Here is a 50,520-nt window from a genome sequence, read left to right on the forward strand (position 1 = left end):
TTAATGAACTTTTACGAAAAATTAAATGAGCTATTAAGGGCTCACTTTTGGTGAGCTTTCACACTCCATATTTATTTTCTATTATCTAAAATTGACAAATTAGTTAAGACATGGTATGCTTTAATTGAATATGTTGACTGATTAGTCAATTAAGGGAGGGAGCTTAATGGTTACTAAAAATTTTGAAAAAATTTCAGATGATAAAAAAGGGCGAATAATAGCTAAAGGAATTGAAATTTTTTCTAAATTTTCATTTGTAGAAGCACGTACTGATTTGATTGTTAATGAAGCTGGCATTTCTAAAGGTTTGCTATTTTACTATTTTGGCAGTAAAAAGAATTTTTATTTGTATCTGCTTAATTATGCTGTTGATTTGTTGACACAAGATTTGAAATATGAAGAAATTTATGATAATTTTTATGACATAATTTTTCATATGATGGATATGAAATATAATTTAATCACAAAATATCCAAATGAAACAAAGTTTTTAAATATGGTTTCTAAAGAAACACACAAAGAAGTGAGTAAAGATGTTAGAAATATTTTTAACATATATCGTAAAAAATCAAGTGAAAAATCACGTGAAATTATTTTAAATGCTGTTAAAAAATTAAAACTAAGACAAGACATAGATATTCAAAAAATTGTTGAGAGTTTAAGCTTATATATTAATGCGATTGTAATGAAATATCTCCATTTGTATCAAGACAGTCCAATGGAGTTATTTGATAATTTTTATGAATTTAAAAAAGATGTGAAAGTATATCTTGATTTAATGATTTATGGAATTGTTATCAAATAAAGCTTTTAATATTATATTTAGGAGGAATATTGAATGAATTATAAAAATCCGTACGAACACTTGTCTGGAAAGTTGAATAATAAAAAGCTGGTTAATGCTGGTTTTTCGGAAAAATCTTATGATACAGGAGATGTTAAACTGAACTATGTAGTTGGTCCTAATAATGGACCGAGTTTATTGTTGATTCCTGCTCAAATAGGTATGTGGGAAAGTTATAAAAAAGTACTTTTAGCATTATCAAAAAATTTTCAAGTATATGCTATAGATATTAGAGGTCACGGAAAATCTTCTTGGACACCAGGATATTATTCATGGGAAATTATTGGTGAAGATATAAAAATGTTTATAGAAAATGTAATAAAACAGAAAGTGATTATTAGTGGAAACTCATCAGGAGGTATTATTGCTCTATGGTGTGCTGCTAATATTCCTGAATATGTTTCTGGAATTATTCTTGAGGATGCACCTATTTTTTCTGCTGAAATGCCACGATTTAAAGAAAAAGATAAATTTGTATATAATGGGCTAAAACACCTTGTTAATCAAATCGGAAACATAAAAGATAGAGATTTGGCAAATTATTTTAAAGATATGGAAATGCCTGTCTCTGATAAGAGAATAAAAAAAATTCCAAATTGGTTTGTTAATTGGTTATCACGAAAGATAAAGAAGTTCCAAAATAAATATCCTTATATCCCAGTTGAAGTTGGATTTCCAGATAGCTTGCGTTTATTAATTAAATCATTATCTATGTTTGACCCAGATTTTGCCAGAGCATTTGTAGATGGTAGATTTTATGACGGTATTATTCATGAAGAAGCTTTTAAGAAAACAAAATGTCCTATATTACTTATTCAAGCTGACTGGAAACGATATGAAAAATATGGACTTGTAGGAGCATTTGATGACGATGATGCTAAGCATGCTATTTCTTTAGCTCCACAAATAATATATAAAAAAGTTTCGGCTAATCATGTCATTCATGCTTTTAAACCTAAAAAGTATATTGAATTATTGTTAGAATTTGAGAAAATAGTATCTGATGGTTCTAACTATAATGGAAAATGATGAAGATGTTGCTAACAGAATGACAACTGTGGCATAAAAAATATAAAATAAAAAAATAGACTGCTATAATAAGTAAATTTACTTATATTTAAAACAGTCTATTTTTAATATATAAATTCTTCTTTTAAAATAGAATAATATGCATCATCACAAATCCCGCTATTATTTATACCATTTTGTCTTAAAGTTCCCTCATATTTTATTTTACATTTTTTCATAACTAATCCTGAATTAATATTTCTTGTATCATGTCTAGCACGAATTAAAGTACAATCAGTATTAGTAAACATATAATTTATAACAGCATTTAGTGCTTCGGACATTATACCTTTATTCCAATATTTTTTTGATAAACAATAACCTATTTCAGTAGATTTAAAAATGTCATTTAATTTTCCTGCTTGAATACTGCCTATAACCTTGTTATCTACTTTTAAACATATTGCCCAAAGAAAATAGTCTCCATTTTCATAGTTTTTTACCCAAGTTTCTAATAAGGTCTTTGTTTCATTAATATTATTATGCGGTTTCCATGTTATATATTTTGTAACTTCTTCATCATTTGCATAATTTTCAAACATATCTTTTGCATCACTAACTTTAAATTTTCTTAATATTAGTCTGTCTGTTTCAATTTTCATAGAGAACCTCCTTTACATATATATTATATATATTTTAAATAATAAAAACAATTTAATAATTTTATTGCATTTTTTTGTTTTCAAGGTAAAATATGGTATCGATTACAAAAGGAGAGGAGAAATGATGAAAAAAGCTTTAATAGTCGGGAGTCTCAATATGGATATGACATTTCGTGTAGAAGAATTTGCTAAAAAAGGAGAAACAATATTTGCTACTAGCTATTATGAAAGCTGTGGTGGTAAGGGTGCTAATCAGGCAGTTGCTATAGCGAAATTAGGGCTAGAAACAGAAATGTTAGGAATGGTTGGAAATGATTTAGAAGGGACTAAACTTATAAAAAATTTAGAAACTTTTAAAATTAAGTGTAGAATTTTAAAATCAGACTATCCTAGTGGTAGAGCAGTAATAACAGTAGATAAAAACGGAGACAATAATATAATTGTGTTATCTGGTAGTAACTATATGATAAGAAAAGAAGATATAGACAATAATATTGAATCAATAAAAAATAATGATATAGTAATACTTCAAAATGAAATACCAGAAGAAGTTATAGAATATACATTAGAAAGAGCAAAAGAATTTGAAAAGCTTACAATATTTAATCCTGCTCCTGCTAAAAAATTGACAGAAATTGAGTTGAAAAAAACTGATTATTTAATATTGAATGAAACTGAAATGGAAGAGATTTTTTCACAAAATGTTACCGATACCAATTTTAAAGAAAAAATATTAGTATTAAAAAAACAGAAAGAAATAAAAAATATATTATTAACATTAGGAGAAGACGGAGTAATATTATTTAATGAAAAAAATCAAATAAAAGAGTTTAATGCATATAAGGTTAATGCAATAGATACAACTGCTGCAGGAGATGCTTTTATAGGAGCATTTGCTTCTAAAGTCTTAAATGAAGGTGTGGATAAAGCTATAAAATATGCAACTGCAGTATCAGCAATAGTTGTAACAAGAAAAGGGGCTCAAGATTCTATACCTAATGTTGATGAAATAGGTAAGTTTATAAAGGAGAGATTATGATATCTAGTGGTGAATATGTTCTTGAAATGAGAGATATAGTTAAGGTATATAATAATGGTTTTGTTGCTAATAATAATGTTAATTTACTGATTAAAAAAGGTGAGATTCATGCGTTAGTAGGGGAAAATGGAGCAGGGAAAAGTACTCTTATGAAGATGCTATTTGGTGTTGAAAAACCTACTAAAGGGAAAATATTATTAAATGGAAAAGAGATAAAAATTGACAATCCTTTGAATGCAATTAATTATGGAATAGGTATGGTGCATCAACATTTTATGTTAGCCCCTTCATTAACTGTTATGGAAAATATGATAATGGGGATAGAACCTAAAAAAAATGGATTTATAGATTATCAAAAAGCAGAACAAATGGTTAAGCAAATATCTGAAAAATATAATTTGCCGATTAATCCATTAGATAAAGTTGAAGATTTACCAGTGGGAATAAAACAAAGAATTGAAATATTAAAAGCTCTATTAAGAGGTGCAGATATACTTATTTTAGATGAACCAACAGCTGTTTTAACACCACAAGAGACAGAAAAATTATTTGTGCAATTGAAAAAATTAAAAGAAAATGGGCATACTATAATATTTATATCTCATAAATTGAAGGAAATAAAACAAATATGTGATAGATTAACTATACTTAGACATGGAAAATCAGTAGGAGTTAAAATAGTAAAAGATGTTACAGAGCAAGAAATATCAAAATTAATGGTAGGAAGAGATGTAATATTAAAAGTTGAAAAAGAAGAAGCTTTTCCTACAAAAGTAGTAGCAAAAATAAGAAATTTAAAAATTAAAAATAAAATTGGAACAATTAAAGTTAAAGGAATAAATTTTGATGTTAGAAAAGGAGAAATATTAGGGATTGCAGGTATAGAAGGAAATGGACAAACTGAGTTAGCTGAAGCAATAACTGGAATTAGTAATAATTATGATGGGGAAATTAAAATAAAAGATTTAGATATAAAAAAATATTCTATTAGAAAGATAAGAGAATTAGGGACAGCGCATGTCCCAGAAGATAGAATGACATATGGTATTGTAGAAAATGGAAGTATCAAAGAAAATTTAATAGCATCTTCATATTATAAAAAAGATTATAATAAATTTTTCTTATTTAAAAAAGATAAAATAGAAAAAAAATCAGATCTATTAATAGAAAATTATAAAATAAAATGCGATGATAAGTTTCAACCAGTCAAAATGTTATCTGGTGGAAATATTCAAAAAGTTGTAGTTGCAAGAGAATTTTCTTCTAATCCAGAATTTATACTTATCAATCAACCTACAAGAGGAGTAGATGTTGGAGCAATAGAGTTTATTCATAAAAGAATAGTAGAATTAAGGGATAATGGGACAGCAGTATTATTGATTTCAGCAGATTTGAATGAGGTTTTAGAATTATCGGATAGTTTATTAGTTATGTGTGAAGGTAAGATAGTGGCCTATTTTAAAGATACTTCATCAGTAACAGAAAAAGAATTGGGAGAATATTTATTAGGTTTGAAAAAAATGAATGAAGTAGAGATAGGTGGTGTAGTATATGAAAAATAAAGTATCAAGTAGCAAATCTATAGAATTAAAATTTGATTTAATCAGAACATTACTGGCCATTTTTATATCTTTAATAATTGCATTTATTTTTATATTTATAGTAAGTGAAGAACCTTATGAAGCTATAAAACGATTTTTTATAGGTCCAATAATGAATAAAAGAAATTTTGGAAATGTAATAGAATTGACGATACCATTAATATTCGCAGGATTATCAATATCTGTAATGTTTCAAGCAAATCAATTTAATATGGCAGCAGAAGGAGCGTTTTTCTTAGGAGGTTTATCATCTTCGATAATTGCAGTAGGAATTCAATTGCCTTTTGGAATACATCCAATGATTGCGATACTTTTTGGAGGAATAGTTGGAACATTTGTATGTTTAATACCTGCGATTTTAAAGGTTGTTTGGAATGCTAATGAAATAGTTTCATCTTTAATGCTTAATTATATTATTTTATACTTAGGAACATATATATTACAGTATTATTTATTGGATACAACAGCAGGTTATAGTGCTACTCATAAATTTTTAAAAAGTGCAAAATTACCAATTTTATTAAGTAAAACAAGAATACATTTTGGAATAATAATAGCATTAATATTAGTTGTAGTAACTTATATATTTGTATATAAAAATAAGTATGGTTATGAAATTAGAATATTAGGGCAAAATATTAATTTTGCTAAATATACAGGAATTAGTGTTGGTGGAACTATAATATTATCTCAAATTATAGGTGGATTTATTGCAGGAATTGGAGGAGCCATAGAAGTTTTAGGAATGTACACAAGATTTTCTTGGGTAGCTTTACCTGGTTATGGATTCGATGGAATAATAATAGCAATACTTTCTAAAAATAATCCTTTATTTGTACCATTAGCAGCATTCTTTTTGGCATATTTGAGAATAGGTGCAGATATAATGTCTAGAAGAACAGATGTGGCTCCAGAAGTTGTATCAATAGTTCAGGCGATGATAATATTATTAATAGCAGCAAAAATGTTTTTATCTAAATATAAAAATAGGAAAATTATAGAAAATTCACAATTAAAATTAAAAGAAGGTGATAAATAATGAATAATTTAGTAAATGCAATTTTTTCTGCTGACTTTGTATATTCAATATTTAGGTTGACGACACCTATCTTATTAGCAGCACTAGCTGCATTAATAACTGATAGGGCAGGAGTTATGAATATAGGATTAGAAGGTATAATGTTATCATCTGCACTTATGGGAGTAATAGGAAGTGCATATTTAAAAAGTGCATTTTTAGGGTTATTATGTGCAATAATAACAGGTATTATAATAGCTGTAATAATGGCATATTTTGCATTAAATTTAGATACAAATATAATATTAACGGGTATTGCCATTAATCTATTAGCATCAGGTGGAACTGTGTTTTTGCTTTATTCTGTATCAGGAGATAAGGGAATATCAGCCTCATTAGCAAGTTTAACATTACCTACTGTTAGAATACCTATAATAGATAGCATTCCTGTATTAGGTAGGATGTTATCTAACCATAATGTATTAACATATGTTTCACTTATATTAGTTTTAGTTATATGGTTAGTCTTGTATAGAACTTCATTAGGATTAAGAATAAGAATAGTAGGTGAAAATCCTGATGCAGCTAAAAGTGTAGGAATAAATGTTATAAAAATAAAATATTATGCATTACTTATTAGTGGCTTTTTGGCATCATTAGGTGGAGCATATATGTCTATGGGGTATATTGATAAATTTGCAAGAGATATGACAGCAGGTCGTGGATTTATAGCATTGGCAGCAGAAGCATTAGGAAGAGGGACTCCTTTTGGTACTTTAATATCTTCTATAATATTTGGAACTGCAGATGCTCTTGCTAGTAATTTACAAATATTAAGTATACCAGCACAATTTATCCAGATGATACCATATATATTTACAATAGTAGGATTAATTGTTTATTCAATAAGTAAAAATAATAAAATAAAGTTATTAAAATTAGGAAATGATAAAAATGAGGAGGAAAAATGAAAGGGAAAATTATTAAAGTATTATCAACTATTATGTTTTTAGTTGTTTTTTTAGTTAGTTGTGGCGGTAGTGAGTCAACAAGTGAAGAGAAAAAAGATGGGAAATTAAATGTTGCAATATTATTAAATGGTACATTGGGAGATAAGGCATTTTTTGATTCAGCAGCAAATGGTGGTAAAATGATTGAAGAAAAATTAGGTGCAAATGTAAAAATTGTTGAAATGACCGAAGATGAAACAAAATGGCTTCCAACATTAACAGATTTTTCAGAAGATGAAGATACTGATATTATAATCGTTGGGACTTGGCAAATGAAAGAAAAATTAGAACAATTAGCACCAAATTATCCTGACAAGAAATATATAATTTTTGATACTTCAGTAAATTATAAAGAATTTGACTTGCCTAATGTGTATTCAATAGAATATAAACAAAATGAAGGATCTTTCTTAGCAGGAGCGGTAGCAGCATTAGAAACTAAAACAGGTTTAGTTGGTTTTGTTGGAGGAATGGAAATACAAGTAGTAAATGATTTTTTATTAGGATATATACAAGGTGTAAAATCAATAAATAAAGATATTAAAATGAATATATCATATATAGGAGATTTTAAAGATAGTGCGAAAGGAAAAGAATTAGCTTTAGCTCAAATAAATCAAGGTAGTGATATAATATTCCAAGTTGCAAGTACAGCAGGTTTAGGAGTTATAGATGCAGTAACTGAAAAAAATAAATTGTCTATTGGTGTAGATAGTGATCAAGCTGTAGCATTTTTAGATAAAGATTCAGAAAAAGCCAACCATATTTTAACTTCTGCACTAAAAAGAATAGATATATCTTTATTCCGTGCCATAAAATTAGCAAAAGAAGATAAATTACCATGGGGAGAAAGAGAAGTCTTAGGTATACAAGAAGAATGTATAGGAATAGCTAAAAATGATATATTTAATAATTTAGCATCTAAGGAAACTATAGAAAAGGTAAATAAACTAGAAAAAGAAATATTAGAAGGAAAAATTAAAGTAGATACAGCTTACGGAAAAACAACAGAACAAATTGCAGAAATAAAAAATACTGTAAAACCATAAAATAAATAGATGGAGGATTAGAAAGAAATGTCGAAAATACCCGTTATATTAGATTGTGATCCAGGTCATGATGATGCAATTGCAATTATATTAGCTTGTGCATCTGACAAATTAGATGTTAAAGCTATTACAACCGTAGGTGGAAATCAAACAATAAGTAAAACAACTAATAATGCATTAAGGATTTTAACTTTTATAAATAGAGATGATATACCAGTTGCCAAAGGAGCAGATAAACCTATGAGAAGAACCTTAGAAATTGCTCCAGAGGTTCATGGCGATTCAGGATTAGATGGACCAGAATTACCAGAACCTAATAAAATAGAACTAGATATAAATGCTTATGAATTGATGGCAAAAGTTATTGAAGAAAGTAAAGATAAGGTTACTTTGGTACCAACAGGACCTTTAACAAATATAGCTATATTTTTAATTTCATATCCTCATTTGCATAGTAAAATTGAAAAAATTAGTTTAATGGGAGGGTCTGCTATAGGGGGCAATTGGACGGCTTCTGCTGAATTTAATATTTTAGTGGATCCAGAAGCATCAGATATAGTATTTAAATCAGGTATTCCTATTGTAATGTCTGGTTTAGATGTTACTCACAAAGCACAAATAAGAGAAAAAGAAATAGCCAAAATAAAGGCACAAGGAGGTAAAGTAGCAATTTTGGTAGGAGAGTTGTTAGAATTTTTTATGAAATTTCATAAAGAAATTGTTGGATTTGATTTTGCACCACTGCATGATCCTTGTGCTGTAGCATATTTAATGAAACCTGAAATGTTTAAATCTAAAAAATTAAATGTTTGTATAGATATGGATGGTGAACATACTGTGGGTTGTACAGTTACAGACTTTAATGGTGTGACAGGAAAAAAACCTAATGTTGATGTTTTAGTAGATGTTGATATAAATAGTTATGTTGATTTGATTATAGATTCAGTAAATAAATATGAATAGAGCAGGGGGAAAATGTATTATGAAAAAAAAGCAAATAATTATAGATTGTGATCCGGGGATAGATGATTTTCTTGCTTTAATGTTAGCCAAAAGTTCAAAAAATTTGAATATAATAGGGATAACAACAGTTGCTGGGAATCAAACATTAGATATAACTTCAAAAAATGCTAAAAATATAGCAAAATATATTAATATTGATACTAAGATAGCTAAAGGAGCCAATAAACCTTTAATTGGAGAATTGAAAGTTGCAGATGAAGTTCATGGTGAAAATGGAATAGCAAATATAATTTTAGAAGAAAGTAATCAAGAATTTGAAAAAGATTATGCTTGGGATTTGATATATAAAGAAGCAAGAACTTTAGGGAAAGAATTAGAAATAGTTGCATTAGGACCATTAACTAATATAGCAATTGCAATATTAAAGTACCCTGATATAGTTAATTATATAAAAAAAATAGTAATTATGGGTGGTTCAACAACTGTTGGAAATGTAACTCCATATGCTGAATTTAATATATGGATAGATCCTGTAGCAGCAGATATAGTATTTAAATCTGGAATTCCTTTATTTATGGTTGGACTAAATGTTACTATGAAATCTAGATTAAATGAGTTTGAAATAAAAGAAATATCTAATTTATCTGGTAAATTTTCAGGGACTATAAGTACATTATTAAATAAAGTTTTAGATTTTTATAAATCTAGAGGATATGATAGTATTGCAGTACATGATGCATTAACTATTGCCTATTTAATAGATGAAACAATTTTAAAATTTAAAAAATATTATACTGCTATTGAAACTTTAGGAAGATTAAATTATGGAAGAACAGTAGTTGATTTAGATAATTCTCATAGAGATAAAGTTAAAAATGTAGATGTTGCAATAGAGGTAGATTTTGATAAATTTAAGGAAATGTTGAAAGACATGGCAAAATATTATGAATAACTACAAACAATTTTTAAGATATGTAAGATTATGTTTTTTACAACTTTATATTTTTAAGGTATAATATAAAGAATAATAGTTATGGGAAATAAAAAATTAAAAATTGAAGAAAGAATATTAACTCCTAGAGAATTTGTGAAAGCATATTTGAAAAGAACTTAATAATATAAAAGGTTAAAAAAATGAAAATTAAGGATATAGCAAAACTAGCTGGGGTTTCAACGACAACAGTATCGAGAGTTTTAAATGAAAGTAAAAATGTAAAAGAAAGTACTAGAATAAAGGTAAATAGTATCATAAAAGAACAAGGTTATTATCCTAATATGATAGCCAAAAATTTGTCTAGTAATAAAAATGACACAATAGGTTTAATTGTGCCAGATATTAAAAATATATATTTTGCTAGAATTGTAAATAATATGGTTGTTAATGCAGAAAAAAAAGGTCTAAATGTAGTTTTGGGTTGTAGTGATGAGAATTTTGAAATACAAAAAAAATATATAGAACTTTTCATAAAACAAAGAGTAAAAGGAATAATTATAGCGGTTACAAAAAATTCATATAATGAAAGTAAATTTTTTGAAGAAATAAGCAAAAAAATTCCAATAATTTTTATAGATAGAAAAATACATTCTAGTATGCCAACTATATGTTTCGAAAATACAAATACAACAATAAAAGCTATAGAAAATCTTATACAAAAAGGAAATAAAAAAATAGCATTTTTATCAGGAGATTTAAGTATAAGTACGGCAGAAGAAAGACTGCATGCATATAAGCAAGCGCTAAAAAATAATAATATACCTTATGATGAAAAATTAGTATTTTATGGAGATTTTTCTATGGATAGTGGTTATATATTGGCAAAGGAAATATTTAAAACAGATGCAACTGCGGTGTATATATCTAATAATTTGATGATATTAGGATTTTTAAAAGCATTAAAAGAATTTGGAAAAAATGAAAATGAGTATACTATTTCTACATTTGAGTATAATGATATTGTGAACTTTATAAATAAAGATATATATTCATTTAAAATACCATTTGGGGAATTAGCGAGAAAAAGTATAGGTTTGTTAGAAAAAATAGTTAATAAAGAAAAATATGATAAATTTTTGGAAATAAGACCTATGTAAAAAAAGAGTTAAGCGAAGAACAGTTTTTGTTCTGGCCTAACTCTTTTTATTTGTTAATAAGAAAAATGATTTTTTTAAGATTTCGTTATTATTTTTTAATTTAACTATTTCTTTTTTTAAATTTTTGATTAATTTATCATTATTTAAAACTTCTTCTGTAAAAACATTAGAATTTTTATTAAATGCCGTAATCCATTTTTCTACGGTTTTTAGGGGGATTTCAAATTGTTTTGCGGTTTGTGCTGTTGGTTTCTTTTCAACACAAATAAGTTGAGTTATCATATGTTTTAACTCTCTATCATATCTTTTTGTCATTAATTTCCTCCGTTACTATCTTTACTATGAAAAAGGTATTCTACACTAAAAATAGACACATGTAAAGCAATATTTTATAAAAACAAAATAAAAATAATTTTGTCTTGATTTATATGATGATTCTTTTTAAAGAATGTTAATTTATTTTAATCTATAAATTTGTTTTTTCATATAACGGAACTTAAAAACTTGTTTTGTGTTTTAAATTGGTGTGAAAAAAATATCTCCAAAATAAGCAAAAGTTAATTATGGAGGATATAAATTTTGGTTTTTAAAATAAATATTTTACGAGATTAACATTATTTTTTTATTTAATTGAAAACTTTATATTATTTTTTAAAGCAAAACACCCTTTGTTTACAGGGGGTATTTTATTTCTAAAAATTATTTATAAAAAAAGCGAAATAAAATGTTTGACAAAAACAATTCCCTGTGTTAGTATTAACGAATGTTAAAAAATAATTTTAAAATTATAGTTAAGAAATGACGGGTCAATCTATAACTATTTTTTGAAATGAGTTATAGAGGAGAAAAAAATATGAATGATGAAAAAAGGGTAAAAAGTTTTTTGAAAAATAAAGTAAGCATGAATAAGGCGACTTTAATAAAATTTTTAATGTTAGGGTTTTTAGGGTTGACTATATCAATGCCAATTTATGCACAAGATGGTGCACCGGCAGATTTGGATATGAAAACTAAAAAAATAGTTAACTTAGCAGAAGGTCAAGAAGGAACTGATGCAGTAACAGTAAAACAATTAGTGACGGTTCAAAAAACTTTAAAAAATATTATAGAAAGTTCTGTAGCTTTGTTTGGAGGGAATGCTGTAATTGGCAAAGATGATTCAACTCAAGGGAAAATAACTATGAGTAATATTGGTGGTACTGGGAAATCAAACTTTGAAGATGCAATTAAGGCATCACAAGAAGAAATTTACACATCAAAAGATTCTGGTGTATCTGTAACAATTGATAGAGAAAAGACGGGTGACGGAGCAAAAAAAATTAGAATTGAATTATCACAAAAAACAAAAGATAATTTAAATGCGTTAGAGACTAAAACAACAGCACTAGAAAAATCAGTGATTTTAGCAAAAGAAAGTGTTGTTGGAGGTGGAGGAGTTCAAGTTTTTGAAACACCAGCTACAAATGATAAAGGAGCGATTTATACTCTTTCTTTAAACGCGGCTAATACGGAAAAAATGGCAAAAATTGGAGCTGGGAAAATAGTCTCAGGAAATACTGGAACTATAACAGGTGGAGCGGTACATACAGCATTAGAAACAGCATTAGAAGAAGTAAAAACATCAATAGATGTAGCAAAAGCACTTATGATAAATCCAACAGTAATAGCGCTTAATAGTAACATAGAAGTTGTTAAAAGAACTAATGCATCAGGGGGTAATGAATTTGAATTAACAATTAATAAAGATTTAGTCAATATTGATAGTATAAGTGGGCAAGGTTCAAAACTTGAATTTGGTGCAAATAGTCTTACTTTATCAGATCTTAGTGGTGCTATTAAATTAACTGGAATAAAATCAGGAACAGGTGAATTTGATGCAATAAATAAAAAACAATTAGATAGCGCAATCGCAACAACAACAGAAAAATTAACAATGGGTACTGGAATTACAATATTAAAAACAGCAGCAACTGATGATAAAGGAGCCTCATTTAATATTTCTTTAAATCAAAGTACTCAAGAAAATTTGGGCAGAATTGGAACTGGTGAAGTAAAATCAGGAAATGAAAAAACTGTAACAGGAGATGCTGTATATAATGCATTAAAAGAATCAAGCGATAAAATAACAACAGAAATTGGAGTTATAAAAACAAAAGCATTAGCAATGGATAAATCTTTAAAAAAAGCAAATGAAAGCGTAGTTGCAGGTAATGGAATTGGAATAACTGAAACAGCATCAACAGATAATAAAGGAGTAGTTTATACAGTTGCTTTAAATCAAGCTAATATAGAAACAATGGCAAAAGTTGGAGCTGGTAAAATAGCGTCAGGTAATGCTAAAACTGTAACAGGTGGAGCTGTGTACGAGTCATTAGAAGAAATGAAAACTTCCATAGAAGCAGTAAAAGTAGCATCAGAAAAAGGTCTAGAGAAGTCAAAAGAAACAGTAACTGTGGGAACAGGAATGAGTTTAAAAACAACATCAGCAACAGATAGTAATGGTGCTTCATTTGAAATTTCTTTTGATCAAGGTATCCAAGAAAAATTGGGCGGAATTGGAACTGGTGAAGTAAAATCAGGAAATACTAAAACTGTAACAGGAGAAACTGTATATAACGCATTAAAAGAATCAAGCGATAAAATAACAACAGAAATTGTAGACATAAAAGCAAAAGCATTAGTAATGGATAAATCTTTAAAAGAAACAACTAAAAATATGTATGCTCATATTAGCGATAATGCAGCAAATTTAAGTAAAGGAGTTGCATATAATTCAGAGCAAATAACTGAAATTATAAAAGAAATAGACCTTCAAACTACACAATTAGATGATGTAGATGAGTATTTAGATGGGAGAATTACTTCTTTAAATGATGTTACAGAACTTTTAATAGAGACTGTTAAACAAAATGAAGATATGACTAGAGATATACATAATAATGTTTTAGATAATACATTAGAAATAAGAAAAGTATCTAAAAAATCTTCTAAAGATGTAAAAAAATTAGAAGAAGGATCTGAAAAAATTGGTAAAGATATAGAAAAATTAGAAAAAGTATCTAGAAAATTATATGATTATATTACTGATAATACAATAAGTATAAATAAAGGTTCTATAGAAACTAAAGAATCAACTAGAAATATATATACCCATATCAGTGATAATGCAGCAAACTTAAGTAAAGGGGTTGCATATAATGTATCGGAAATAAATAAAAATGCTGACAAATTAAAAGAAGTAGCTAAAAATTTATATAGTCATATTGATAATGGTAAAGCAAACCTAAGTAAAGGAATTGCATATAATACATCAGAAATAAGTAAAATATCTGATAAGGTTGATAAAAATAAGGTTGAATTAACGGAAACTTCTGAAAATTTATATATTTATATTGATGAAAAAGCATTAGATATGAATAAAGAAATTGCGTCTAATGCATTAAAAATAGATAAAGTTGAAGAAAAAGTTGATAAAAATCATGGAAAATTAAAAGAAGTAGCTAGAAATTTATATAGTTATATTAGTAATGGGTTATCAAATCTAAGTAAAGGAGTTGCATATAATGCATCAAAAATTATGGAAATTGACCAAACAACTAAAAATCTTGAAAATAGCATTGAATCAAATACGAATGCAATAGAAAATTTATCTAAATTCACTGAAAATGGTATTTCTAATGCAACTTCAGGAGTAGCTTCTGCTATGGCTTCGGCTAATATACCACAAGTATCAGCAGATAAGTTATTTGGAATAGGATTAGGAGTTGCTTATTATGATAAACAAGGTGCTTTTGCATTAGGTATTTCGGGTCAAGATAAAGATAAAACTGTAATATATAAGCTAAGTGCTGGAATAAATACTAAAAAACAATTTTCTATAGGAGCAGGATTAAACTATAATTTAGGTAATACTAGAATGAGTAAAAATATTGTAGATAATTTAAAACAAGAATTTGCTATGTTGAAAAAAGCAATAGAGCCTAAAAAATATGTGGTTTCAGAATATAAATCAAATATGTTTGAATTATCAGGAGAGCAATTAATTCAAATAGAAGATATAGTTAATGAATTAAATTTAAACTATAAAGATAGAGTAATAGATGTAACTGGTTATTCTGATACTAGTTTAGATGATAGTCATAACTTAGAATTAGGATTAAAAAGAGCTAATGTTATTGCGAAAGCATTAATAGATGCAGGATTAAATGAAAGTTTTGTTATTAGAAAAGTAAGTTCTAATGGTTATAATAATATCGTTTCGACAAATAAAGCAAGAAAAGGTAAAGCATTAAATAGACGTGTTGAAATAGATTTAAGATAATAAATAAAAAAGATATTAGCTAATTAAAAAATGCTAATATTTTTTTGTTATTAAATTATAAAATGAAAAAACTAAAAGTTTATATATTTTTATTGACCTAAGCTATATTTTATCGGCTTTTACTTTTTTTTTGCATTATGGTATAATAAAGATAAAAAAGTTAAGTATAAAAAGGGGGATTATGGATAAGAATATATCCTATGTATCAAAAGAGTTAGGCATAGATTACAAAAATGTAGAAAATACATACAAATTATATTTAGAAGGAGCTACTATAGCTTTTATTTCTCGTTATAGAAAAGAAGTTACAGGTGGACTTGATGAAGAACAAATTAGAAATATAGTTGATAAAATGACTTATATGGAAAATTTAGAAAAAAGAAAAGAAGAAGTTTTACGTATTATTGAAGAGCAAGGTAAATTAACGGATGAACTTAAAAAAAGTATAGAAGAAGCAACTGTATTGCAAAAAGTAGAAGATTTATATTTACCATATAAGAAAAAGAAAAAAACTAAGGCTGATATAGCAGTAGAAAAAGGATTAGAGCCATTATCTAAAAAAGTCTTATTAGGTATCACAAAAGATGAATTACTTACTTTTGCAAAAGAGTATATAACAGAAGAAGTAACAACTATTGAAGAAGCTATAGAAGGAGCATATTTAATAATTGCCCAAAAAATATCAGAAGATATTAAAATTAGAGAATATCTAAGAGAAAGTCTTATGAAAAATGGAATACTTACTTCAACTCTTATAGAAAAAAATAAGAATTTAGATGAAAGATTTGTTTATCAGGATTACTATAATTTTACATCTAATGTAAATAAATTGTCTTCTTATAGAATATTGGCAGTTAATAGGGGAGAAAAAGAAAAAATACTTAAAGTAAGTATTAATTTTGAAGATACAGATAAAGAAAAAGTATATAGATATATTTTAAACCATAGTTTCAAAAAAATATTAGATGATATGAAAGATGAGTTAATGACTATTGTAGATGATAGTTACAATAGATTATTATTCCCCTCAATAGAAAATGAAGTTAGAAATATTTTAACTGAAATTTCTGATAAAGATGCAATAAATGTATTTTCTAATAATTTAGAAAATCTTTTATTACAAGCACCACTTAATAAAAAGACTATACTAGGTTTAGATCCAGGTATTAGAACTGGTTGTAAATTAGCAGTAATATCAAAAGAAGGTTTTTATGTAACTTCTGATGTAATATATCCTGTAAAAGGAGCACATGGTGCTAGACAATTAGAAGAGTCTCGTAAAAAACTAATAGACTATATTACAAAATATGATATAGATATTATAGCAATAGGTAATGGAACTGCCTCTCGTGAAACTGAAAGTTTTGTAGCTGAGAGTATTAAAGGACAAAAATGTAAATATGTAATAGTAAATGAAGCAGGAGCTTCTGTATATTCAGCATCTAAATTAGCAGCGGAAGAATTTCCGAAATTAGATGTAACTGTAAGAGGAACTATTTCAATTGCTAGAAGAATACAAGATCCTTTATCTGAGTTAGTTAAGATAGATCCTAAATCTATTGGTGTAGGAATGTACCAACATGATGTAAATCAAAAATTATTAAATCAAGAATTAGATGAAACAATAATAAAAATAGTTAATAGAGTTGGTGTTAATGCCAATACTGCATCTTATGCATTACTTAGTTTCGTATCAGGAGTTAAGAAAAATATTGCTAAAAATATAGTAGATTACAGAAAAGAACATGGAGATTTTAAAGATAGAAAAGAATTGTTAAAAGTAAAAGGAGTAGGAGCAAAAGCATTTGAACAAATGGCAGGATTTATAGTTGTTCCTGATTCAAAAAATCCTTTTGATAATACTATAATTCACCCTGAGTCATATAAAATAGCAGAAGAAATACTTACAATAGTAAACTCTAATAGTAAAGAATTTAGAGAAAAATATGTTGAAATTAGAAAAAGATTAAATGAAATTGGAGAAAAGAAAATAGTTTCTGCGATGAAAGAAAAATCATATGGAGTAGAAACTGTTAAAGATATATATCAGGCGCTTATAAAAGATAGAAGAGATCCAAGAGAAGATTATTCTACACCAATATTAAAATCAGACATATTAACTATGGAAGATTTAGTTGATGGTATGGAATTAGAAGGTGTTGTTAGAAATGTTGCTAAATTTGGAGTATTCGTAGATATAGGGCTTAAAAATGATGCCATGATACATATTTCTGAATTATCAGATAAATTTGTAAAAGATCCAGCAGACTTATTAAAAGTTGGAGACATTATTAAAGTTAAAATATTTAATGTAGACAAAAATAGAAAAAGAGTAACACTTACAAGAAAGGGAGTAAATTAATATAATGAAAATAGATTATGCAAAAACGCTAAATTTACCTAAAACAAGTTTTAAAATGAAAGCCAATCTTCCACAAAAAGAAGGTCTTATGATAAGAGATTGGCAAAAATCAAAGTTATATGAAAAATCAATAAGCGATAAGACAAAACCAGTATATTTTTTACATGATGGACCACCTTATGCTAATGGAGATATACATATAGGACATGCATTAAATAAAGTATTAAAGGATATAATATTAAAGTATAAGAGAATGCAAGGATTTCATGCACCATTTATACCAGGTTGGGACACACATGGATTACCTATTGAATGGAAAATAATTCAAGAAAAAGGCGAAAAAATAGCTAATATGACAGCCTTAGAATTAAGACAAGAATGTAAAAAATATGCATTAAAAGAAGTAGAAAAACAAAAAAAGGATTTTATAAAATTAGGAATATTGGCTGATTGGGACAATCCATATATAACTTTAAATTCTGATTTTGAAGCAGAAGAGTTAAGAGTATTTAAGCAAATTTATGAAAATGGTTATGTATTTAAAGGATTAAAACCGGTTTATTGGTCTCCAACTACTGAAACAGCCTTAGCAGAAGCAGAAATAGAGTATAAAGATGTAACATCTTATGCTATTTATGTAAAAATGCAACTAGATAAAGATGCCTTAGAAAAATTAAATATAGATGAAGCAAGTATAATAATATGGACAACAACTCCATGGACTATACCTGCTAATTTAGGTATAGCATTAAATGCTGAATTTGAATATGGAGTATATAAAACAAATAAAGGAAATGTTATAGTTGCAAAAGAATTAGCAAAAACAGCTTTTTCTAAAATGAATTTAGAATATGAACTAATAAAAGAATTTAAAGGAGATTTATTAGAAAAGACTCACTATTATCACCCTATATTTGATAGAAAAGGTTTAGTAATCTTAGGAGAGCATGTAACCTTAGAAGCAGGTACAGGTTGTGTTCATACAGCACCTGGGCATGGAGCAGATGACTTTATAGTTGGTAATAAATATGAATTAGGTGTATTATCGCCTGTTGATAATAAAGGGCACATGACTTTTGAAGCAGGTAAATATGAAGGAATGTTTTATGCTAAGGCAAATAAAGAAATAATAAAAGATATGGAAGAAAGTGGACATATATTATTTACTGAACAAATTACTCACTCATACCCACATGATTGGAGAAGTAAAAAGCCTGTAATTTTTAGAGCAACTGAACAATGGTTTATAAACATAACTGAAAGTGATATAAGACAAAATGCATTAAATGCACTTAAAGAAGTTAAATTTTACCCAGATTGGGGAAGAAATAGAATAAATGCAATGTTAGAAGGTAGACCTGATTGGACTATTTCTAGACAAAGAGTTTGGGGAGTACCTATACCTATATTTTATAATAAGAAAAACGAAGTAATATATGAACCAGAAATTATGGATAAAGTAATAGAATTAGTTAAAAAAGAAGGAACTGATATTTGGTGGAAATATTCTGCTTCTGAAATAATAGGAGAAAAATTATTAGCTAAGTATAATCTTAAAGGAGAAGAACTAAGAAAAGAAAAAAGTATATTAGATGTTTGGTTTGATTCAGGTGTTACACATAGATCGGTAATAATACCTCGTGAATATAATAGACCAGTAGATTTATACTTAGAAGGTTCAGATCAACATAGAGGTTGGTTCCAATCTTCATTATTAACTTCTATAAGTAGTACAAAAGATGCACCATACAAAAAAATATTAACACATGGATTTGTAAATGATGCACAAGGTAGAAAAATGAGTAAATCAATTGGAAATACTATAGCACCAAAAGAAGTTATAGAAAAGTATGGAGCAGATATACTAAGATTATGGGCATCATCAGTAGATTATCGTGAAGATGTTAGATTATCTACTAATATTTTAGATAGAATGTCTGACTCATATAGAAAGATAAGAAATACTTCAAGATATTTATTAGGAAATATTTCAGACTTTAATTATGCTGATGATAAAGTGGCATATGAAGATATGTTAGAAATAGATAAATGGGCTATGAATAAATTAGAAAGATTAAAAGAAAAAGTTGAAAAACTTTATGATAACTTTGAATTTTATAGTTTATTCCAAGAAATAGTGTATTTTTGTATAGTAGATATGTCATCATTCTATTTAGATATAATAAAAGATAGACTATACTGTGAACATAAGACTTCATTAAAAAGAAGATCTGCTCAAACTGTATTAGTGGAAGTATTACAAGTATTAGTTAGGGTAACAGCACCAGTATTATCATTTACAGCAGAAGAAATATGGTCTAAATTACCTGAAGAGTTAAGAGAAACTGAGAGTGTGCATTTAGCTTCTTGGTTAGAAAAAAATCCAGAATATAAAGATGATAAATTAGAAGCAAAATGGGCTAAACTACATAATTTGAGAAAAGAAGTAAACAAAAAAATAGAAGAAAAAAGACAAAACGGTGAAATTGGATTATCACTAGATGCTTTGGTTATATTAAATATAAAAAATAAAGATTATGAATTTGTTAAAGAGTATTCTGAGTGGGATATATCTGATATATTCTTAGTATCACAAGTAGAATATAGCGATGAACAATTAATTGAAACTGAAATATCTGATATAAGTGTAAGAATTGAAAAAGCCAAAGGAGAAAAATGTGAGAGATGCTGGAAATATAGTGTTGATACGGGAAATTCTGAATTTGGAATGGTTACACCAAGAGACGCAGCAGTTTTAAAACTTATGAAAGAAAATGGAGAATTAGATGGAATCATTGAAGAATAAGAGTTTAATTTATATAGTATTAATATTTTTGTTAGTATCCATGGATCAATTATCTAAACAAGCAATGCTTTTATTATCTAATGGAGTTATAGGTTATTCTATGAAAATATTAGGAAACTTTTTTAGAATAACTTATGTAGAAAATCATGGTGGAGTATTTGGAGTATTTCAAGGACATATAAAAACTTTTACATTAATTAGTACAATTTTAATAATTTATATATATTTTTCTGAACTTAAAAACTTCTCTAAATATGCACCTATAACTAAATTAGGAACAAGTTTCATAATAGCAGGAGCTGCTGGTAATATGATTGATAGATTTTTTAGGGGCTATGTAATAGATATGCTTGATTTTAGAGCAATATGGCATTATGTATTCAATGTGGCAGATGTATACATACATATAGGTATATATATATTAGTGATTTCTTATGTTATTAATTCATATATTAAAAAGGAGAAATAATAATGAATTTTCAAAGTATAATATTAACATTACAAGAATACTGGGGGAAACAAGGATGTATAGTTTCTAACCCATATGATGTTGAAACAGGAGCAGGGACATTTAATCCTGATACATTTTTAATGTCATTAGGTCCAGAACCTTGGAAGGTTTGTTATGTAGAACCTTCAAGAAGACCAAAAGATGGTAGATATGGAGAAAACCCTAATAGAGTTTATCAACACCATCAATTTCAAGTTATAATGAAACCTTCACCTGATAATATACAAGAACTATATATCAAAAGTTTAGAAGCATTAGGTATAGATATTAAAAATCATGATATAAGATTTGTAGAAGATAACTGGGAATCTCCAACACTAGGTGCTTGGGGATTAGGTTGGGAAGTTTGGTTAGATGGTATGGAAGTTACTCAATTTACATATTTCCAACAAGTAGGCGGTCTTGAAGTAGATATTACACCTGTTGAAATAACTTATGGACTTGAAAGAATAGCTCTATATCTACAAAATAAAGACAATATATATGATTTAGAGTGGGCAGATGGTGTTAAGTATGGTGAAAGAAGAAAACAATATGAATATGAAATGACTAAATATAGTTTTGAAGTAAGTGATAGTAAGATGCATTTTACTTTATTTGATATGTATGAAAAAGAAGCAAATAATTGTATAGAGCATAAATTAGTTTTACCTGCTTATGATTATGTTTTAAAATGTTCACATGTATTTAATAATTTAGATGCAAGAGGGAGTATAAGTACAACTGAAAGAATGTCATATATTTTAAGAGTAAGAGATTTAGCTAAAAAATGTGCTGAAGTTTTTGTTGAAAATAGAAAAGCATTGGGCTACCCATTACTTAAAAAGGAGGAAAAATAATGAGACTTTTATTTGAATTAGGAGTTGAAGAATTACCTTCAAGATATGTAGTAAAATCAGAAAAAGCACTACTTGAAAATACTAAAAAACTGTTATTAAATAATAGAATAGAAGTGTTTGGAACTAAAAGTTATAGTTCTCCTAGAAGATTAGCCATTGAAATTGAAATGAGTGATACTCAAAAAGATTTAGATGAAACTAAATTAGGACCAGCAATTAACATAGCATTAAAAGATGGGAAGCCAACTAAGGCATTACTAGGTTTTTTAGCATCTAATGGTTTAAAAGAAAATGAATATAGCATTATTAAAACTCCTAAGGGAGAATATGTACAAATATCTAAGTTTGAAAAAGGAAAAGATACTAAGGAAATATTAGCCCAAATTTTAAAAACTGCTATTAACTCATTAGAATTTGAAAAAAGTATGAAATGGGGAAGTAGTCAATTTAGATTTATAAGACCTATAAAATGGATTTTAGCATTAGTAGATAATGAAGTTCTAGATTTTAGTATTGAAGGTATCAAGGCTAGTAATATAACTCGTGGTATGAGAGAGTTTGGAAGTCAAGAAATATTAGTAAAAGATATGTCTAAATATAAAGAACTTTTATTAGAAAATTATGTTATAGCAGATAGAGAAAATAGAAAAGCCAAAATATTAGAAAATTTACCTAAAAATACTGAAGTAGATAACTCTTTATTAGAAGAAGTTACAGATTTAGTAGAATATCCATGTATAATAGTTGGAGAATTCAATAAAAATTATTTAAATTTACCAGAGGAATTAATAACTATAACTATGAAAACTCATCAAAGATATTTCCCAGTAAGAAAAGAAGATGGTAAGTTATCTAACCAATTTGTAGTTGTTAGAAATGCACCAGTTTATTCTGAATTGGTTAAATTAGGTAATGAAAAAGTAATAGAACCAAGATTAGCGGATTCTAAATTTTTCTTTGATGAAGATTTAAAAATTAATTTATTTGATAATGTAGAAAAATTAAAAAATATTATGTTCCAAAAAGATATGGGAACTATATATGAAAAAATGTTAAGAGCAAAAGAAATAGCAAAATATTTAGGAGCAGATGAAAATACTTTAAGAGCCATAGAATTATCTAAGGCTGATTTGGTTTCTAATGTAATAAATGAAAAAGAATTTACAAGTTTACAAGGTATGATGGGATCTATTTACGCTAAGAATAGCAAAGAAAATGATATAGTTTCTAATGCAATAGAAGAACATTATAGACCAAGATTTCAAGGAGATGATTTACCTAAATCAATGGAAGGTGCAATAGCAGCAATATCAGATAAAGTTGATACTGGTATGGGAGCATTTTGTGTAGGACTAAAACCTACTAGTTCAAAAGACCCTTATGCTATAAGACGGGCTATACAAGGTGTAACTTATATTGCACTAGATAAAAAATTAGATATATCTTATGTGGACTTATCTAAAAAAGCATATGAAATATTTAGTAATGATAAAAAAGTAATATATTCTAATGCTTTGGGAGATTTTATACAATTTTTCAAACAAAGATTAGAAACAGTATTGTCTGAAACATATAGCAAAGACCTTATTTCTTATGTGATAAATATAGAAACTAACTTTAAAAATATTTTGGTAAAATTAAATAAATTAAATGAACTATCTAAAACAAGTGATTTTGCTAATTTAATAAATTTACTAAAAAGAATGAAAAATATGGTAAAAGATAATAGTAATAAAGGTATAGATTTAAGTTTAATTAAAGATGAAAATGAAAAAAATATGATAAATTTAATAGAAAAATTAAATAATAATAAGAATAATTTTTCTGCTTCAATAGATACATTATTAGAAAATGCCAAAGTTATAAATTCATATTTTGATAATGTAAAAATTAATACAGATGATGAAAAAATAACTAATAATAGATATGCATTATTAAATAATGTTTTATTCGTGGTTGGAGATATTATAGAAATATAAGAAAAATTAAAAAGTGAGGGATTATGGAAACTTTAAAATATATAAAAGAATATACTTTAAAAAGTAAAGATATTCCTTTGCTTGATTTTAGATTTTCTAGTTTTAAAAATGAAAATTTTAAAAATATAGAAAAACTAGAAATTTTAAAAATTTATAAAGATTTTTCTAAATTAAGACCATTAGATTTAGAAAATGATATAGATTCATTAGAAAAATTTATAAAAAATAGGAGAATACCTAATAATAGAGAAAATTTTGATAAGATTATAAACACTCTACCTTATGAAAATAGAAACTTATTAACAAGTTACATTGATATATCATTAGCATTATCATTAAATGATTCTTATTGGCTAGTGCCTAAAAATAGTAAGTTTTTATGGAAAGACTATAACTTATATAACAATAACTTTTCAAAACTTATATCTGAAACTGCTTTTTTTGGAATAGAGCATAGCATTAAAATGCTTACAACTTCCCCTGAATATACAACAAATGGAGCAATAAAAAAATGTTGGTATAGATATGACAATGGGAAAACTGTATTATTTAAGTCAAATAGTGTAGAATATGCTAATAGGGGTAAAGAAGCCTATACCGAATTTTATACAGGTCAAGTTGCTAAATATTTTGATTTTGATTATGTGAAATATGATTTAGTTAATTATAAAGGAAATATAGTATCTGCTTGCGATATTTTCACAAGTGAGAAAATTTCATATGTACCAATATTTAAGGTTTTAGATAAGAAAGATAATAATAATTTAGAAAAAATTAATGAAATTATGGGTTATGATTTTATGGCAGACATGTTAGTATTTGATTCATTAATAGGTAATATAGATAGACATTTAGGAAATTTTGGGTTATTAAGAAATAATGACACAGGAGAAATTTTAAGACCAGCACCAATATTTGATAATGGTTTATCGTTTATAAATTTAATATCTAGTTTTGAATTAGACAGAAAGGATTTAAGCAAATACTATTTTTCTAATTATAAGGATTCATTTTTAGAGGGCTTTGAGAGTATAGTATATAAATATGTAAATGAAAAGCACTTAAAAATATTTGAAAAATTAAAAGATTTTAAAATAGAAAAACATTCAAAGTATAATTTAGATGATAAATGGTTAAAAGCATTTGAAAATTTTGTTAGAGAAAATGCTAAAATGTTTATAAATATATATATGATAAAAAAGGAAAAATATGTTAAATAATATATTGCAAGAATTTTTACAAGAAAAGAAAATGAAATTAAAAGGTAGAATTTACCATTATACACAAATAAATTTTGCATATAATTCTAATCATATTGAGGGAAGTTCTTTAACAGAAGAAGAAACTAAATACATATATGAAACTAATTCTTTTATATCTGATAAAGAAAAAATTACCAAAATTGATGATATAATAGAAGCCAAAAATCATTTTAAATGTTTTGACTATATCTTAGATACCATTAATGAGCCTTTAAGTGAAAAATTAATAAAAGATTTACACAAAATTTTAAAAACTAACACTAATGATAGTGAAATAGACTGGTTTGCAGTTGGAGAATACAAGAAAAAACCTAATTTTATTAGTAATTTAAAAACAACTAGTCCCAAACAAGTAAGATTTGAAATGAAAGCATTATTAGATAAATATAATGAGATACCAATTAAAAAAATAGAAAATATAATTGATTTTCATTATAATTTTGAAACTATACACCCTTTTCAAGATGGAAATGGTAGAGTTGGTAGACTTATAATGTTTAGGCAGTGTTTGAAAAATAATATAGTACCATTTATTATAAGTGAAGAATATAAGTTATTTTATTATAGGGGTTTGAAAAAATATAATGAAGATAAAGCATTTTTAATAGATACTTGTTTATCTTGCCAAGATAAATATAAAGAAATATTAAAAAAATTAAAAGTAGGAGACCAACTATAATGACATTAAAAGATATTGAAAAATTCTATAATTCTATTGATAAAGATGAAGAAGAAAAATACAGTAAACTTAAATGTTATGATATTTATTCTAAAAAAATTAAATTTAAAAATAAAATTGGAACTATTGAAAACCTAATAGAAATACATAAATATATTTTTGATAAAGTTTATGGGAATTTTGCTGGATTGGTAAGAGATAAACCTTTATACAAAGGCAATTTCATATTTTGTATGCCAATATACATTAATAGCAATATAGAGCAAATAAATAATAATTTTGCCAAAACAATAGATGATATTATAGAAAAATATTGTGATGTAAATGTGTTACACCCTTTTTATGAAGGAAATGGTAGAAGTACAAGAATTTGGCTAGACTTGATATTAATTAAGAAATTTAAAGCAGCAATAGATTGGAATAAGGTAAATAAAAAAGATTATTTAGATGCTATGAAAAAAAGTATTGTTAATACTGATGATATAAAAGAGATTTTAAAAAATGCTATTACAACTAATATAGATGATAGAGAATTATTTATGAAAGGAATAGATGCATCTTATGAAATTGAAAATATTAATAATTACAATACAAAAGATTTAGTAAAAGGAGAATAATGAAACCTAAAATAACGATTTTAAAAAATAGTACTGATTTATTTAATGTAGATATATTGAAAAATATACAAAAAAAATTACAAGATGATGATTTGGTATCTTTTAGAAAAAAAAATATAATTGATGATGATTATATTTTTGATAGAACTTCTTTTATAGAATCAAACTTAAAAGCATTAGGAGAATATAAAGAAAATTCAATTGATGATTTAATATTAAAAATTTCATACATGTATAGAATAAGACCATTTGAGAAAAAAAACAAAGAATTTTTTAAAACTTGGTTAGACCTATATTTAGATAGAAAAATAAAAAAAAGAATAAATTGGAATAATATAGACTATGAAATTTTTGAATTTATTTTAAAAAAAGATACAAATATGAATATTTTGAAAAAACTAATTGTTAATAATTTAATTTGAAAAATTAAAAGTAGGAGAAAATATAATGAGCGATAGATTTACTGACTTATCAGAACATATAGCAGAAGATAGTATAGGGAATAATTTAAGACCTAGAACTTTTGATGACTATATAGGTCAGGCTAAATTAAAGGAAGCAATGCAACTTTATATAAATGCAGCCAAAATGAGAAATGAAAATGTAGACCACATACTTTTATATGGTCCACCTGGTCTTGGTAAGACCTCATTAGCATATGTTGTTGCTAATGAAATGGGTAGAAGTATAAAAATAACTTCAGGGCCTGTTTTAGATAAGTCAGGAGATTTAGCTTCTATATTATCTTCATTAGAAGATGGAGATGTATTATTTATTGATGAAATACATAGATTAAATACTAATGTTGAAGAAATACTTTACCCTGCTATGGAAGACGGGGAAATAGATATATTAATTGGTAAAGGACATGCTGCAAAAAGCATAAGAATAGAATTGCCTAGATTTACTTTAATAGGGGCAACAACTAATGCAGGAAATTTATCAAGACCTTTAAGAGATAGATTTGGTGTTTCACATAGAATGGAATATTATACTGATGATGAATTAGGTTTAATAATTAAAAGAGGAGCTAGTATTTTAAATATTGCATATGAAGAAGATGCAATAGATATTATGGCTAAAAGAAGTAGGGGAACACCAAGACTTGCCAATAGACTATTAAAAAGAGCAAGAGATTATGCAATGATCAAAGGAAATGGTATAATAGATGCAAAGTCGGTTTTAGGAATACTTGAAATGTTAGAAATAGATGAATATGGTTTAGATGCCATGGACAGAAGTATAATATATAAAATAATAGAAAACTATAATGGTGGACCTGTTGGACTTGAAACCTTATCTTTATTGTTAGGAGAAGATAAAAGAACGGTTGAAGAAGTTTATGAACCTTATTTAATTAAACAAGGTCTACTTAAAAGAACAAGTAGGGGTCGTGTAGTAACTGATAAAGCATATAGACACTTAGGTTTGGTGGCAGACTAATGCTTAGTATAGTAATTGAAAAAGAAAATAAAATAGATGATAATATAATAATAAATAATGTAAGCGATATTAAACATATAGTTAATGTTTATAGACTAAATGTAGGCGATGAAATAAGAGTTGTAGACAATGAATTTGAGTATTTAACTAATATAGTAAAAATTTCTAAAAAAGAAGTTTTACTTAAAGTTAAATCAAAAGATATTGATAAATATAGCCTAAATATAGATATAGATATTGCTATAGGAATAATAAAAAATGATAAAATGAAACTTCTTATAAAAAAATTAACTGAAATAGGAGTTAATAATATAATACCACTTAAAACGGAAAGAGTAATTGTTAAAATCAATGAAAAAAAAGAAAAATGGGAAGAAGTAGTTAAAGAAGCCATGAAACAATGTAGAGCGGTTAAAAAAACTAATTTAACTGAGATACAAAGTTTAAGAGATTTAGACATAGATAAATATGATAAAATAGTGTTTATGTATGAGAACTCTAATGAAAGTCTTAAATTACATGAAGCAGTAAGTTCAAAAGATAAAAAAGTTTTATGTATTATAGGACCAGAAGGTGGCTTTAGTCAAAAAGAAGTAGAATTTATGAAAAATAAAGGATTTTTAGAAATAAATTTAGGTAACAGAATATTAAGAGTAGAAACTGCTGCTATATTAGTAGCATCAGTACTAGCACATAATTACGGTTATTAGGAGTAAAAAAGGGGAAAAAGAGTGAAAAATTTAATGATACTTTTAATTATATTATTGCCATTATCTTTTATTCTCAAAGCCAAAAAAAATAACGATAATAAAAGTAATAATAACTTAAAAATTAAAGTAATTTCAACTAAAAAAGATGAGCCTGTTGATTTTGCATTTAAAATCTGGTGGATAGCAGTAAAGACAAATGATAAAAATGAAATAGCCAAAATATTAGAATTAAAAGATATACAAGCTTGTAATTGGGAAAGCGGAATAGAAAATGCATACGATGATATGGTGTTTATAACACCGCAAATTGGAGAATGGACTATTGCCGTAGGAAGAGGTTTACTTCCTGGAGATAGTAAAGAAAGTATTGAAAAATTAGAAATTATATTAAATAAACTAAGTAGTAAATTTGGAGAAGCCCAATTTTTTGGCTCTCACAGAATTGTAGATTTTTATAATTGGATGAAGTCTACTAATGGTAAAATAGATAGAATTTATTCATATTCTGGGTATTATGGAGAAAATATAAAAATTTATGGAGAACCCACAGAAGTAGAAAAAAATTTAAAATTATATAATTCATTTTTAGAAGAAGCAAATACAGATGAGTATTTAGAACAAGAAGATTTGGTATATCCAGGTGAAGATCTTTTTTTAGAAATAGCTGAAAGTTGGAGTATAAATCCAAGTAAATTATCTGAAAGAGATGACATTAAAGATGAATTAGGAATAATAGGTAAATAATTGAAAGTAAAAAAAGGAGAAAAAAATGAGAAAAATTATTGGAATATTAATGTTAATGGGATTATTATCATGTGGAACTAATGATAAAATTCATGCAGATAGATTATCATTTTCTAATGATAAATATTATGTTTATTATAACGAAGAAGTTATTGAAATACCAAAAGGTACATATATTACAAAGGATAATAAAATAGATGACTATTTCTTTAGTTTCTTTGGAAAACATGTTAAAGATGAAAAAAAATTATTATCAGATTTATCAAAATATTTTCCACATGGGATAAAAGCAATAGATACTTCTAATGAAGTACCTAGTACATCAGTTGAAATTCCTACTATGAAATTAGAAGATAGAAATGTAATTGATAGTATAAGATTAGCAAATATATTGTCAGGTGGAGACGGTAAAGCCTTGATAGTAGTAGATCAAACTTCTGATATAGTTGACGTTAAAGAAACTGTAGCATTAGATCCTACTACATCATTAAAAGGAAAAAGTGTAACAATATTAAATGCTAATGGTTTAAATGGTTCTGCTAGTAAATTAGGAGAAAAATTAAAAACTGAATTAGAGATAATGTATAATGCTGAAAACTATAAAGAAAGAAGAAAAGCAACATACATACTTAATAATAAATTAACAGATGAAGAATTAGTTAAACTTATAAGTATATTAGGTATAAAATATGTAAGATTAGAAACAAAAGAAACTAATTTATACCCTGAATCTGACGCAGTTGTTATTTTAGGTGATGATAGAAAAGCTAATTTACCTATTAAAATATACTCAACTACTGGTGTTTCAGAATTAAAAGAAGCATTAAAGGCATATAATCCAACAGTTTATAAAGCAAAATCAGGACAAGGAATAGTGGGGATAACTATAAAATATAGTCCAGAAGATATATTTATAGCTAATAAATTATCATCATTAATACCTGGTTCTAAACTAGAAAAAGATGAAAATTTAAAAAATAAAATAGAAATAACAACAAACAGATAGGAGAAAAATGTTAGATATAAAATTAAGAGTAGATAAAATAGTAGAAGTTATAGAAGGCAAAAAAGCACAAGATATAAAAGTATACAACATGATTAATAAAACGCCATATTATGACTATTCTATAATATGTACAGGATCATCAAGTAGAAATGTTTTAGCAATATTAGATGCAGTAAAATCAGAAATAGATATTATAAAAAGTATAGAAGGACATAACGAAGGAGAATGGGTACTAGTAGATGGTGGAGATATAATAATTAATATTTTTACAAAAGATGCTAGGGAGTACTATCAATTAGATGAACTTTATGGAGAAATATAAATAAATGGAATTTAAAAGAGAAATTGATAAAGAGGATTATGGGAAAAGAAATGGCATCTTTTTAATAATAGTAGCGACTATCTTCTCTCTTTTGACTATTAGATTATATTATTTACAAATAATAAAAGGTGATTACTATAAAGAAAAGGCTATAAGAAATAGTTTTAGAGAAAATATAGTAAAAGCTGCTAGGGGTAAAATATATGATATTAATGGAGAACTTTTAGCTGAAAATTCTACTGGATATAAACTAATTCATAGATATACTAAACCTATAAGTTCTAGCGACAAAGAAATATTAATAAAACTACACGAAAAATCAGAAGAAGTATTAAGTAATATAAGTGAAACAAGAAGAAAGAAACTTTTAGATTTATATTTTGATATAAGTTATATGGCAAAAATTATGGAAATAGATTATTTAGATCTTCTAGATACGTTTTATACAACTGTTCCATTAGGATTTGATCATGAAATCGTTGTAGATGAAGACATAGATATAGAAAAGGCATTGGTAGAAGTAGAAAAGTTACCTAATAATAGAATAGATATAGTAGAATATAACAAAAGAAAATATGTAGAAAAAGAATTAGCTTCGCATGTTATAGGTTATGTTAAACAAATAAATGGTAAAGAATATTCTGAGTTAAAAGATAAAGGATATAATATAGATGATTTAATAGGTAAAAAAGGTATAGAAAAACAATATGACTATGAAATGAAAGGCATAGATGGTCGTGAATATGTAGAAGTTGATGTTAGAGGAAATGTTATAAAAAAATTAGATGAAGTTAAAGCAACAGCAGGAAATAATGTATATCTTAGTATAAACGCAAGACTACAAAGATATATGACGCAATATATGAAAGATATTGTAGGAACTTTTATTGCAATAGATGTTAAAACGGGAAAAATTTTAACTTTTGTAAGTTCACCCGAATTAGACTCTAACCTATTAAGTTCTAAAATTAATCAAAAAGAATGGAATGAAATAGTTAATTCTAAAAAAACACCTTTATTAAATAAAGGAATAGCAGGTCTTTATCCACCAGGTTCTACTTTTAAATCTGTAATGGGACTAGCAATATTAGAATCTGGAATAAGTCCTAGTTATAAAATACATTCAACAGGTAAATTTGAGTATGGTAGAGCAGTTTTTAGAGATTCTCATTTGCATGGACATGGTTATGTAGATTTTTATAAATCAATAGAAGAATCAGTAAATACATATTACTATGCACTGGGACTTAAAATACCGAGAGAAAATATATATAAAGTTGCAACAAGTTTTGGTATAGGTCAAAAAACAGGCATAGATATACCAGGAGAATTAGAAGGACTACTACCAACTCCTGAATGGAAAAAGAAAAAATATAAAAAATCTAGTAGAAAAAGATGGTTACCAGGAGATACTATTAATTTATCAATAGGTCAGGGTTATTTATTAACTACACCTATTCAAATATTAATGGTTTATCAAGCAATAGCAAATAATGGAGTAAAATTAGAACCTACATTAGTTGATAGATTTGTAAGTCAAACTGGAATGGTAACTATCAATGAAGCAAAAATAAAAAATAAAATAGATGTCAGTGATGAAAATCTTAAAATACTACAAAAAGCACTAGAAATGGTGGTAAAAAACGATGGTGGAACAGCCAATATTTTAAGATTACCCTATGTGAATGTTTCTGCTAAAACAGGTACAGCACAAAATAGTGGTGGAGAAAATCATTCATGGATAGCGGGATATTTCCCGTCAGAAAATCCTAAAATAGCTTTTGTTTCATTTGTAGAAAATGGAGGTTATGGAGGAGTAGCAGCAGGAAGACAAGCAAGAGAATTTATAACACAATATTATAATAAAGGAGAAAAGAATATTGGAAAAGAAAATAAAAACTAAAATTTCTAGTAAATTAGAAGAATTAACCAAAATGCCTAGTTTAGATACAAATAAGAAAAAAATAGTTAAAAATATGAATACAAATAATAAAAATAATAATAATAATAATAATAATAATAGAAATAGTAACAACAACAATAGCAATACTAACAACAATAATAGTAGTAGCAATAGTAACAAAAATAATAATAAAAACAGTAATAACAATAATAATGGTAATGAATTGGAAAAAACATATATAATACCATTAGGTGGTCTTGAAGAAGTTGGAAAGAACATGAATGTTATACAATATAAAGATGAAATGATAATGGTTGATGCAGGATTAGCATTTCCATCAGATGAACATTTAGGTATAGATATAATAATACCTAATTTATCATTTTTAGAAAATAATGCAAATAAATTAAAGGCATTACTTTTAACACATGGACATGAAGATCATATAGGAGCAGTTCCATATGTATATCAAAAATTGGGAAATAAAATGGATTTATATGGAACTAAATTAACAGTTGCATTTGCAAAAGCAAAATTTGAAAGAAAAGACATAAAAAAACCTAAATTTAAAGAAGTAAAAACAAGGCAAGTTATAAAACTTTCTAAATATTTTACTGCTGAATTTATAAGTGTAACACACAGTATAGCAGATTCTTGTGCCATATGTATAAAAACACCTAGTGCAACAATACTTCATACAGGAGATTATAAAATAGATTTAACACCAGTAAAAGGTGATGGATTTGACTTTTTAAGAATGGCACAATTAGGTGAAGAAGGTGTAGATTTATTAATGGCTGACAGTACAAATTCATTAGTAAGTGGTTATACTCCATCTGAAAAAACTGTTGGTAAAAATATAGATGAAGAAGTTTCAAAAGCACAAGGGCGTGTAATAATTGCTGCATTTGCATCACATGTTCACAGAATACAACAAATAGTGGACGTAGCAGTAAAATATAATAGAAAAATAGCAGTTGATGGTAGAAGTATGTTGAAAAATTTTGATATATGTAAAAGATTAGGGTATTTAGATATTCCTAAAAACTTAATTATAAATATTGAAAAAAGTGAAAAAATGCAACCAAATAAAGTTATGATATTATGTACTGGAACACAAGGAGAGCCTTTAGCAGCATTATCAAAAATAGCAAATGGGACACATAAGTTTATAAATCTTAGAGAAAATGATACAGTAATAATTTCATCAACACCTATACCAGGGAATGAAAAAGCAACTACGAAAAATGTAAATCAATTATTAAAAAGACAAGCAGATGTTGTATTTGAAAGATCTGTTGGAGTACACGTTTCAGGGCATGCAAGTCAAGATGAACAAAAACTTTTATTTAATTTAATTAAACCTAAATACTTTATGCCAGTACATGGTGAATATGCAATGTTAAAGAAATATAAAGAAACTGCTATAATGACAGGAGTATTAGAAAAAAATGTAATATTAGCAGAAAACGGATTTAAAATAGGTATAGATAAAAATGGATGGAATTTAGCAGAAAAAGTTCCTTCTGGATTAACATTAATAGATGGTTCAAGAATGGGCGATGTAGGAAATTCAGTATTAAAAGATAGACAAAGTTTAGCAGATGATGGAATATTTGTTATGAATATACCTTTATATAAAAATGGTAAATATGGAGAACAAATAGAAATTGCAACTAGGGGATTTGTGTACATAAAAAATGCTGATGAATTATTAATAGAAGCAAAAGAAATAATTAAATTAGAATTAAAAAATTTAGAAAGCCAAAAAGTGTATGAAATTTCTAAAATAAAACAAGTACTAAGAAGAAAAATATCTGATTATCTATACAAAAAAACAGGAAGGTCTCCTATGATTCTTCCGATAGTTATTGAAGTATAAAAATTAGGAGGATAAAAAAGAGCAATGGGTATAAAATATATAGATGCAAAAAGGTTGCGTAGAGTTTTAATGGGTGGTGCTAAATGGGTGCAACAATACGAAGAATATTTAAATGAGTTAAATGTTTACCCAGTACCAGATGGAGATACAGGAACTAACATGTGTATGACTCTACAATCTATGCTTAAAGAAATAGAAGAAAATAGTGATGATAAAACTAGCATGGAAGATTTGACTGAACTTATAGAAGACGCAGTTTTAATAGGTGCAAGAGGAAATTCTGGAACTATATTATCACAAATTATAAATGGTTTTTTAAAGGGTATGGAAAATAAGAAAAAGTTATTACCTAGTGATATTGCTTTGGCACTTAAATCTGCCAAAGAATTAGCATATAATGTAGTAACTGATCCTGTTGAAGGTACTATTCTTACTGTTATAAGAAAAGTTTCTGAAAAAGCGGAAGAAATAAAAGATTATGAATATTTTAATGAATTTATAAATGAATTGGTAAAAGCGGCAGATGAAGCAGTAGAATCAACTCCTGATTTATTACCAAAATTAAAGGAAGCAGGAGTAGTAGATTCTGGTGGTAAAGGTTTATTTTATTTCTTAGAAGGTATAGGAAAAGTATTAACTGAAATAGAATTATTTGCTAATGCATCAGTTGTTGAAAGTGAATTTGATAGAACTATATTAGACATAGACCATAATTTAGGAGAAATTAAACATAAATATTGTACAGAATTTATAATTACTAATATGAATTTTGATGTTGAAGAATTGAAAAAAGAGTTATTAGAAATGGGAGATTCAGCAGTATTTGCTAAATCAACTAAGAAATTTAAAACTCATATACACACTAATAATCCTGGGCTTGTAATAGAAATAGCAGCTAAAAGGGGAGACCTTAAAAATATTAAGATTGAAAATATGAAACTTCAAAATGAAGGTGTTCTTGAAAATGAAAAAGATTTAGCAAAAGTTTTTATAAACAAAAAAATAGATCCTATAAAAAAAGAAGCATATATAGTGTTATCTGATACTATAAGTCTTAAAGATGAATTTTTAGATATGGGAGCAGATGTTGTTATATTAGGTGGACAAAGTCAAAATCCTAGTGTTAGTGATATATTAAATGCTATAAATAAAGTGTTAGATACTAATAAACATATATATATATTAGCAAATAATAAAAATGTAATAAGTACTGCTAATTTAGCAGTCGAAAAAGTAGATAGAACAGTAATTGTAGTTCCTACTAAAACTATGTTAGAAGGATTATTCTATATGAAATATCCTTATACTTCTCATAAAGAAAAAAATATAATGAATAAATATAATTATTCTATTGAAATAACGAAAGCAGTTAGAGATACTAATGTTGACGGTATATCTATAAGTTCAGGAGATTATTTATTATTGGTTAATTCAAAAATTGTTTATTCTGCCAAGATTATAGATGATTTATTGGTATATATTGAAAAAAACTATATTAATGACAATACCTTAGCATTAACAGTAGTTGAGGGTCTAAATAGACATGAAAATATAATTAAAAAAATAAAAAGTTTAAAATATAATTTTACGCAAGAAACAAAATATATAAGTACAAATAATGAAAATTATGATTTCTATATTTTAATAGAAAATAAGAAACCTAATTTACCTAAGATTGCTATAATTACTGATTCTGCGTCAGATTTAACTAATAATATAGCTGAGAATTTAAATATATCAGTAATACCAATTAGATTAACTTGTGAAAATAAAGAGTATAAAGATGGAATTAATATACGAAAAGAAGAATTTTGGAATATGCTTATAAATGAAGGTAAAAAATTCAAAACAGCACAACCATCTCCTAAGGAAATGGTTAACCTGTATTTAGAACTATTTAAAAAAGGTTATGAAAAAATATTAGCCATACCTATATCTAGTAAGTTATCTGGTTCTTATCAAGTATTAAAATTGGCAAGAGAAATATCAAAAAGGGAAAGCGATATAACTATATTTGATTCTAAGGCAGTATCTATGTTACAGGCTTATTTAACAACAGAAGCAGCCAAAAAAGCAATTAAAGGCGAAAGTATAGAAAGAATAGTAAATCACTTAATTAAACTTAGAGAAAAATCTACTATGTATATATCAATAGATAATCTAAAATATTTACAAGAAGGTGGAAGAATTTCTAAAACAGCCCAAACAGTAGGAGATTTTTTAAATTTAAAACCTATAATAACTATGGTTGATGGAACTTTAAGTGTGGAGAAAAAAGTTTTAGGTGGAGATAATTCAGTAATTAAATATATAGATAAAGCTATATATAACAAGTACCCAAATCAAAGTATGTATGTAGTTTCTGCTTATGGTGGTACTGAAAAACAATTAGAATTTACTAATAGACTTTTAAAAACTATATCTAGTAATAATAGAAAGGCAACAATAATAAGACCTTCAATAGAAATAGGAGCAACAGTTGGAACACATGCTGGGCCTGTTTCAGCAATATTATTTGTTCCTAAGTTATTGTAATGAGAGTATATAGATTAGATTCAAGTACACAAAGAATGAAAATATCTTTGTATTTAAGACAAGTGCAAGGGTATTCAGGTAGAAGTTTAAGAAGTATTAAAGTATTTTTAGATGGTAAACAAGTAAAAACTACTAAAAAATTGCCTTCTAGGGGAATATTAAAAGTATTGGAAAAGGAAAAAGGAACTAATATAGAGCCAATAAAAATGGATTTAGATATAGCTTTTGAAGATGATGATATATTAGTTGTTAATAAACCTTACGGAATAATAACGCATCCTACTTTAAAAAAGGTAGATATGACTTTGGCAAATGGGATAGTATATCATATAAATACAGTTCCAAGATTTTACAATAGATTAGACATGGATACAACAGGCCTTATAGTAGTCGCTAAAAATGCTTATACACAATCTTTTCTTCAAAACTTTGGAGATGTTAATAAAAAATACTTGGCAGTAGTAGAGGGTAAACTAGAAAAAGAAGAAATAGTTGTTGAAGAAAAAATATTTAGGGTTGAAAATGAATTGGCTCGTGTAATTGATGAAAAAGGACAAGAAGCTAAAACTAAAATAAAGGCTATAAAATATTTTGAAAAAAGTAATGTTAGTCTTATAGAATGTGAACTATATACAGGGAGAACACATCAAATAAGGGTACATACTAAACATATAGGGCACCCTATAATAGGAGATAAACTATATAATCCTAATTCTGAGTTTAAATGTAGGCAAATGCTACATGCATATAAATTGTCTTTTATTCACCCTAGAACTAAAAAAAGAATAGATATAGAAATTAAACCATATAAAGATATGATAGAATGGAGTTGATAATATGGGAATGTTAGGAAATATTACAGTTTCGCCTACTGTGATAAAACAAATAATTTTAGAAACTATAAAAGAAATACCAAATGTTATTGGTATAGCTAAGGAATCTAAAAATCAAATTAGTGGATTTTTTAAATCTGATGGACAAAAACACAAAGAATTGGAAGTAGAAATGAGTGATACTGAGTGTGTTATAGATTTAAGTATTACTGTAGAATATGGTGCTAAACTTATGGAAGTTGCTGAAAATCTACAAGAAGTTATTGCTAAAAAAGTAGAAGAATTAAGTGGCTTAAGTGTAAAAGAAATTAATGTAGTAATTTCAAAAGTTGAAAAGAGAACTACAGAAAATGTACCGAAAGAGAGAGTGGAAAATGTTTAAAATATTAAGATTTATTATTCATACTGCTTTATTAGTAGTAGCAGGAGCATTATTAGTTTATTTAATAATCTCACCAGAAACAGTTAAAGAAATATTAGGGTATATAGCATCTAAATTTGATGAAAAAGTATATCAATTAATAGCTATTATTGTATTAATATTATACTTTGTAATATTTGTATTTTCATATATGGAAACCCTATTTAGTAAGAAAAACTCAGTAACGGTAAAAACAACATCAGGTAAAATAGAAGTAAACTTTACAACTTTGGAATCTATAACTAAAACATTTTTAGGAACAAAAGATATAGTTAAAAATGTTAAGGTCGCAATAGTACCTACATACAATACTCCTAAAATAGATGCAGATATAGAATGTTATAAAACTGAAAATTTAAATGAAAAATTAGAAATTGTTAAAAACGAATTAAAAGAACATATTACATCTATGGTAGGTTTAAAACCTAATAGTATAAACCTAAAAGTTGTTAAGATAGATACAGAAGTAGCAGTTGAAACTATTAAGGCGGAAGAATTTATAGGAGAAGAAGTAAAACAAGAACAAGAATAAAATATAAAAATAGTAATTACTAAATGTGGTTGCTATTTTTTTATTTATATTTTTTGCAATAAAGAGAAGTAATAATAAAATTAAATATTTTAAGATTTAGAAAATCTATTTGACAAATTTTTTTAAAGGTGTATAATATTAATAGGATGAAGATCACATCACACTTAGTTTATAGTGGAAAAGGGTGTGGTCGCTTTTTTATAATCATTAAAGGAGAAACATTATGGAAGTAAGTGATATTGAAAATATAAGCAAAATGTTAAAACCCCCTTTAACGTTTGAGAAACAGCTTGAAAAATTGATTAATGAAAAGAACATTATAATAAAAAATAAAAAACTTGTATTAGATTTTTTAAAACATAATAATTATTATCAAATATCAGGTTATATACATTTATTTAGAAATGAAAAAATAGAATTTGAGTATATAAAAAATATAATGATATTTGATAGTAAGTTTAGTGAATTAATGATGTATATAATATCAATAATTGAAAAAAGTATAAAAACAAATTTAGCATATTATTTTGCTCATAATTATGAATATAGGAATATTTCATATTTAGATAAAGAAACATTTATGCCACAAAAAAATATTAAAGAAACTAATGAAGAATATAAAAATAAAAGAATTTTAATAGAAGAAAAACACAGTAAATTCATAAAAGAATTTGAAATAAGTAAAAAAAAGAAATGAAAAATTGCCATATATAAAACATCATAAATATAAATATAATGGTTATTTGCCTATTTGGGTGGGTGTAGAATTATTTACATTTGGCAATATAAAATATTTTTATTCAATGCTAAATACGAATGTAAAAAAAATGATTTCTAAAGAATATGATTTAAATGATTATATTTTTTATGATTGGTTAGAAAAACTAAGGCGTTTTAGAAATATGGTAGCACATAATCAAAGATTATATGGAGTGAGTATTTCAATACCTAAAAGTTCTAAAAAAATTAAATTGAGAAGTGGTAAAATTTTTGATTATATACTTATTTCTAAAAATTTTTTTAAAGATAATGAAAATTGGAATGGATATGTATTAAATGAAATGGAAAAAATAATAAAAGAACATAATATAGAAATAGATAAATTAGGTTTTACATATGATTGGAAAATGTTATTGAAAAAATAAAAATAATTTAGAACTATTATAGTTCTTTTTTTTTATAAAAAATAGGATTAGTCGTATAATAAAATAGTAGTAAAAAAAATTTAAAAATGCTAAAATAAAAGAGTAAAAAACAATAAAAACAAAGGTAAACAAGAAATAGAATGGGAGAACAATGGAACAGAGAGCGTTAAGAATAGAGATTTTTAAAATACTATTTGAATATGAAGTTATGAAAAACGATGTATATAACAAAAGAATAGAGAATTTTTTAAAAGAAAACAAACTAAATAAATCAAAGACAGATTTTTTTATTTCATACATTAAAGATTGTATTGAAAAAGAAAATGACTTAATAGATTTAATTAAAATTAAGTTAAGTGGTTGGACTTATGAAAGGTTAGGAGTAGTTGAAAGAACTCTTTTAAAAATGTCGTTTTATGAAATTGAAATTAAGGATATAGGTTACGAGATAGTAATAAATGAAACATTAGAAATAGCAAAAATATACGGAGATACAAAAACTAATAAATTTTTAAATGGAATATTAGCCGAATTAGTAAAAGGTAAATAAAAATGGAAAAGATAATAAAATTTGTGGATGAAAAAAAAACATACAAACAAATATTATTAACTCTTAGAGATAATGATACAATAATACTAGACCTTGGAGATACAAAATTACCTGTAATATTTTTAAATTATCTTTTAAAAATATATAGACTTTGTAAATCTAAAAATAAAGATATAGTTTTTTTATCTAAGAATGAAATAAATGGAGATTTAAAAAAATACTTTAGATTTTTTAAAGATTATGAAGAGTATAAAAATACTAGTATATATTTTAATTTTCAAGTAAAATTATATATTAATAATGACTCTACTAGAAATTTACTTAAAAATATATTTTCGGAAAATGGTTTTTTGACAAAAGAAAGAAAAGAATCTAATTTTTTAAATAAAAATCATGATTGTAGAATGAAAGATATTTATATAATTGATTATGATACATATAAAAAAGAAAAACTTATAGAAATAGAAAAAATAAAAAAACAAAATCCTGATACTGTGGTAATACTTTTAATAAGTTCTGAATCAAGAGAATCAGCACTTAAAATGGTTAATTTAGGTATTGATAGTATAATTGAAAAGCCTATAAATCAAGAGGAACTTTTGGCAATAGTAAAAAAATTAGCCAACGCCTCTAACTTAAAATTTGAAAATATTGAGTTAAATGCTAAAATTAGAAAACTATATGAAAATATTGAAAATGAAATAAGTTTAGCTAAAGATATACAACAAAGTTTTTTGCCTGAAAATAATATAAAGTTTAATGGTTATAATATTTCATATATATTTGAACCATCACAAGGTATAGGTGGAGATTTTTGTGATGTGGTAGAATTAAATGAAAATGAAATAGCAGTAGTGTTTGCAGATATATCAGGTCATGGTATACCATCATCATTATTATCATCTATGTTAAAAGTATTCATTAGAAATGAGATAAAACAATATGCTAATACAAGTAAATTTTTAGAAAATCTTAATGAAAAAGTCATTAATATATTTCCAAAAGGAAAGTTTGTTAGTATGTTTTATATGATTATTGATACAAAAAATAATGTAATGAAATATTCTAAGGCAGCCCAAGAACCAGCATTGTATTTATCTAAAAATAAAGTTAAAGAATTAGAAACAGATGGTCAAGTATTAGGGTTATTTTCTAAAAAAATGTTTCCTGATATGGTAGTTTTTGAGCAAAAAGAAATAGAATTTGAAAAAGATGCTGTCCTTTTATTATATACTGATGGTATAACAGAAGCAGAAAAAGATAATGAAATGTATGGTATAGATAAATTGAAAGAAGAATTTTTAAAAAATGGTAGAAATATAGAAAATATAAAAGAAAGTTTATCAACTTACCTATTAGAAGATGATTTGACTTTACTAATTATATATAGAGATGAGTGATAAGACTGTAATTTTATTATGGTCTTTATTATTTTCTATTTTATGTTGCTTTTACACGTATTTAGAGTTATAATATAAGTGTGAAAAGAACTAAGAAAGGAAAGTTTTTATGAAATATAAAGAAAAAATAATAAATTATCTTGAAAAATCTGGGGGAATAATAACTAGCAAATATTGTGTATTAAATGAAATTCCTAGTGTATATTTAACAAGATTAGTTAGAGATAATATATTAAAAAAAATATCGCAAGGAATATATGTTACTGAAAATGCGGATTTTGATGAGTTATATTTTTTTCAATTAAGATATAAAAAAACTATATTTTCATATTATACAGCACTTTATCTTTTAGGTTTGTCTGATAAAATTATACAAAACATAGATGTTACAGTAGAAAGTGGTTATAAATTTAATGAAATAATGCCTAATGTGAATATAAAATATGTTAAAAAAAGTTTATTTAAATTAGGAGTAATAGAAGTTGAAACAATGTTTGGGAACAAAGTAAGAACATATTGCTTTGAAAGAATAATATGTGATTTTATAAAAAATAAAAATAATATTGATATAGAAATTTATGCTAAAATTATAAGAAAATATATAAATTATAAAAATAAAAATTTAGAGTTATTATATGAAATTGCAAGTAAAATGGGAATTTTAAAAGAAGTTATGGAGATATATTATGAATAAGGTGAAATTGATAAATACTTGTCATAAAATAAAAGAAAAAACAAATTTATCTTTTAATTCAATAATAGCACATTATTTTTTGGAAAAAATTTTAGAGAAAATATCAAAAAGTATTTATGGTATGAATTTTATATTTAAGGGTGGTTTTGTTTTATCTAATTTTGTTGGAATAACTTCAAGAACAACATCTGATATAGATTTTCTTTTATATGGAATAGAATTTACAAGAGAAAATGTACTAGGAATTCTTGAAACAGTTTTATATAAAAATAATGATGAAATAACATATAAAATTATAAGTATTGAAGAAATAAAAGAACTAGATAGATATAGTGGGTATAGAGTAAAAATTTTATGTAAGCTTGAAAATATTAGACAAGTTATACCTTTGGATATAGCAATAGGGGATGTAGTTACACCTAATCCTATAAGTTATAATTATAAAACTATTTTTTTGGATAAAGAAATAAATATCAAAGCATATACAATTGAAACTATGATTGCAGAAAAAATAGAAACAATTTATAAAAAAAATATTTTTAATACAAGAAGTAAAGATTTTTATGATATATATATATATTATATAAAACTAGGAAAAAAGATATTGATATGAAAATATTAAGAAAGGCGTGTGAAAATACTTTTAAATTTAGAGAAAGTGAATATGATATATTTAAGATAAAAAAATTAATTATAGAAATTTCGAAAAATCAATTATTTATTGATAGGTGGAATTTATATTTGAAAAATAATAGTTATGCAGAAGGAATAAGTTTTGAAAATGTTATTAATGTTATAATAGATGTAATAAATGAAATTGATAAATAAAATTAAACAGGAGAAAGAAAATGAATAAAAAAGTATACAAAGTAAGCAATATGACTTGTAGTTCTTGTGTAAATAAAATAGAAAAAACTTTAGAAGAAAAAGGCTATAATTCTAAGGTTAATTTACTTTCTGAAAAATTAGTTATTTATACGGATAATGAAGATAAAATTAAAGAAATTATGAATAGTATAGGTTACCCTATAAGTGAATTTAAAGATAATAAAGAAATAGAAAAAGAACAAGGATTTCTAAAAATTATTGTACTTTTGTTAATTGCAATATTTAGTATGAGTCCTATACCTGTTTATGCAAAGTGGGTTTTAGCAAGTATTTCAATGATACTTTGTTACCAACTTTTATTAGATGGATTTAGAAATACAATAAATTTATCATTTAATATGAATTCTTTAATATTTATAGGTTCAATATCAGGTTATATATATAGTATATTTAATTTAGATAAGGTATATTTTTCTGGGATAACTGTAATATTATTTACCATAAGTTTAGGTAAATTAATAGAACATAAATTAAAAATTAAAAGTAGGGGCTTAGTTGAAAAAATTAGTAACTTATTACCCAAAACTTGTAATATATTAGAAGATAGTAATTTAAAATCAATAAATATAGAAAATCTTAAAGTAGGGGATATATTAGTAGTTAAAGAAGGAGAAATTATAGCTTCTGATGGTGAAGTTATAAAAGGTTATGCTAGTGTAGATGAAAATAGTATAACAGGAGAAAGTGCATATATATCTAAAAATGTAACAAACAAAGTAATAGGTTCAAGTATAGTAGTTGAAGGGCAAATAAATGTAAAAGTTACAGAAATAGGAGACGATACTGTAATTTCTAAAATAGCCAATATAATGGAAATGACACAAGAAATAAAGCCTAATATTTCAAGAATAGCAGATAAAATAGCAAGTTATGTTATACCCGTTGTAATAGTAATAGCAATATTTACCGGTATAATTTGGTATATAGTAACCAAAGATATGGCAAGGGCATTAAATAATTTTATGTCAGTTTTATTAATATCTTGCCCTTGTTCAATAGGACTTGCGACTCCTGCTTCAATTAGTATAGGAGTATCTTTATTAGCAAAACAAAATATATTAATAAAAGATGGTAAGGCTTTGGAAAAAGCATATAAAATAAGTGATATAGTAATGGATAAAACAGGGACTTTAACTAAGGGTAAACCCAAAGTAGTAGATATAAATCTTAGTGAAGAAGATATAGAATATGTATACAATATAGAAAAATATGTTCATCATCCATTATCTAATGCAATAGTAAAATACTTAGAAAAAGAATATAAGCCTAAAAATATTGAATTAAGTGTTAGAAATTTTCAAGGTTTAGGTGTGTTTTCTAAACCATATAATATTGGGAACAAAGCATTGATGCTTAGAAAAAGAATAGATATATCTAATTACGAAAAAGATTATGAACATTTTACTTCTCAAGGTAAAACATACATATATGTAGCAAAAGAAGATAAAGTTGTAGGTTATATTTGCTTAATAGATGATGTTAGAAAAAGTAGTATTGAATTTATAAGTTCTTTAAAAGAAAAAAATATTAAACCTTATATGTTAACAGGTGATAATGTAAGAACAGCAAACTATATTGCTAATAAATTAGGTATAGAAAATGTTAAAGCAGAAGTGTTACCTTATGAGAAAAGTCAGGAAATTGAAAAAATAAGTACTAAGGACAACTATGTAGCCATGGTAGGAGACGGTATAAATGATGCTGTGGCTCTGAAATCCGCTAATATAGGTATTGCTGTGGGTAAAGGTTCTGATATCGCTCTATCAGCCTCTGATGTGATATTACTTAAAAATGATCTGAATGATATACATAAACTTATAAAAATAAGTAAATATACTATGAAAAATATAAAAGAAAATTTATTCTTTGGATTTATTTATAATATGGTAGGTATAGTAATAGCAACAGGTATATTAGGAATAGAATTAAGTCCTATGTTAGCTTCACTATTTATGGTAATGAGTTCAATATCGGTATTACTTAATGCACTAAGACTTACGAGATTAAAGGTGGAATAATGAAAAAATAAATCTAGAATGTGTGAGAAATTTTATAGAAAAATATAAAGATAAAATGTCTAAACTTAGTATAAGAGAAGGTAGTAAATATATTTAATGTAATCTTGAAATTTGCAAATTTCTAAAATAAATGGTATAATTAGTTCTGAAAAGTAGAACTAATAGAGAGGTAGTGGTATTATGATAATCATGAATATTGAATTAGATAATATATATTCATTTAATGATTTTAAATTAAATTTTTCATACCCTAAAAAAATAGTAAATAATACAATTAGAAATGAATTTTTGGTTGATAAACCTAATTTTAGATATAAAAAGGTAAATATATTAATGGGGTCTAATGCTACTGGAAAATCAACATTAGGAAAGTCTATAATGAAAATTTTTAATTTTATTAATAAAAAAGAATTGTCTTTTTTAGAGGAATTTCATAATAATAAACAAAAAAAATTAAAATTTTCACTAGATTATATAAATAATTTTGATATAAATTATTTGTATAGAATTAATTGTGAATATATAGATAAAGAAAATGTTAAATTAGAAATTTATAAGTCTAAAATAAATAAAACAGATTCTTATGAAAAATGTATAAAAAAATTTGAAAAGATTTCAGATGATAATTTTGATTATTTAAATAATATAGAAAAAATAAAAATAGAAGGATGGAATTTTAGTTTTCCAGATTTTGATTTTATTGATACAGTTAATTTAAATATATTTAATAAAATTTTAAAAACTTTAGATAATACTGTTAAAGAAGTAATTAAAAGCAAAGAAGTTAAAGATACATATATTATAAGTTTTAAAAATAGAAATGATAATGTTATCGTACAAAATGGCAAGGTTATTGATAGTTCTATTTTATCGACTGGAACTAAAAGTGGTATGGATATTGCTTCTATTTTGACGGCTATTTATGAAAACAGAAATGGATTTTATTACTGTGATGAGAAATTTTCATTTATAAATAGTGAAATTGAAAAAACAATATTAAGTTTAATGATAGAATTTTTACACGATAATACACAATTATTTTTTACAACACATAATATAGAAATTTTAGATATGGATTTGCCAATTCATTCATTTATATTTTTAAATAAAAGAGATAAAATTTCAGTAGTTAATCCAGAAAAATATATAAAGAAAAATGACGTTTCACTTAAAAATGCATTACAAAATGAAATGTTTGATTTTGAGCCTAATTTAGAATATTTATATATTTTAGAAGAGGAACTTAAAAATGAAAAGTAGAAAATTATTGTATTATTTAGTTGAAGGGGATACAGAAAAAAACTAGTTGAAAGCATTAAAAATGAATATATACTTGCAGGTAGAATTAAAGTTCATAATGTTGTAAATCAAGAAATAACAGATACATTTTTAAGAACATTAAAACCAAAAACGATAGTAATATTAATTTTTGATACCGATATAAAGAAATTAAAAATATTAGATAAAAATATTATGAAATTAAAAAAAAGTAAAAATGTAAATGATATAATTGCAATTACTCAAGTAAAATATTTTGAAGATGAAATTGTTTATTCTACGAATATAAATAATATAAAAGATTTATTAAATTCTAAATCAAACAAAGATTTCAAAAAAGACTTTATTAAGTGCAATAATGTTTTAACTAAATTAAAAGATAAAGATTTTTCAATTATTAAATTTTGGAGTAGAGAGGATTCTTATTTTGCAAAATATAAGAATAGAGCAGAAGAAATAAAAATAATAAAATAAGTGAGCAATTTAAGGTTTTGCTCACTTTTACTAATTTATAATATCTAATATTTCTTTTAAGTCTTTAATTATATATGTTGGCTTTAATTCAGTTTCATTAGAGTTTGGATTAAACCAACAAGTATCTATTCCATAATTAATTCCTCCAATAATATCTGTCCTTAAAGAATCACCAATCATTAATATCTCATTTTTGTTAATATGAGAATAATTTTTTAAGCAAAAATCAAAAAAATTAGCATCTGGTTTTCCATGAGTTGCCTCTTCTGAGGTTACAACTAAATCAAAATATTTATTTAATTTAGTTACTAAAACTCTTGATTCTTGAACATATTTTATACCATTTGTTGCGACAACGATTTTTATTTTCTTATATATTTTTTCAAGTACTTGTATTGTGTCTTCTATAATATCATCTGCTTTGGCTAAATAGTCTAAGTACACTTTATTTGCATCTATATCTATTTTAATGCCAATAGTTTCAAAGAAATCTTTAAATCTATTGTTTAATAGATATTGTTTAGTAATTTCTCCATTTTCAAATTTTTTCCAATAACTTCTATTAATTTTATTATATATTTCTAAATATTCATTTTTAAATTCAATGTTTAAAAAATTAAAAAGTTTTTTCATACATTTAGGGTGTGATGCTTTGAAATCTAGAATAGTATCATCTAAATCTAATAATATTAGTTTATATTTCATGTTTAATTCTCCTTTTTATATTGTTAAACTTTTATCTCCTTCAATGAATATTCCTTGATATTCATCTACTCTTTGTACCATATATCTATCATTTTCTTTATCTATTAATTTTTTAAAATCATCAGTTCTATTTCTATCTATTAAAAGTGATAATTTAGTGTCTTTATAGTTAGTTAGCATAGCTTCATCCCCCATACTATCACCGGCAACTATTAAAGGACCTTTATTATATAATGGATAAATATATTTATCTATGGTTTTAACTTTTTCTTTTCCCATAGGCTGTATAGCATTTGAATCAAAAAAACCTGTAAATTTATCATTTTCGATTTCTAAAGTCATACCATATATTTTAGTAATATATTTACTAATTGGTTTTAATACTTCTTCAACAATTATAGTTGCAGATGCTGAAACTACATAAATATCAATATTGTTTTCATACATGGATTTTATAAGGCTTTTCATTTCCATACTAATGCTAAGTCCAGTTTTAAAATTTGATTTGTTATTATTATATTTAAATTCTTCAATATCAAAATTTAAACCTTTATGATATGAAATTGCTCTTTTTGTAATTTCTAAAATTTCACTTATATCTTTATTAGACAGCATTATAAAGGTAATATCAACTTTATATTCTATATATAACATTCTTATCATGTATTCATAATTTGCTTGAAATTCTAACACTTCAAGACTTGTTAGTTCTTTATTAAAAGTTTTAGAGTATAGATTTATAAATTTTTCTATTTCTCTTTTTTGGCTTGAAAATCTAGGAAGTAATTTATTTCTTAATTCATCTATACTAATAGTAAATAACATATTTTTTAATATATAATGAGTAGTTGCAAATTGAATATCATTCATCAATATGGTATTATCACAATCTAAAACTATGTAGTTTTTTCCGTTTTTTTCTTTTATAATTTCTTTTAATTTATTTGAAATTTTCTTATTGAACATTTAATCACCCTAGTAACATTTTATAATATAGAGTATACGAAATCAAGAAAAATATTATAAACACTTATTTTATTATTTATAAATTTGGTGAATCATTTGGTATACCTGATTTTTTTATTAAACTATTTTCTTTTCTTATCCATTCATACCAACCACCTGCATATACACCTATATTTTCATAACCTAGAGCTTTTGCTAAGTAATATGCTTCTGATGCTCTCCAACCTGTACCACAATGAAATGAGATTTTTTTATTTTTTGTTATTCCCCATTTTTCCCATCTGTCCTTACATATTTCATAGTTGAATAATGTATTATCTATATTTCTGTAATCTTCCATGGCATATGGATTAGAACCTGAATGAGCAAATCTAGAGTTTTTAATATCGCCTAGTTTATCTATATAACTATAACCTGTTGTTTTCCCCATATATTCTGGAATACTTCTTACAGAAGCTATAACGGAATTTTCATCATTTATTAATTTTAATTCTTCATCATAAGTTATAAGAATAGAATTTTTATTTTCTATAGTTCCGAAATTAGATTTAGATGATATATTAATTTTAGTTTCTAGTTTTCTATTTTCAAGTTTCCATAATTTTTTTCCGCCATTTATAACTTTTATATTTTTTACTCCTACATATTCCATAATAAATGCGGCTCTAAAACATGCTATCGTTGCTTTTTCAGTGCCATATAAAATTACAAGTGTATCTTTATCAATACCTAGATTTTCTAAAACTTCTTTTATTTTATTATTATCTGGTATTTGCCAAAATTTATCAGCTATAGAACTATCTATATTTGAGTATAAATCTAAATTTAATTCACCTGGATTATCATTTATATCATCTGATGATACATTAAGTGCAGTTTTTATATGTCCAGATGAATATTCATTTACTTCATTTGGAAGAGATACTTCAATAATTTTAAATGTTTTTCCGTTATATTTTTCAGGATTTTTATCATCTAATAGGGCTTGTACCCAACGCGGAGATACATACATATCGTAGTTTTTAAGTTTATTTAGATTTTTATTTATTTTTACATAACTTTTAATACCATCATTTAATATATATAAATCTGTAAAACCAAGATTTATATATTTATTATATTCTTCTTTTGTTATTGATTCATCAGAATATATAACAGTTTTTTTATTTTTATCTATATTTTTTCTTTTTAACTCTAAATTAAGTTTATCTTTATCAAAATCTAACCAAGCAATAGGAAAATCTATAGCATTTGGTATATGACCACTTATACCAAAACTATTTTTCCAACCTATATAATATTCTTCATCCCTTATGTCTATAATTTGAATATTATTATTTAAATTTTTTGAAAGTAGTTTTTTCATTTTACTAACCCCCTTGATATTGGCGGTACTGTAAAGTATACAGC

46 protein-coding genes are annotated in these 50,520 nt (G+C 25.4%); 41 read left to right on the forward strand and 5 right to left on the reverse strand.

Annotated elements, in window-relative coordinates; genetic code table 11:
* Positions 1-166 precede the first annotated feature (166 nt).
* Together AWT72_RS00875 and AWT72_RS00880 are read left to right on the forward strand one after the other, a co-directional pair.
* A complete protein-coding gene (locus AWT72_RS00875; RefSeq protein ID WP_067139374.1) occupies positions 167-805 on the forward strand; it encodes a TetR/AcrR family transcriptional regulator in 639 nt (212 codons plus the stop codon).
* 33 nt (positions 806-838) lie between these two features.
* Entirely contained in the window at positions 839-1,873 is a 1,035-nt protein-coding gene (locus AWT72_RS00880; RefSeq protein ID WP_067139377.1) for an alpha/beta hydrolase, read from the forward strand.
* A 104-nt stretch (positions 1,874-1,977) separates the two neighbouring features.
* On the opposite strand, the gene AWT72_RS00885 is transcribed toward AWT72_RS00880, so the two are convergent.
* Complete coding sequence (locus AWT72_RS00885; protein WP_067139380.1) at positions 1,978-2,514, reverse strand: GNAT family N-acetyltransferase; 537 nt, start codon at positions 2,512-2,514, stop codon at positions 1,978-1,980.
* 124 nt (positions 2,515-2,638) lie between these two features.
* Here AWT72_RS00885 and rbsK point away from each other — a divergent pair, with 124 nt between their 5' ends.
* From rbsK to AWT72_RS00925, 8 genes are all read left to right on the forward strand, one after another.
* Positions 2,639-3,553, forward strand: a complete 915-nt coding sequence (rbsK, locus tag AWT72_RS00890) for a ribokinase (protein WP_067139383.1) — start codon at positions 2,639-2,641, stop codon at positions 3,551-3,553.
* Positions 3,550-5,115, forward strand: coding sequence for an ABC transporter ATP-binding protein (locus tag AWT72_RS00895; protein WP_067139388.1), 1,566 nt, complete (start codon positions 3,550-3,552; stop codon positions 5,113-5,115). The genes rbsK and AWT72_RS00895 overlap by 4 nt, the downstream gene beginning before the upstream one ends.
* Positions 5,105-6,193: an ABC transporter permease gene (locus tag AWT72_RS00900; protein ID WP_067139391.1), complete on the forward strand. Its 1,089-nt coding sequence runs from the start codon at positions 5,105-5,107 to the stop codon at positions 6,191-6,193. The genes AWT72_RS00895 and AWT72_RS00900 overlap by 11 nt, the downstream gene beginning before the upstream one ends.
* Complete coding sequence (locus tag AWT72_RS00905; protein WP_067139394.1) at positions 6,193-7,143, forward strand: ABC transporter permease; 951 nt, start codon at positions 6,193-6,195, stop codon at positions 7,141-7,143. The genes AWT72_RS00900 and AWT72_RS00905 overlap by 1 nt, the downstream gene beginning before the upstream one ends.
* Entirely contained in the window at positions 7,140-8,231 is a 1,092-nt protein-coding gene (locus AWT72_RS00910) for a BMP family lipoprotein (RefSeq protein ID WP_067139397.1), read from the forward strand. The genes AWT72_RS00905 and AWT72_RS00910 overlap by 4 nt, the downstream gene beginning before the upstream one ends.
* A 27-nt stretch (positions 8,232-8,258) precedes the next feature.
* A complete protein-coding gene (rihA, locus tag AWT72_RS00915) occupies positions 8,259-9,194 on the forward strand; it encodes a pyrimidine-specific ribonucleoside hydrolase RihA (protein ID WP_067139400.1) in 936 nt (311 codons plus the stop codon).
* Positions 9,195-9,213: 19 nt separating this feature from the next.
* Positions 9,214-10,146: a nucleoside hydrolase gene (locus tag AWT72_RS00920; protein WP_067139403.1), complete on the forward strand. Its 933-nt coding sequence runs from the start codon at positions 9,214-9,216 to the stop codon at positions 10,144-10,146.
* Between the two features lie 182 nt (positions 10,147-10,328).
* The gene (locus tag AWT72_RS00925) at positions 10,329-11,285 is read left to right on the forward strand and encodes a LacI family DNA-binding transcriptional regulator (RefSeq protein ID WP_067139406.1); all 957 of its coding nucleotides are present in this window, start codon (positions 10,329-10,331) and stop codon (positions 11,283-11,285) included.
* Positions 11,286-11,321: 36 nt separating this feature from the next.
* Here the strand turns inward: AWT72_RS00925 and AWT72_RS00930 are convergent, their stop codons facing one another.
* On the reverse strand, positions 11,322-11,600 hold the full coding sequence (locus AWT72_RS00930; RefSeq protein ID WP_067139409.1) for a hypothetical protein: 279 nt from the start codon (positions 11,598-11,600) through the stop codon (positions 11,322-11,324).
* A 538-nt stretch (positions 11,601-12,138) separates the two neighbouring features.
* Between AWT72_RS00930 and AWT72_RS00935 the strand changes: the two genes are divergently transcribed.
* The 31 genes from AWT72_RS00935 (at position 12,139) to AWT72_RS01080 (ending at position 47,439) form a co-directional block, all read left to right on the forward strand.
* Positions 12,139-15,606, forward strand: a complete 3,468-nt coding sequence (locus tag AWT72_RS00935; RefSeq protein ID WP_067139412.1) for an OmpA family protein — start codon at positions 12,139-12,141, stop codon at positions 15,604-15,606.
* 181 nt (positions 15,607-15,787) lie between these two features.
* The gene (locus AWT72_RS00940; protein WP_067139415.1) at positions 15,788-17,968 is read left to right on the forward strand and encodes a Tex family protein; all 2,181 of its coding nucleotides are present in this window, start codon (positions 15,788-15,790) and stop codon (positions 17,966-17,968) included.
* A gap of 4 nt (positions 17,969-17,972) precedes the next feature.
* Complete coding sequence (gene ileS / locus AWT72_RS00945) at positions 17,973-20,774, forward strand: isoleucine--tRNA ligase (RefSeq protein WP_197035172.1); 2,802 nt, start codon at positions 17,973-17,975, stop codon at positions 20,772-20,774.
* Positions 20,755-21,243 (forward strand): signal peptidase II, encoded by a 489-nt coding sequence (lspA, locus tag AWT72_RS00950; protein WP_067139421.1) that lies wholly within the window; start codon positions 20,755-20,757, stop codon positions 21,241-21,243. Before ileS ends, lspA begins: the two co-directional genes overlap by 20 nt.
* Positions 21,244-21,245: 2 nt before the next feature.
* Positions 21,246-22,124, forward strand: coding sequence for a glycine--tRNA ligase subunit alpha (glyQ, locus tag AWT72_RS00955; protein ID WP_067139424.1), 879 nt, complete (start codon positions 21,246-21,248; stop codon positions 22,122-22,124).
* A complete protein-coding gene (glyS, locus tag AWT72_RS00960; protein WP_067139427.1) occupies positions 22,124-24,103 on the forward strand; it encodes a glycine--tRNA ligase subunit beta in 1,980 nt (659 codons plus the stop codon). The genes glyQ and glyS overlap by 1 nt, the downstream gene beginning before the upstream one ends.
* Positions 24,104-24,126: 23 nt before the next feature.
* A complete protein-coding gene (locus tag AWT72_RS00965) occupies positions 24,127-25,323 on the forward strand; it encodes a HipA domain-containing protein (protein WP_067139430.1) in 1,197 nt (398 codons plus the stop codon).
* Positions 25,313-26,044: a Fic family protein gene (locus tag AWT72_RS00970; protein WP_067139434.1), complete on the forward strand. Its 732-nt coding sequence runs from the start codon at positions 25,313-25,315 to the stop codon at positions 26,042-26,044. The genes AWT72_RS00965 and AWT72_RS00970 overlap by 11 nt, the downstream gene beginning before the upstream one ends.
* Positions 26,044-26,661 (forward strand): Fic/DOC family protein, encoded by a 618-nt coding sequence (locus AWT72_RS00975; RefSeq protein ID WP_067139437.1) that lies wholly within the window; start codon positions 26,044-26,046, stop codon positions 26,659-26,661. Before AWT72_RS00970 ends, AWT72_RS00975 begins: the two co-directional genes overlap by 1 nt.
* Positions 26,661-27,083, forward strand: a complete 423-nt coding sequence (locus AWT72_RS00980; protein ID WP_067139439.1) for a hypothetical protein — start codon at positions 26,661-26,663, stop codon at positions 27,081-27,083. Before AWT72_RS00975 ends, AWT72_RS00980 begins: the two co-directional genes overlap by 1 nt.
* Positions 27,084-27,108: 25 nt before the next feature.
* A complete protein-coding gene (gene ruvB, locus AWT72_RS00985; protein ID WP_067139442.1) occupies positions 27,109-28,104 on the forward strand; it encodes a Holliday junction branch migration DNA helicase RuvB in 996 nt (331 codons plus the stop codon).
* On the forward strand, positions 28,104-28,814 hold the full coding sequence (locus AWT72_RS00990) for an RsmE family RNA methyltransferase (protein ID WP_067139445.1): 711 nt from the start codon (positions 28,104-28,106) through the stop codon (positions 28,812-28,814). The genes ruvB and AWT72_RS00990 overlap by 1 nt, the downstream gene beginning before the upstream one ends.
* A 21-nt stretch (positions 28,815-28,835) precedes the next feature.
* A complete protein-coding gene (locus AWT72_RS00995) occupies positions 28,836-29,558 on the forward strand; it encodes a hypothetical protein (RefSeq protein ID WP_067139449.1) in 723 nt (240 codons plus the stop codon).
* Positions 29,559-29,583: 25 nt separating this feature from the next.
* Positions 29,584-30,564 carry a LytR C-terminal domain-containing protein gene (locus tag AWT72_RS01000; RefSeq protein ID WP_067139452.1) on the forward strand — a complete coding sequence of 327 codons (981 nt, stop codon included), beginning with the start codon at positions 29,584-29,586 and terminating at the stop codon, positions 30,562-30,564.
* A gap of 7 nt (positions 30,565-30,571) precedes the next feature.
* Entirely contained in the window at positions 30,572-30,886 is a 315-nt protein-coding gene (rsfS, locus tag AWT72_RS01005) for a ribosome silencing factor (RefSeq protein WP_067139455.1), read from the forward strand.
* A 4-nt stretch (positions 30,887-30,890) separates the two neighbouring features.
* Positions 30,891-32,789, forward strand: a complete 1,899-nt coding sequence (gene mrdA, locus AWT72_RS01010) for a penicillin-binding protein 2 (protein WP_082680486.1) — start codon at positions 30,891-30,893, stop codon at positions 32,787-32,789.
* The gene (locus AWT72_RS01015) at positions 32,767-34,671 is read left to right on the forward strand and encodes a ribonuclease J (RefSeq protein WP_231724032.1); all 1,905 of its coding nucleotides are present in this window, start codon (positions 32,767-32,769) and stop codon (positions 34,669-34,671) included. Before mrdA ends, AWT72_RS01015 begins: the two co-directional genes overlap by 23 nt.
* A 24-nt stretch (positions 34,672-34,695) precedes the next feature.
* Positions 34,696-37,206, forward strand: coding sequence for a DegV family EDD domain-containing protein (locus tag AWT72_RS01020; RefSeq protein ID WP_067139459.1), 2,511 nt, complete (start codon positions 34,696-34,698; stop codon positions 37,204-37,206).
* Positions 37,206-38,039: an RluA family pseudouridine synthase gene (locus AWT72_RS01025; protein ID WP_067139463.1), complete on the forward strand. Its 834-nt coding sequence runs from the start codon at positions 37,206-37,208 to the stop codon at positions 38,037-38,039. The genes AWT72_RS01020 and AWT72_RS01025 overlap by 1 nt, the downstream gene beginning before the upstream one ends.
* A 4-nt stretch (positions 38,040-38,043) precedes the next feature.
* Positions 38,044-38,421: an Asp23/Gls24 family envelope stress response protein gene (locus tag AWT72_RS01030; protein ID WP_067139467.1), complete on the forward strand. Its 378-nt coding sequence runs from the start codon at positions 38,044-38,046 to the stop codon at positions 38,419-38,421.
* Positions 38,414-38,992, forward strand: coding sequence for an alkaline shock response membrane anchor protein AmaP (amaP, locus tag AWT72_RS01035; RefSeq protein ID WP_067139470.1), 579 nt, complete (start codon positions 38,414-38,416; stop codon positions 38,990-38,992). Before AWT72_RS01030 ends, amaP begins: the two co-directional genes overlap by 8 nt.
* A 223-nt stretch (positions 38,993-39,215) precedes the next feature.
* Positions 39,216-39,689, forward strand: a complete 474-nt coding sequence (locus AWT72_RS10045) for an Abi family protein (RefSeq protein WP_067139473.1) — start codon at positions 39,216-39,218, stop codon at positions 39,687-39,689.
* A 4-nt stretch (positions 39,690-39,693) separates the two neighbouring features.
* Entirely contained in the window at positions 39,694-40,137 is a 444-nt protein-coding gene (locus AWT72_RS10050; RefSeq protein ID WP_067139476.1) for an Abi family protein, read from the forward strand.
* Between the two features lie 151 nt (positions 40,138-40,288).
* The gene (nusB, locus tag AWT72_RS01050) at positions 40,289-40,687 is read left to right on the forward strand and encodes a transcription antitermination factor NusB (protein WP_067139479.1); all 399 of its coding nucleotides are present in this window, start codon (positions 40,289-40,291) and stop codon (positions 40,685-40,687) included.
* A gap of 2 nt (positions 40,688-40,689) precedes the next feature.
* Positions 40,690-42,087 (forward strand): SpoIIE family protein phosphatase, encoded by a 1,398-nt coding sequence (locus AWT72_RS01055; protein ID WP_067139482.1) that lies wholly within the window; start codon positions 40,690-40,692, stop codon positions 42,085-42,087.
* Positions 42,088-42,196: 109 nt separating this feature from the next.
* On the forward strand, positions 42,197-42,781 hold the full coding sequence (locus tag AWT72_RS01060) for a type IV toxin-antitoxin system AbiEi family antitoxin domain-containing protein (RefSeq protein WP_067139485.1): 585 nt from the start codon (positions 42,197-42,199) through the stop codon (positions 42,779-42,781).
* Positions 42,774-43,394 (forward strand): nucleotidyl transferase AbiEii/AbiGii toxin family protein, encoded by a 621-nt coding sequence (locus AWT72_RS01065; protein WP_197407578.1) that lies wholly within the window; start codon positions 42,774-42,776, stop codon positions 43,392-43,394. Before AWT72_RS01060 ends, AWT72_RS01065 begins: the two co-directional genes overlap by 8 nt.
* Positions 43,391-43,609, forward strand: a complete 219-nt coding sequence (locus AWT72_RS09585) for a hypothetical protein (protein WP_197407579.1) — start codon at positions 43,391-43,393, stop codon at positions 43,607-43,609. Before AWT72_RS01065 ends, AWT72_RS09585 begins: the two co-directional genes overlap by 4 nt.
* Before the next feature lie 20 nt (positions 43,610-43,629).
* Complete coding sequence (locus AWT72_RS01070; RefSeq protein ID WP_067139488.1) at positions 43,630-45,687, forward strand: heavy metal translocating P-type ATPase; 2,058 nt, start codon at positions 43,630-43,632, stop codon at positions 45,685-45,687.
* A 180-nt stretch (positions 45,688-45,867) separates the two neighbouring features.
* Entirely contained in the window at positions 45,868-46,947 is a 1,080-nt protein-coding gene (locus AWT72_RS01075) for an AAA family ATPase (RefSeq protein ID WP_067139491.1), read from the forward strand.
* Positions 46,948-47,160: 213 nt separating this feature from the next.
* Positions 47,161-47,439, forward strand: coding sequence for a hypothetical protein (locus tag AWT72_RS01080; RefSeq protein WP_067139494.1), 279 nt, complete (start codon positions 47,161-47,163; stop codon positions 47,437-47,439).
* 30 nt (positions 47,440-47,469) lie between these two features.
* Here the strand turns inward: AWT72_RS01080 and AWT72_RS01085 are convergent, their stop codons facing one another.
* From AWT72_RS01085 to AWT72_RS01095, 3 genes are all read right to left on the reverse strand, one after another.
* The gene (locus tag AWT72_RS01085) at positions 47,470-48,144 is read right to left on the reverse strand and encodes a YjjG family noncanonical pyrimidine nucleotidase (protein ID WP_067139497.1); all 675 of its coding nucleotides are present in this window, start codon (positions 48,142-48,144) and stop codon (positions 47,470-47,472) included.
* 15 nt (positions 48,145-48,159) lie between these two features.
* Positions 48,160-49,110, reverse strand: a complete 951-nt coding sequence (locus AWT72_RS01090) for an HAD-IB family phosphatase (protein ID WP_067139501.1) — start codon at positions 49,108-49,110, stop codon at positions 48,160-48,162.
* Positions 49,111-49,186: 76 nt separating this feature from the next.
* On the reverse strand, positions 49,187-50,476 hold the full coding sequence (locus AWT72_RS01095) for a rhodanese-like domain-containing protein (protein ID WP_067139504.1): 1,290 nt from the start codon (positions 50,474-50,476) through the stop codon (positions 49,187-49,189).
* Between the last annotated feature and the right edge of the window lie 44 nt (positions 50,477-50,520).

This window comes from Oceanivirga salmonicida (assembly GCF_001517915.1).
Classification (GTDB): Bacteria; Fusobacteriota; Fusobacteriia; order Fusobacteriales; family Leptotrichiaceae; genus Oceanivirga; species Oceanivirga salmonicida.

Excerpts from the sequence above, each read along its gene's own strand:
- AWT72_RS00920 (WP_067139403.1), top strand. The coding sequence starts at position 9,214 with ATGAAAAAAAAGCAAATAATTATAGATTGTGATCCGGGGATAGATGAT.
- AWT72_RS01060 (WP_067139485.1), top strand. The coding sequence starts at position 42,197 with ATGAAATATAAAGAAAAAATAATAAATTATCTTGAAAAATCTGGGGGA.
- rihA (WP_067139400.1), top strand. The coding sequence starts at position 8,259 with ATGTCGAAAATACCCGTTATATTAGATTGTGATCCAGGTCATGATGAT.
- AWT72_RS10045 (WP_067139473.1), top strand. The coding sequence starts at position 39,216 with ATGGAAGTAAGTGATATTGAAAATATAAGCAAAATGTTAAAACCCCCT.
- AWT72_RS00935 (WP_067139412.1), top strand. The coding sequence starts at position 12,139 with ATGAATGATGAAAAAAGGGTAAAAAGTTTTTTGAAAAATAAAGTAAGC.
- ileS (WP_197035172.1), top strand. The coding sequence starts at position 17,973 with ATGAAAATAGATTATGCAAAAACGCTAAATTTACCTAAAACAAGTTTT.
- nusB (WP_067139479.1), top strand. The coding sequence starts at position 40,289 with ATGGAACAGAGAGCGTTAAGAATAGAGATTTTTAAAATACTATTTGAA.
- AWT72_RS01070 (WP_067139488.1), top strand. The coding sequence starts at position 43,630 with ATGAATAAAAAAGTATACAAAGTAAGCAATATGACTTGTAGTTCTTGT.
- AWT72_RS00930 (WP_067139409.1), bottom strand. The coding sequence starts at position 11,600 with ATGACAAAAAGATATGATAGAGAGTTAAAACATATGATAACTCAACTT.
- glyQ (WP_067139424.1), top strand. The coding sequence starts at position 21,246 with ATGAATTTTCAAAGTATAATATTAACATTACAAGAATACTGGGGGAAA.
- AWT72_RS01025 (WP_067139463.1), top strand. The coding sequence starts at position 37,206 with ATGAGAGTATATAGATTAGATTCAAGTACACAAAGAATGAAAATATCT.
- AWT72_RS01030 (WP_067139467.1), top strand. The coding sequence starts at position 38,044 with ATGGGAATGTTAGGAAATATTACAGTTTCGCCTACTGTGATAAAACAA.
- amaP (WP_067139470.1), top strand. The coding sequence starts at position 38,414 with ATGTTTAAAATATTAAGATTTATTATTCATACTGCTTTATTAGTAGTA.
- glyS (WP_067139427.1), top strand. The coding sequence starts at position 22,124 with ATGAGACTTTTATTTGAATTAGGAGTTGAAGAATTACCTTCAAGATAT.
- AWT72_RS01055 (WP_067139482.1), top strand. The coding sequence starts at position 40,690 with ATGGAAAAGATAATAAAATTTGTGGATGAAAAAAAAACATACAAACAA.
- AWT72_RS00880 (WP_067139377.1), top strand. The coding sequence starts at position 839 with ATGAATTATAAAAATCCGTACGAACACTTGTCTGGAAAGTTGAATAAT.
- rsfS (WP_067139455.1), top strand. The coding sequence starts at position 30,572 with ATGTTAGATATAAAATTAAGAGTAGATAAAATAGTAGAAGTTATAGAA.
- AWT72_RS00925 (WP_067139406.1), top strand. The coding sequence starts at position 10,329 with ATGAAAATTAAGGATATAGCAAAACTAGCTGGGGTTTCAACGACAACA.
- AWT72_RS00970 (WP_067139434.1), top strand. The coding sequence starts at position 25,313 with ATGTTAAATAATATATTGCAAGAATTTTTACAAGAAAAGAAAATGAAA.
- rbsK (WP_067139383.1), top strand. The coding sequence starts at position 2,639 with ATGAAAAAAGCTTTAATAGTCGGGAGTCTCAATATGGATATGACATTT.
- mrdA (WP_082680486.1), top strand. The coding sequence starts at position 30,891 with ATGGAATTTAAAAGAGAAATTGATAAAGAGGATTATGGGAAAAGAAAT.
- AWT72_RS00980 (WP_067139439.1), top strand. The coding sequence starts at position 26,661 with ATGAAACCTAAAATAACGATTTTAAAAAATAGTACTGATTTATTTAAT.
- AWT72_RS00975 (WP_067139437.1), top strand. The coding sequence starts at position 26,044 with ATGACATTAAAAGATATTGAAAAATTCTATAATTCTATTGATAAAGAT.
- AWT72_RS00990 (WP_067139445.1), top strand. The coding sequence starts at position 28,104 with ATGCTTAGTATAGTAATTGAAAAAGAAAATAAAATAGATGATAATATA.
- AWT72_RS00940 (WP_067139415.1), top strand. The coding sequence starts at position 15,788 with ATGGATAAGAATATATCCTATGTATCAAAAGAGTTAGGCATAGATTAC.
- AWT72_RS01000 (WP_067139452.1), top strand. The coding sequence starts at position 29,584 with ATGAGAAAAATTATTGGAATATTAATGTTAATGGGATTATTATCATGT.
- AWT72_RS01075 (WP_067139491.1), top strand. The coding sequence starts at position 45,868 with ATGATAATCATGAATATTGAATTAGATAATATATATTCATTTAATGAT.
- AWT72_RS00895 (WP_067139388.1), top strand. The coding sequence starts at position 3,550 with ATGATATCTAGTGGTGAATATGTTCTTGAAATGAGAGATATAGTTAAG.
- AWT72_RS00900 (WP_067139391.1), top strand. The coding sequence starts at position 5,105 with ATGAAAAATAAAGTATCAAGTAGCAAATCTATAGAATTAAAATTTGAT.
- AWT72_RS01020 (WP_067139459.1), top strand. The coding sequence starts at position 34,696 with ATGGGTATAAAATATATAGATGCAAAAAGGTTGCGTAGAGTTTTAATG.
- ruvB (WP_067139442.1), top strand. The coding sequence starts at position 27,109 with ATGAGCGATAGATTTACTGACTTATCAGAACATATAGCAGAAGATAGT.
- AWT72_RS09585 (WP_197407579.1), top strand. The coding sequence starts at position 43,391 with ATGAAAATATTAAGAAAGGCGTGTGAAAATACTTTTAAATTTAGAGAA.
- AWT72_RS01065 (WP_197407578.1), top strand. The coding sequence starts at position 42,774 with ATGAATAAGGTGAAATTGATAAATACTTGTCATAAAATAAAAGAAAAA.
- AWT72_RS00885 (WP_067139380.1), bottom strand. The coding sequence starts at position 2,514 with ATGAAAATTGAAACAGACAGACTAATATTAAGAAAATTTAAAGTTAGT.
- lspA (WP_067139421.1), top strand. The coding sequence starts at position 20,755 with ATGGAATCATTGAAGAATAAGAGTTTAATTTATATAGTATTAATATTT.
- AWT72_RS00905 (WP_067139394.1), top strand. The coding sequence starts at position 6,193 with ATGAATAATTTAGTAAATGCAATTTTTTCTGCTGACTTTGTATATTCA.
- AWT72_RS00910 (WP_067139397.1), top strand. The coding sequence starts at position 7,140 with ATGAAAGGGAAAATTATTAAAGTATTATCAACTATTATGTTTTTAGTT.
- AWT72_RS01090 (WP_067139501.1), bottom strand. The coding sequence starts at position 49,110 with ATGTTCAATAAGAAAATTTCAAATAAATTAAAAGAAATTATAAAAGAA.
- AWT72_RS01095 (WP_067139504.1), bottom strand. The coding sequence starts at position 50,476 with ATGAAAAAACTACTTTCAAAAAATTTAAATAATAATATTCAAATTATA.
- AWT72_RS00875 (WP_067139374.1), top strand. The coding sequence starts at position 167 with ATGGTTACTAAAAATTTTGAAAAAATTTCAGATGATAAAAAAGGGCGA.
- AWT72_RS00965 (WP_067139430.1), top strand. The coding sequence starts at position 24,127 with ATGGAAACTTTAAAATATATAAAAGAATATACTTTAAAAAGTAAAGAT.
- AWT72_RS01085 (WP_067139497.1), bottom strand. The coding sequence starts at position 48,144 with ATGAAATATAAACTAATATTATTAGATTTAGATGATACTATTCTAGAT.
- AWT72_RS01080 (WP_067139494.1), top strand. The coding sequence starts at position 47,161 with ATGAAATTAAAAAAAAGTAAAAATGTAAATGATATAATTGCAATTACT.